This window comes from Dyella sp. AD56 (assembly GCF_002878475.1).
In the GTDB taxonomy this organism is placed as follows: domain Bacteria; phylum Pseudomonadota; class Gammaproteobacteria; order Xanthomonadales; family Rhodanobacteraceae; genus Dyella.
This window is the reverse complement of sequence record NZ_NRDP01000033.1, coordinates 56,404-113,360: the sequence shown is the minus strand read 5'-3', so window position 1 is coordinate 113,360 and position 56,957 is coordinate 56,404. Positions and strand designations below refer to the sequence as shown.

At 62.9% G+C, this 56,957-nt stretch carries 50 protein-coding genes and 2 pseudogenes (2 of these 52 only partly in view); 29 read left to right on the top strand and 23 right to left on the bottom strand.

The annotated features are described in order from the left end of the window. From cycA to DyAD56_RS20500, 5 genes and pseudogenes are all read right to left on the bottom strand, one after another. Nucleotides 1-946, bottom strand: partial view of a D-serine/D-alanine/glycine transporter gene (cycA, locus tag DyAD56_RS20520; protein WP_102304686.1) — the 5' portion only. Its footprint begins 467 nt before the window's first position; the window shows 946 of its 1,413 coding nt (coding positions 1-946); its start codon is at nucleotides 944-946; the stop codon falls past the left edge of the window. 79 nt (nucleotides 947-1,025) lie between these two features. Continuing rightward, a pseudogene (locus DyAD56_RS20515) lies at nucleotides 1,026-1,573 on the bottom strand (2OG-Fe(II) oxygenase). 278 nt (nucleotides 1,574-1,851) lie between these two features. Beyond that, entirely contained in the window at nucleotides 1,852-2,850 is a 999-nt protein-coding gene (locus tag DyAD56_RS20510) for an AraC family transcriptional regulator (RefSeq protein WP_102304685.1), read from the bottom strand. A gap of 25 nt (nucleotides 2,851-2,875) precedes the next feature. Further along, complete coding sequence (locus DyAD56_RS20505; protein ID WP_102304684.1) at nucleotides 2,876-3,760, bottom strand: oxidoreductase; 885 nt, start codon at nucleotides 3,758-3,760, stop codon at nucleotides 2,876-2,878. Between the two features lie 96 nt (nucleotides 3,761-3,856). After that, the gene (locus DyAD56_RS20500; protein WP_102304683.1) at nucleotides 3,857-4,396 is read right to left on the bottom strand and encodes a DUF2058 domain-containing protein; all 540 of its coding nucleotides are present in this window, start codon (nucleotides 4,394-4,396) and stop codon (nucleotides 3,857-3,859) included. A 138-nt stretch (nucleotides 4,397-4,534) separates the two neighbouring features. Here DyAD56_RS20500 and DyAD56_RS20495 point away from each other — a divergent pair, with 138 nt between their 5' ends. Both DyAD56_RS20495 and DyAD56_RS20490 read left to right on the top strand, forming a co-directional pair. Next, complete coding sequence (locus DyAD56_RS20495) at nucleotides 4,535-4,918, top strand: DUF202 domain-containing protein (RefSeq protein ID WP_102304682.1); 384 nt, start codon at nucleotides 4,535-4,537, stop codon at nucleotides 4,916-4,918. A 77-nt stretch (nucleotides 4,919-4,995) separates the two neighbouring features. Further along, nucleotides 4,996-5,760 carry an SDR family oxidoreductase gene (locus tag DyAD56_RS20490; protein ID WP_102304681.1) on the top strand — a complete coding sequence of 255 codons (765 nt, stop codon included), beginning with the start codon at nucleotides 4,996-4,998 and terminating at the stop codon, nucleotides 5,758-5,760. Nucleotides 5,761-5,831: 71 nt separating this feature from the next. Here DyAD56_RS20490 and DyAD56_RS20485 read toward each other — a convergent pair whose 3' ends face one another. From DyAD56_RS20485 to DyAD56_RS20475, 3 genes are all read right to left on the bottom strand, one after another. Beyond that, nucleotides 5,832-7,040, bottom strand: coding sequence for an acetyl-CoA C-acyltransferase (locus DyAD56_RS20485; protein ID WP_102304680.1), 1,209 nt, complete (start codon nucleotides 7,038-7,040; stop codon nucleotides 5,832-5,834). A gap of 75 nt (nucleotides 7,041-7,115) precedes the next feature. Then, nucleotides 7,116-9,500, bottom strand: a complete 2,385-nt coding sequence (locus DyAD56_RS20480) for a 3-hydroxyacyl-CoA dehydrogenase/enoyl-CoA hydratase family protein (RefSeq protein WP_102304679.1) — start codon at nucleotides 9,498-9,500, stop codon at nucleotides 7,116-7,118. Nucleotides 9,501-9,594: 94 nt separating this feature from the next. After that, nucleotides 9,595-10,218 (bottom strand): TetR/AcrR family transcriptional regulator, encoded by a 624-nt coding sequence (locus tag DyAD56_RS20475; RefSeq protein ID WP_102304678.1) that lies wholly within the window; start codon nucleotides 10,216-10,218, stop codon nucleotides 9,595-9,597. A gap of 236 nt (nucleotides 10,219-10,454) precedes the next feature. Here DyAD56_RS20475 and ndk point away from each other — a divergent pair, with 236 nt between their 5' ends. The 8 genes from ndk to moeB all read left to right on the top strand — a co-directional run bounded on the left by ndk (nucleotide 10,455) and on the right by moeB (nucleotide 18,560). Beyond that, nucleotides 10,455-10,880, top strand: a complete 426-nt coding sequence (gene ndk / locus DyAD56_RS20470) for a nucleoside-diphosphate kinase (RefSeq protein WP_102304677.1) — start codon at nucleotides 10,455-10,457, stop codon at nucleotides 10,878-10,880. Nucleotides 10,881-10,891: 11 nt separating this feature from the next. Continuing rightward, entirely contained in the window at nucleotides 10,892-12,028 is a 1,137-nt protein-coding gene (gene rlmN, locus DyAD56_RS20465) for a 23S rRNA (adenine(2503)-C(2))-methyltransferase RlmN (protein WP_199179065.1), read from the top strand. Next, entirely contained in the window at nucleotides 12,018-12,818 is an 801-nt protein-coding gene (gene pilW / locus DyAD56_RS20460; RefSeq protein ID WP_102304676.1) for a type IV pilus biogenesis/stability protein PilW, read from the top strand. The genes rlmN and pilW overlap by 11 nt, the downstream gene beginning before the upstream one ends. Before the next feature lie 166 nt (nucleotides 12,819-12,984). After that, the gene (locus DyAD56_RS20455; protein ID WP_233202776.1) at nucleotides 12,985-13,869 is read left to right on the top strand and encodes a helix-turn-helix domain-containing protein; all 885 of its coding nucleotides are present in this window, start codon (nucleotides 12,985-12,987) and stop codon (nucleotides 13,867-13,869) included. A gap of 149 nt (nucleotides 13,870-14,018) precedes the next feature. Then, complete coding sequence (locus DyAD56_RS20450) at nucleotides 14,019-14,663, top strand: tetratricopeptide repeat protein (RefSeq protein WP_102304675.1); 645 nt, start codon at nucleotides 14,019-14,021, stop codon at nucleotides 14,661-14,663. Beyond that, on the top strand, nucleotides 14,660-15,886 hold the full coding sequence (gene bamB / locus DyAD56_RS20445; RefSeq protein ID WP_199179064.1) for an outer membrane protein assembly factor BamB: 1,227 nt from the start codon (nucleotides 14,660-14,662) through the stop codon (nucleotides 15,884-15,886). The genes DyAD56_RS20450 and bamB overlap by 4 nt, the downstream gene beginning before the upstream one ends. Before the next feature lie 23 nt (nucleotides 15,887-15,909). Then, complete coding sequence (gene der, locus DyAD56_RS20440) at nucleotides 15,910-17,310, top strand: ribosome biogenesis GTPase Der (RefSeq protein ID WP_102304674.1); 1,401 nt, start codon at nucleotides 15,910-15,912, stop codon at nucleotides 17,308-17,310. Between the two features lie 83 nt (nucleotides 17,311-17,393). Further along, entirely contained in the window at nucleotides 17,394-18,560 is a 1,167-nt protein-coding gene (gene moeB / locus DyAD56_RS20435) for a molybdopterin-synthase adenylyltransferase MoeB (RefSeq protein ID WP_102304673.1), read from the top strand. Here the strand turns inward: moeB and DyAD56_RS20430 are convergent, their stop codons facing one another. Then, nucleotides 18,561-19,682, bottom strand: a complete 1,122-nt coding sequence (locus tag DyAD56_RS20430; protein ID WP_102304672.1) for a GNAT family N-acetyltransferase — start codon at nucleotides 19,680-19,682, stop codon at nucleotides 18,561-18,563. It abuts the gene before it with no gap. A 66-nt stretch (nucleotides 19,683-19,748) separates the two neighbouring features. On the opposite strand from DyAD56_RS20430, the gene folD reads away from it, so the two are divergent. From folD to guaA, 3 genes and pseudogenes are all read left to right on the top strand, one after another. After that, entirely contained in the window at nucleotides 19,749-20,615 is an 867-nt protein-coding gene (folD, locus tag DyAD56_RS20425) for a bifunctional methylenetetrahydrofolate dehydrogenase/methenyltetrahydrofolate cyclohydrolase FolD (protein WP_102304671.1), read from the top strand. 177 nt (nucleotides 20,616-20,792) lie between these two features. After that, complete coding sequence (gene guaB / locus DyAD56_RS20420) at nucleotides 20,793-22,250, top strand: IMP dehydrogenase (protein WP_102304670.1); 1,458 nt, start codon at nucleotides 20,793-20,795, stop codon at nucleotides 22,248-22,250. A gap of 129 nt (nucleotides 22,251-22,379) precedes the next feature. Then, nucleotides 22,380-23,958, top strand: a pseudogene (gene guaA, locus DyAD56_RS20415) (glutamine-hydrolyzing GMP synthase). Between the two features lie 88 nt (nucleotides 23,959-24,046). Here the strand turns inward: guaA and DyAD56_RS20410 are convergent. Beyond that, entirely contained in the window at nucleotides 24,047-24,757 is a 711-nt protein-coding gene (locus DyAD56_RS20410) for an SDR family NAD(P)-dependent oxidoreductase (RefSeq protein WP_102304669.1), read from the bottom strand. A gap of 21 nt (nucleotides 24,758-24,778) precedes the next feature. Next, nucleotides 24,779-25,753: an NmrA family NAD(P)-binding protein gene (locus DyAD56_RS20405; protein WP_199179063.1), complete on the bottom strand. Its 975-nt coding sequence runs from the start codon at nucleotides 25,751-25,753 to the stop codon at nucleotides 24,779-24,781. Between the two features lie 5 nt (nucleotides 25,754-25,758). Here DyAD56_RS20405 and DyAD56_RS20400 point away from each other — a divergent pair, with 5 nt between their 5' ends. Together DyAD56_RS20400 and tadA are read left to right on the top strand one after the other, a co-directional pair. Beyond that, complete coding sequence (locus tag DyAD56_RS20400) at nucleotides 25,759-26,694, top strand: LysR family transcriptional regulator (protein WP_102304667.1); 936 nt, start codon at nucleotides 25,759-25,761, stop codon at nucleotides 26,692-26,694. 26 nt (nucleotides 26,695-26,720) lie between these two features. Beyond that, entirely contained in the window at nucleotides 26,721-27,209 is a 489-nt protein-coding gene (tadA, locus tag DyAD56_RS20395) for a tRNA adenosine(34) deaminase TadA (RefSeq protein ID WP_102304780.1), read from the top strand. 33 nt (nucleotides 27,210-27,242) lie between these two features. Here the strand turns inward: tadA and DyAD56_RS20390 are convergent, their stop codons facing one another. From DyAD56_RS20390 to DyAD56_RS20375, 4 genes are all read right to left on the bottom strand, one after another. Further along, entirely contained in the window at nucleotides 27,243-28,169 is a 927-nt protein-coding gene (locus DyAD56_RS20390) for a CHAD domain-containing protein (RefSeq protein ID WP_102304666.1), read from the bottom strand. 76 nt (nucleotides 28,170-28,245) lie between these two features. Next, nucleotides 28,246-29,067, bottom strand: coding sequence for an NAD-dependent protein deacetylase (locus DyAD56_RS20385; RefSeq protein ID WP_102304779.1), 822 nt, complete (start codon nucleotides 29,065-29,067; stop codon nucleotides 28,246-28,248). Nucleotides 29,068-29,098: 31 nt separating this feature from the next. After that, nucleotides 29,099-29,824 (bottom strand): HAD family hydrolase, encoded by a 726-nt coding sequence (locus DyAD56_RS20380; protein WP_233202775.1) that lies wholly within the window; start codon nucleotides 29,822-29,824, stop codon nucleotides 29,099-29,101. Between the two features lie 99 nt (nucleotides 29,825-29,923). Then, nucleotides 29,924-31,684, bottom strand: coding sequence for an amidohydrolase (locus tag DyAD56_RS20375; protein ID WP_102304664.1), 1,761 nt, complete (start codon nucleotides 31,682-31,684; stop codon nucleotides 29,924-29,926). Nucleotides 31,685-31,901: 217 nt separating this feature from the next. Between DyAD56_RS20375 and DyAD56_RS20370 the strand changes: the two genes are divergently transcribed. Next, nucleotides 31,902-33,140: a porin gene (locus DyAD56_RS20370; protein WP_102304663.1), complete on the top strand. Its 1,239-nt coding sequence runs from the start codon at nucleotides 31,902-31,904 to the stop codon at nucleotides 33,138-33,140. 45 nt (nucleotides 33,141-33,185) lie between these two features. Here the strand turns inward: DyAD56_RS20370 and DyAD56_RS20365 are convergent, their stop codons facing one another. The 5 genes from DyAD56_RS20365 to DyAD56_RS20345 all read right to left on the bottom strand — a co-directional run bounded on the left by DyAD56_RS20365 (nucleotide 33,186) and on the right by DyAD56_RS20345 (nucleotide 39,497). Next, nucleotides 33,186-34,619, bottom strand: coding sequence for an amidohydrolase family protein (locus tag DyAD56_RS20365; RefSeq protein WP_102304662.1), 1,434 nt, complete (start codon nucleotides 34,617-34,619; stop codon nucleotides 33,186-33,188). A gap of 56 nt (nucleotides 34,620-34,675) precedes the next feature. Beyond that, the gene (locus DyAD56_RS20360; RefSeq protein WP_102304661.1) at nucleotides 34,676-35,968 is read right to left on the bottom strand and encodes an acetyl-CoA C-acyltransferase; all 1,293 of its coding nucleotides are present in this window, start codon (nucleotides 35,966-35,968) and stop codon (nucleotides 34,676-34,678) included. Between the two features lie 30 nt (nucleotides 35,969-35,998). Beyond that, a complete protein-coding gene (gene msrB, locus DyAD56_RS20355; protein WP_233202774.1) occupies nucleotides 35,999-36,487 on the bottom strand; it encodes a peptide-methionine (R)-S-oxide reductase MsrB in 489 nt (162 codons plus the stop codon). 81 nt (nucleotides 36,488-36,568) lie between these two features. Then, nucleotides 36,569-36,946: a conjugal transfer protein TraR gene (locus DyAD56_RS20350; RefSeq protein ID WP_102304659.1), complete on the bottom strand. Its 378-nt coding sequence runs from the start codon at nucleotides 36,944-36,946 to the stop codon at nucleotides 36,569-36,571. Between the two features lie 109 nt (nucleotides 36,947-37,055). Next, nucleotides 37,056-39,497 (bottom strand): TonB-dependent receptor, encoded by a 2,442-nt coding sequence (locus DyAD56_RS20345; protein ID WP_102304658.1) that lies wholly within the window; start codon nucleotides 39,495-39,497, stop codon nucleotides 37,056-37,058. Nucleotides 39,498-39,875: 378 nt separating this feature from the next. Here DyAD56_RS20345 and fusA point away from each other — a divergent pair, with 378 nt between their 5' ends. Continuing rightward, the gene (gene fusA / locus DyAD56_RS20340) at nucleotides 39,876-42,005 is read left to right on the top strand and encodes an elongation factor G (RefSeq protein WP_102304657.1); all 2,130 of its coding nucleotides are present in this window, start codon (nucleotides 39,876-39,878) and stop codon (nucleotides 42,003-42,005) included. A 49-nt stretch (nucleotides 42,006-42,054) separates the two neighbouring features. On the opposite strand, the gene DyAD56_RS20335 is transcribed toward fusA, so the two are convergent. Beyond that, nucleotides 42,055-45,087 carry a sensor histidine kinase gene (locus DyAD56_RS20335; RefSeq protein WP_158241409.1) on the bottom strand — a complete coding sequence of 1,011 codons (3,033 nt, stop codon included), beginning with the start codon at nucleotides 45,085-45,087 and terminating at the stop codon, nucleotides 42,055-42,057. Between the two features lie 222 nt (nucleotides 45,088-45,309). On the opposite strand from DyAD56_RS20335, the gene DyAD56_RS20330 reads away from it, so the two are divergent. From DyAD56_RS20330 to DyAD56_RS20285, 11 genes are all read left to right on the top strand, one after another. Beyond that, entirely contained in the window at nucleotides 45,310-45,942 is a 633-nt protein-coding gene (locus DyAD56_RS20330) for a response regulator transcription factor (RefSeq protein WP_102304655.1), read from the top strand. A gap of 285 nt (nucleotides 45,943-46,227) precedes the next feature. Next, nucleotides 46,228-46,371 (top strand): hypothetical protein, encoded by a 144-nt coding sequence (locus DyAD56_RS23995; protein WP_158241408.1) that lies wholly within the window; start codon nucleotides 46,228-46,230, stop codon nucleotides 46,369-46,371. Beyond that, the gene (locus DyAD56_RS20325) at nucleotides 46,368-47,189 is read left to right on the top strand and encodes an alpha/beta hydrolase (protein ID WP_102304654.1); all 822 of its coding nucleotides are present in this window, start codon (nucleotides 46,368-46,370) and stop codon (nucleotides 47,187-47,189) included. Before DyAD56_RS23995 ends, DyAD56_RS20325 begins: the two co-directional genes overlap by 4 nt. A 65-nt stretch (nucleotides 47,190-47,254) precedes the next feature. Further along, the gene (locus DyAD56_RS20320; RefSeq protein ID WP_102304653.1) at nucleotides 47,255-47,908 is read left to right on the top strand and encodes a hydrolase; all 654 of its coding nucleotides are present in this window, start codon (nucleotides 47,255-47,257) and stop codon (nucleotides 47,906-47,908) included. 26 nt (nucleotides 47,909-47,934) lie between these two features. Further along, on the top strand, nucleotides 47,935-48,213 hold the full coding sequence (locus DyAD56_RS20315) for a XapX domain-containing protein (RefSeq protein WP_102304652.1): 279 nt from the start codon (nucleotides 47,935-47,937) through the stop codon (nucleotides 48,211-48,213). Continuing rightward, on the top strand, nucleotides 48,210-50,090 hold the full coding sequence (locus DyAD56_RS20310; RefSeq protein WP_102304651.1) for an amidohydrolase: 1,881 nt from the start codon (nucleotides 48,210-48,212) through the stop codon (nucleotides 50,088-50,090). The genes DyAD56_RS20315 and DyAD56_RS20310 overlap by 4 nt, the downstream gene beginning before the upstream one ends. 2 nt (nucleotides 50,091-50,092) lie before the next feature. Next, nucleotides 50,093-50,539, top strand: a complete 447-nt coding sequence (locus tag DyAD56_RS20305) for a DoxX family protein (protein WP_102304778.1) — start codon at nucleotides 50,093-50,095, stop codon at nucleotides 50,537-50,539. Between the two features lie 20 nt (nucleotides 50,540-50,559). After that, a complete protein-coding gene (locus DyAD56_RS20300; protein WP_233202769.1) occupies nucleotides 50,560-51,468 on the top strand; it encodes a glyoxalase in 909 nt (302 codons plus the stop codon). A 95-nt stretch (nucleotides 51,469-51,563) separates the two neighbouring features. After that, nucleotides 51,564-52,961 carry an alginate export family protein gene (locus DyAD56_RS20295; RefSeq protein WP_233202767.1) on the top strand — a complete coding sequence of 466 codons (1,398 nt, stop codon included), beginning with the start codon at nucleotides 51,564-51,566 and terminating at the stop codon, nucleotides 52,959-52,961. 42 nt (nucleotides 52,962-53,003) lie between these two features. Continuing rightward, on the top strand, nucleotides 53,004-53,699 hold the full coding sequence (locus tag DyAD56_RS20290; RefSeq protein WP_102304649.1) for a YoaK family protein: 696 nt from the start codon (nucleotides 53,004-53,006) through the stop codon (nucleotides 53,697-53,699). A 47-nt stretch (nucleotides 53,700-53,746) separates the two neighbouring features. Continuing rightward, nucleotides 53,747-54,286 (top strand): DNA starvation/stationary phase protection protein, encoded by a 540-nt coding sequence (locus DyAD56_RS20285; RefSeq protein WP_102304648.1) that lies wholly within the window; start codon nucleotides 53,747-53,749, stop codon nucleotides 54,284-54,286. A gap of 70 nt (nucleotides 54,287-54,356) precedes the next feature. Here the strand turns inward: DyAD56_RS20285 and DyAD56_RS20280 are convergent, their stop codons facing one another. After that, nucleotides 54,357-55,040 (bottom strand): aspartyl/asparaginyl beta-hydroxylase domain-containing protein, encoded by a 684-nt coding sequence (locus tag DyAD56_RS20280; protein ID WP_102304647.1) that lies wholly within the window; start codon nucleotides 55,038-55,040, stop codon nucleotides 54,357-54,359. 254 nt (nucleotides 55,041-55,294) lie between these two features. Here DyAD56_RS20280 and DyAD56_RS20275 point away from each other — a divergent pair, with 254 nt between their 5' ends. Further along, entirely contained in the window at nucleotides 55,295-55,552 is a 258-nt protein-coding gene (locus DyAD56_RS20275; RefSeq protein WP_102304646.1) for a hypothetical protein, read from the top strand. A gap of 150 nt (nucleotides 55,553-55,702) precedes the next feature. On the opposite strand, the gene DyAD56_RS20270 is transcribed toward DyAD56_RS20275, so the two are convergent. Then, nucleotides 55,703-56,957 carry the 3' portion of a thioredoxin family protein gene (locus tag DyAD56_RS20270; protein WP_158241407.1) on the bottom strand. The gene runs 77 nt beyond the window's last position, so 1,255 of the gene's 1,332 nt are visible here — the last part of the coding sequence; its start codon lies beyond the right edge, outside the window — the gene reads right to left on this strand; its stop codon occupies nucleotides 55,703-55,705.

The window sequence follows — 56,957 nt, the reverse complement described above, 5'->3', positions numbered from 1 at the left end:
TCGAATAAATGCCGCTGTTGGCCGACGATGTGGCCGAGGTGAGCACCACGAAGTTGATCAGGCTGGCGGCGATCGGAATGCCGATCAGCATGAACAGATTGACGAAGGGGCTGCGGTCCGGCACCACTTCGTTCCACGGCGTCACCGTCATGATCACCAGCAAGGCGAGCACGTAGAACACGATCACGCGGATGGGAATGGAGTTGATCGCCTTCGGCAGTGTCTTCTCCGGATCGCGCGCCTCGGCCGACGCCGTGCCGACCAGCTCGATGCCGACGAAGGCGAACACCGCGATCTGGAATGCCGCCATAAATCCGCTGCCGCCATGCGGGAACCACCCGCCGTTGGCCCACAAGTTCGATACCGCGGCCTTGGCACCCGAAGGCGAGGTGAAACCGATGGCGATCAGCACGATGCCAACGGCGATCAACGCCACAATGGCGATGATCTTCACCAGCGCAAACCAGAATTCCATCTCGCCGAATAGCTTCACTGTCAGCAAGTTCAGGCTGAGCAATAGCCCGATGCACACCGCGCCGGGTAGCCACAGGGGCACGCCCGGTGCCCAGAATTGGATGTAGCCCGTAATGGCGGCCACATCTGCTATGCCGGTGACCACCCAGCAGAACCAGTAGGTCCACCCAGTGAAGAAGCCCGCGCAAGGGCCGAGCAGGTCGTAATTGAAATCGACGAACGACTTGTAATGCAGATTGGACAGCAGCAGCTCGCCCATCGCGCGCATCATGAAGAACAACACGCTGCCGATGATGGCGTAGGCGAAGATCACCGAAGGGCCAGCCAGGCTGATGGTCTTGCCCGACCCCATGAACAGGCCGGTGCCGATGGCGCCACCAATGGCGATCAGCTGTAGGTGGCGGTTGCGCAAATTGCGCTGCAGGTGGTGCTCGGTGCCTTCGGTGGCAACCGCAGTATCGTGGTTCTGCATCGGCGGCCCGGTCCCCTCGGAAGCTTGGCGGAAAGGAGCATCCTAAATGATTTCTTGGTCGGGCTAACTGGCCAGGGCGTTACTGCGCGTCGTGGAAAATGATACCGAGCGTATGGCGTTGCCCGTCGCCGACCCGGCTGACGCCGTGGCGCATGGCCACCCGGTACGTGCCTCGCGTACCGCTGACTGGGCGATGGTTGACCGCAAAGATCACGGCGTCGCCTTGGCGAAGCGGGACCACCTCAACGCGCGACTGTATGCGCGGCCGTTGCTCGGTGAGTACGAATTCGCCGCCGCTGAAATCACGTCCGGGCTCGGACAGCAGAATGGCCACCTGCAACGGAAATACGTGTTCGCCGTACAGGTCCTGATGCAGGCAGTTGTAGTCGCCGGGGCCATACTGCAACAGCAGGGGCGTGGGGCGCAGCTGTTCCGCGGCATGGCAGCGGGCGAGAAAGCTGTCGAGCGTATCGGGAAACGTCGTGTCGATGCCCACAATTGCGCATGCCATGCATTGGCAACATGGGCGAGATGCGGATAGCACAGCGTGCGCAGTTGTTGCACAAGCGCAGGCAGAGGGTAGGAGAAGTATTTGTACTCACCGCGCCCGAAGCCATGTCTGGTCATCACCACGCGGCTGCGGAAACCGTTCTGCTGCGCGTACAGCTCTGATATCGCTTCGCACGCGCCGGTTTCCAGCAGGCCTGGCAGTCGCGCGCTGCCCGTTGCGTTCAATTGTTCGGCGATCGCACCCCAATCACTATCGTGCAGCCGCTGCTCAAGTGAAGGGCTGATGGATGCCATGATCATAGGATGGCTCTGGCGTGCATCGACACAGCATGTACGCGTGCGGCACTCATGAACATCCGGTTCTTGCGCTGCGCAAGAATCGCCCGCGGTGATATTCAGCCTGGGGCTGCAGAGCGCCAGCGTGTGGGCGTGTCACCCTCCCATTGGCGGAAGGCACGATTGAAGGAATTGAGTTCCTCGAAGCCCAGCAGGAAGGCGATTTCTCCCGTGTCCAGGTCGGTGGCATCCAGCAATCGGCGCGCAAGGTGGCGGCGAACTTGATCCAGTACCTGCTGATAGCTCGTGTCTGCTTCCCCGAGCCGGCGCTGCAGCGTGCGCGTACTCAGGTGCAGGGTATCCGCGACTTGGGCCATACGCAGGTGACCGCCACGCATGCCACGCGCGAGTACGTTCCACACCCTGTCACGCAGCGGCGTAGCGGCGGTCTGCTCGCGCAACGAGCCTTCCAGCATCGGGAGCAGGTCGTTGAGGTAGCCGTCGTCGTGCGTGACGAAGGGCAGCTCCAGGTCTGAGCGCTGGTAGACGATGCGATCTTGCGGCGCGTTGAAACGTAGCTCACAGCGGAAGTGCGCCTGCAGCAGGTCGCCGTCGGCCGGCCGACGGGTCAGTTCGATACGGCGTAAGTGCACGGGGCGGCCCGTGCCGCGTTCGGCCAGGGCAAGGTTGGATGCGAATATGGCATCGACGAGCAAGGGCGGCGTATGGCCCTCGCCCAGCATCCAGCGCGTAGATACGGCGGCCTCATCGCGCGTGAGCTCCACTACGACGTCCTCAGGGCAGGTCAGGCGCTTGTAGCGCGCGAGCTTGTCGAGTGCCTCGCCGAGGGTGCAGGCGTGCAAGGCTGCGGCGGTCACGATGTCGTAGACCTCATGCCGTGTACCGTCGCCGAGCTTCAAGCCCAGCGACGGGTCACGGCAGACGGCGCCTACGGCATGCCAGAACGCAAAGAACTGCGCGGTGGTCACCACCGGACGCGGCATTCCCATGAGATCCAGCGACAGGCCCGCGTGCGTCAGCACCGCGGGCACATCGAGGCCGATCTCGGTCATGCGCACGAAGGCGCCACGGCTGAGCGGGATCTGATCGGCTCTCATTGTTGGGTTACCTGAGCGGATGTGATCAGATTACCGACTGCACCATCCGGTCACGCTCTTCGGCGGCTTCCGGTGTCAGGTCGAAATCGGTCGAGAGGCTGAGCGTACGCCATTTGGCGTCCTCAGCAGCCATCTTCGCGGACTGTTGTTCGGCCAGGAATACTGCATCCGACCCCAGCAACAGACGCAACGGAGGCTGCGGTTCGCGCGCAATGGCCAGAATGGCCAGGGCGGCCTTGGCCGGATCGCCGGTTTCGTTGCCCACGTAGCTGCGGCGCGCGTTGAGCATGGGGGCAAGTACGGGGGTGTATTCCGAATTGGCCGCGGGCTCGAACACCGTCATGGACGGGCCACCCCAATCAGTGCGGAAACCACCTGGCTCGATCAGCGTCACGTGGATGCCGAAACCGGCGACTTCCTTGGCCAGCACTTCGGAGAAACCTTCCACCGCCCATTTGGCAGCCTGATAGGCACCAAGCCCCGGCACGCCGATGCGTCCACCGATCGACGAGAACTGGATGATGTGGCCGGAACGCTGTTTGCGCAGCACGGGCAGGGCGGCGCGGGTCACGTTTACCGTGCCGAACAGGTTGGTTTCCACCTGGGCGCGGAAGTCGGCATCGCTGCCCTCCTCAATGGTGGCCAGGTTGCCGTAGCCGGCGTTGTTGACCACGACGTCGAGACGTCCAAAGGCGTCGATGGCTGCCTGGATGGCAGCCTGTGCCGCCTTGGTGTCCGTCACGTCAAGCGCAACCGTTTTCACCTGGCTGCCGTAGCGCTCCACCAACGAGGCGAGCTGGGCCGGTTGCCGGGCCGTGGCGACAAGCTGGTGGCCGGCGTCAAGCACGGCTTCCGCCAATGCTTTGCCGAAACCGCGCGAACTACCGGTGATAAGCCAAACCTGGGACATGAGTAACCTCCTGCTGGGGGCATGTGGGTAGACAGACCTTAGGAGGCGGGCAGGGGTGGCGGGTAATCCGATTGCGCCAAAAGTGGTGCGGCCGGATTACCAGGTGAGGTCGTCGGGCACCTTGAACTGGCTGTAGAACTCGTCGTCTTCGCTGGCTGTGGCGTTTTCAGCCGATTTGCCGTGATCCAGCACAATAAGCGAAGCGTCGCGCTCGCGAATCTTGTCGGCGGCACCGCGCGGCAGCAGCTCATAACTATCGCCGGCGCGTACAACCACCAGCACGCCCTTGGCGAGTTGGGTACGCAGGGTTTCGCTCACCAGCATGCTGTGGATCTTGTCCCCATCGGTGAAGCGGTAGCTGATCTCACCTTCGCGCTTGACCTTGTTGGTCTCGATAATCTGGCGTACCTGCGCGCCGATTTCGCGTGCCTGCGCCTGGGCATTGCGTTCGGCGGCGAGGGCGCGGTCACGCTCGGCCTTTTCGGCCTGCAGCCGCTGCGCGTCGATCTTCTCTTCCGGAGGCGAGGCCATGCCTTTGCCCTGGCGTTGCTTGACCTGCTCGCGCGCTATCTGGTCGACCTTGCCCTTCTTGGCGAGACCGGCCTTGAGTAGTTGTTCCTGTAGAGGGTTGCGCATGGGAAATTCCGGGAAGCCTGACCATAGATTGTAGCGCCGTTCTGCGACAGCTCTGGCTGACCTGCTCGGCGGAGGCGAGATCGTACGTGGCATCATGACCTGGGCAGGGGCGTCGGCGCCCGATGAAAAGGACATGCCGTGATACCGCGTTTCTCCGATCATTCGGCCAACGAGCGCACCTATCTGGCCTGGGTGCGTACTGCGATCTCTGTGATGGCGTTCGGCTTTCTGCTGGAGCGCTTCGATATCTTCCTGCTCTTCACCACGCGGGCCGCCGAACGCGCGGCCGAGGGGCTCCACACACGTGCCTCGCAATGGCTGGGGCTGGGCTTGCTGCTGGTGGGTGCGCTGATGATCGTCGGCGCCACGCTGCGCTTCTACCGCAACCGGCGCGCGATCGAGTCGGCGGAGTCGTCGATGTACGGGGATTCCTGGGTGGCGCGGGCGATGGCCATACTGCTCGTGCTGATGGCGATCTTCCTCACGGGATACGTGGCCAGGCAGATTGCGGCACTGAGTTGAAGCGCAAGATCCGGATATAACGCAGCTGTTTACGTAGTTACCTTGCCCTGCCCGATGAAACGAGAAGGGCAGTGAGCATGAATCAACTCAAGGACAAGGTCGCCATCATCACCGGTGCCAGTTCGGGCATTGGATACGAAGCGGCAAAGCTGTTTGCCAAGGAAGGGGCAAAGGTTGTTGTAGGCGCGCGACGAAAAGCGGAGCTTGACGCGTTGGTCGCCGAGATCGAGCGTGCCGGCGGGCAGGCCATGGCGGTGGCCGGCGACATTCAGGACGAGGCTGTGGCTCGCCATCTGGTTGAAGTGGCCGTGGGCACCTTCGGTGGCCTGGATATCGCATTCAACAATGCGGGCATGACGGGTGACGCAAACCCCGTCCACGAGCTTTCGATCGCGTCGTGGAGCGAAACGCTGAACACCAATCTCACCGCGGCGTTTCTGGGTGCCAAGCATCAGATTCCCGCCATGTTGGCCAGGGGCGGCGGCTCACTGATTTTTACATCCACCTTTGTGGGCCATACGGTGGGTTTTCCGGGAATGGGGGCATATGCGGCGAGCAAGGCTGGGCTTATCGGCCTGAGTAAGGTCATCGCGGCCGAGTACGGCGCGCAGGGCATTCGGTCGAATGCGCTCCTGCCGGGAGGCACGGATACGCCGATGGGGCGCGCAGTTGCCAATACCCCCGAGTCGCTTGCCTTTGTACAGGGTCTACATGCGTTGAAACGTCTGGCTAAACCGGCAGAGATCGCGCAGTCCGCGCTCTATCTAGCGTCAGATGCGTCGAGCTTTGTGACGGGAACGGCGATGCTCGTGGATGGCGGCGTTTCCATCACTCGAACCTGAGCTAAATCGCATCAAAAAAACGGCGCCGTATCACTACGGCGCCGTTTTCATGTCCCACTTAGTGGCCGCGATCAGAGCGCTTCGAACACGCCTGCTGCGCCCATGCCGGTGCCGATGCACATGGTCACCATGCCGTACTTCTGCTTGCGACGGCGCATGCCGTGCAGCAGCGTGGCGGCGCGGACAGCGCCCGTGGCGCCCAGAGGGTGACCGAGCGCAATGGCGCCGCCCAGCGGATTCACCTTGGCCGGGTCGAGGCCCAGATCGCCGATGACGGCCAGCGCCTGTGCAGCAAACGCCTCGTTGAGCTCGATCCAGTCCAGCTGATCCTTGGTGAGGCCGACCTGCTTGAGCACCTTCGGAATCGCTTCCTTCGGGCCGATGCCCATGATCTCCGGCTTCACGCCAGCCACCGAATAGCCGACGAAGCGGCCGATCGGGGTGAGGTTGAACTCCTTGATCGCCTTCTCGCTGGCCAGAAGCAGCGCGCCCGCACCATCAGACATCTGCGAGGAGTTGCCGGCCGTCACCGAGCCGCCGAACTTGTCGTTGCGGAACACCGTGCGCAGCTTGGACAGCACGTCCAGCGTGGTGCCTGCGCGCGGACCTTCGTCCGTGTCGATCAGGCGGCTGTCGGTGGTGATGCCGCGCGTGGCGAGGTCGGGGTAATGATCGTCGAGCTGGAACGGGGTGATCTCGTCCTTGAATTCACCGGCGGCAATGGCAGCCAGCGCGCGGCGATGGCTTTCCACCGCGAAGGCGTCCTGTTGCTCGCGGGTGACCTTCCACTGCTCGGCGACCTTCTCGGCGGTGATGCCCATGCCGTAGGCGATGGCGACATCTTCCTTGTTGGCGAAGATGGCGGGATTCATCGCCACCTTGTGGCCCATCATCGGCACCATGCTCATGCTTTCGGTGCCGGCCGCAATCATCAGATCGGCCACGCCGAGCTGGATGCGATCAGCAGCCATGGCAATCGCCTGGACGCCCGACGAGCAGAAGCGGTTGATGGTGACGCCCGGCACCGTGTACGGCAGGCCGGCGAGTAGCGCGCCGATGCGTGCCACGTTCATGCCTTGCTCGGCTTCCGGCATGGCGCAGCCGACGATCACGTCTTCGATGCGATGTGGATCGATACCCGGCGCCTGCGCCATCACGGCGCGGATCACGTGGGCGAGCATGTCGTCCGGACGGGTGTTGCGGAACACGCCGCGCGGCGCTTTGCCGACCGGCGTGCGGGTGGCGGCGACGATGTAGGCGTCTTGCACTTGCTTGGTCATGAGTTTTGCTCCGTGGCGTCGCGCGTGATTCGCGGCGACGCACTCAACGTTTTTGTTCGCGGGAAAGACGCGCTATCAGTTACGCAGCGGCTTGCCAGTGGTCATGGTGTGCGCGATGCGGGCCTGGGTCTTTTCCGTCTTGGCCAGCTCCACGAAGTGCTTGCGCTCCAGCTGGAGCAGCCACTCTTCATCCACCAGCGAACCGCGCTCGATCTTGCCGCCGCACAGCGTGTCCGCGATGCGCGTGGCGATGGCCACATCATGCGGCGAGGCGAAATAGCCTTCCGCGAGATTGGCGAGCGAGGCCTGGAACGTAGCGGTGCCCACATCACCAGCGACCGGGATGTTGCGAGCCATCATCGGCGGACGCCAGCCGCTTTCGGCCAGCGACAGCGCAACCTTCTTGGCCACAAACAGCAGTTCGTAGGCGTTGAATACGACCACATCGCTGTCGCGCAGTAGGCCCAACTGCTTGGCTTCCATTGCGCTGCCCGACACCTTCGCCATGGCGATCGTCTCGAACACTTTCTTCAGAGCTTCGAACGGATCTTCCGGGTTGGCCTTCGCGGCGCGGATGGCCAGCTCATGTAGACCACCACCAGCCGGCAGCAGGCCGACGCCCGCCTCGACCAGACCGATGTAGCTCTCCAGTGCGGCAACGGTGCGTGCCGAGTGCATCTGGAACTCGCAACCGCCACCCAGGGCGAGGCCACGCACGGCCGACACCACCGGCACCAGTGAATGCTTGATGCGCATGCTGGTGGCCTGGAAGTTGGCGACCATCTTCTCGAAGTCGTCGAACTTGCCAGCCTGTAGCAGGCCCAGCGCGCCCTTGAGATCAGCGCCAGCCGAGAACGGCTCGCCGGTCTGCCAGATCACCACGGCCTTGAGCTGCTGCTCGGCGACGTCGATCGCCTGCTGCACGCCATTGAGCACGTGGTCGTTGACCGTGTTCATCTTGGTCTTGAAGGAGATGATGCCCACGCCGTCGTCGCCCAGCGTCCACAGGCGCACGCCGTCGTTCTCCCACACCGTGGTGCCCTGGTCGAACTTCTCGCCCAGGATCGGATCGGGGAACAGCTGGCGCTGGTAGACCGGGTGCTGCGAACGCGGTTTGTCGGTGTTGGCGCTGGCCGAGTACGAGCCGTTCTTGCCATGCACGCCGCTGCGGCCATCGGTGACCCACGCCGGTAGCGGGGCTTTGCTCATGGCCTTGCCGGCGGCGATGTCTTCGGCGATCCAGCCGGCGACCTGCTGCCAGCCGGCGGCCTGCCAGGTCTCGAACGGGCCGAGCTTCCAGCCGTAACCCCAGCGGATGGCGAAGTCGACGTCACGCGCGGTGTCCGCGATGTCGGCCAAGTGATAGGCGCTGTAGTGGAACAGGTCACGGAACGTGGCCCACAGGAACTGTGCCTGCGGGTCATTCGACGCGCGCAGCTTGCCGAACTTCTCGGCAGGATCCTTGATGGCGAGGATGGCGGCGACTTCGTCAGACGCCTTCTGTTCGGACGGGCGGTAGTCCTGCTTGGCCACGTCGAGTACGACGATATCTTTGCCGGCCTTGCGATAGAAACCTGCGCCGGTCTTCTGGCCCAGTGCGCCCTTTTCGATGAGGGCGGAGAGCCACACCGGCGCCTTGAAGTACTCGTGCCACGGATCATCGGCCAGCGTGTCGGCCATGGTCTTGATCACGTGCGCCATGGTGTCCAGGCCGACGACGTCGGCGGTGCGGTAGGTCGCACTCTTGGGACGACCCACGGCCGGACCGGTGAGCGCATCGACGGTGTCGAAGCCCAGGCCGAACTGCTGCGTGTGGTGCATGGTGGCCAGCATCGAGAACACGCCGATGCGGTTGCCGATGAAGTTCGGCGTGTCCTTGGCGTACACCACACCCTTGCCGAGCGCCGTGGTCAGGAACGCCTCAAGGCCTTCCAGCACATTCTTGTCGGTGAGCTTGGTCGGGATCAGCTCGACCAGGTGCATGTAGCGCGGCGGGTTGAAGAAATGCACGCCGCTGAAGCGATGGCGCATTTCTTCCGGCAGTGCTTCGGCTAGGTTGTTGATCGACAGGCCCGACGTGTTGGATGCGATCACGGCGGTCGGCGACAGATGCGAAGCGATCTTCTTGTAGAGATCCAGCTTCCAGTCCATCCGTTCGGCAATCGCCTCGATCACCAGGTCCACGTCTTTGAGATGATCAAGATGTTCGTCGTAGTTGGCCGGGATGATCGTCGCGGCGACGTTCTTGTCAGCCAGCGGGGCAGGGGAAAGCTTCTGCAGATTGGCGATGGCCTTCAGCGCGATGCCGCTCTTGGGACCGTCCTTGGCGGGCAGGTCGAACAGCACGGTTTCGACGCCGGCATTGCTCAGGTGCGCGGCGATCTGCGCGCCCATGACGCCGGCGCCGAGTACCGCGGCCTTGCGGATACGTAGCGCTTTGGGGATGGATGGAGCGGTCATTGGCTTCTCCGTAGTGCGAAACGCTGGGGGTGATGGAACGTTGGGTAGTGAGACGGGCGGCCGTAGTCGCCCGAAAGGATTCGGTGGTGTGTGATCAGGGGGACTTGAGGCCCGCGGCGGCGAAGCGGATGAGGTGCTCGGCGGTCTGTTCGCGGTGACGGTGCTCGGGCACGTCGCTCTTGCGCTGGATCATGCCGAAGCCCGACATGGCATGCGTCAACGCACCGGTCACCAGGTCCACGCGCCAGTACAGCTCCTCCTTGCTCAGGTTCGGCAGCAGGCGCGCGAATTCGGCGGTGAATTGGCGCATCACGTGGCCGTAGTTGTCCGACAAGAACTTGCGCAGCGTGTCGTCATGCTCGGCGAACGCCCGGGCCAGCACACGCATGAAGAGCGAACCATTGCCATCGTGGGAGAGCTCCAGTGCAGGCACGATGAAGGCAGCCAGCACGTCCTCGATGGTGGTATCGGGCTCCCCGGTGACCTTCTGCAGGGCCGCCATGCGGCGCCCGTTGAGCTGATCCAGGCGGCGGCGGAACACCTCTTCGATCAGGCGGTCCTTGGAGCCGAAGTGGTAGTTGACGGCGGCCAGGTTGACCCCGGCGGCAGAGGTCAGCTGGCGCAGCGAGGCGCCTTCGAAGCCGTGGCGGGCGAACAATTCCTCCGCCGCGCCGAGAATGCGTTCCTTGGTGGGCATGGAAGCACTGGAGACTGGCATGGTTCGCAACCCTGGTCAGGAATCAAACGATCGTTTGAGGATACGCGGGTCGATTTACGCTCGTCAAACGGTCGTTTCAGACAGTGCCCCAAAACCAGCGCTCGGCTTGCGTATCAGGTAGAATCTGTCAAACTTTCGTGAGCTAAATCCGTATATCTAGACAGGATTTGGCGTAAGTTCGCCGGTAATACGGCCGGCCGCCCACTCAGATACCAGTTTTTCCGGAGCAGACCCACATGGCGCTGGAGCGCACCCTTTCCATCATTAAGCCCGACGCCGTTGTCAAGAACGTGATCGGTGAAATCTATGCACGCTTCGAGAAGGCAGGCCTCAAGGTCATCGCTTCGAAGATGAAGCAGCTGTCGCGCGCCGAAGCCGAAGGCTTCTACGCCGTGCACAAGGAGCGTCCGTTCTTCAACGCGCTCGTCGAGTTCATGATCTCTGGCCCGGTGATGATCCAGGTGCTGCAGGGTGATAACGCCATCCTGAAGAACCGCGACCTCATGGGCGCCACCAATCCGAAGGACGCCGCGCCGGGCACGATCCGCGCCGACTTCGCCGACTCCATCGACGCGAATGCTGTGCATGGTTCCGACGCCGCCGAAACGGCTGCCGTCGAAATCGCGTACTTCTTCGCGACGACGGAAGTTCATCCGCGCTGAGGCATGCAGTTGTGAACCAGGCAGTCATCATCAATCCGCCCGACAAGGTCAACCTGCTCGATTTCGATCGACAGGGCCTGCGGGATTTCTTCGCGCAACTCGGCGAGAAGCCGTATCGCGCCGAGCAGGTGATGAAGTGGATCTACCACCGCCTGGAAGACAACTTCGAAAACATGACCGATGTCGGCAAGACGCTTCGAGCCAAGCTCGAAGCGTCTTGCTACGTCGGTGTGCCCAAGACGATGTTCGACAAGGGCGCCGCCGACGGCACGCACAAGTGGCTGCTCGGCATGGACGGCGGCAACGCCGTTGAGGCGGTCTACATCCCCGAGCCCACCCGCGGCACGCTGTGCGTGTCTTCGCAGGTGGGTTGCGGCCTGAACTGCCAGTTCTGCTCCACTGCGACGCAGGGCTTCAACCGCAACCTTGCCACGTCCGAGATCATTGGACAGATGTGGGTGGCGGCCAAATACCTCGGCAATGTCACGCACCAGAACCGCCGCATCACCAATGTGGTGATGATGGGTATGGGCGAGCCGCTGCTAAATTTCGACAACGTCACCAAGGCTATGAGCTTGATGCGTGACGACCTGGGCTTTGGCCTGGCGTCCAAGCGCGTCACGCTGTCCACCGCCGGCTTGGTGCCGATGATCGACAAGTTGTCCGAAACCATCGATGTGTCGCTGGCCGTGTCTCTGCATGCCGCCAACGATGAGCTGCGCACAGAACTCGTGCCGCTCAACAAGCGTTATCCCATCGCCGAATTGATGGCGTCTTGCCAGCGCTGGCTGGATCGCAAGCCGCGCACGTCCATCACGTTCGAGTACACCCTGATGAAGGGTGTCAATGACCAGCCCGAGCACGCACGCCAGCTGATCAAGCTGATGCGTCGCATGCCGACGTGCAAGGTCAACCTGATTCCGTTCAATCCTTTTCCTGGCACGCGTTTCGAGCGCTCCGACGTCGAAACCATTCGCGCCTTCCAGACCCAGTTGCTCAATGCCAACGTGCTCACCATGTTGCGCCGTACCCGAGGCGACGACATCGATGCGGCATGTGGTCAGCTCAAAGGGCAGGTTTTGGACCGCACCCGTCGCCAGGCCGAGTTTCTAAAGCGTCTGGACGAAGGGGCGAGCCATGCGGCTTGATCGAATTCTGCTGAGTGCGGGTGCGGCCATGCTCATGGCTGCCTGCGTGCCCGTGTCCAATACCAATACGTCCACACCGCCTCCGGACAAGATTCCGCGCACGACCAAGGCGGAGCAGAAGCAAGAGGGTGCACGCGTCCACACTGAGCTGGCCCAGCAATACCTGGTCAACGGTGACCTGGAAGATGCACTGGTCAAGATCAACAAGGCCTTGCAGTTCGACCCCAATTACGTGCCCGCCCACACCGTTGCCGCGGTGATCTACGAGCGCATCAACGACATGCCCAATGCTGAGTTGCACTATCGCAAGGCGCAGTCGCTGGCTCCAGACAAGGGTGACACCAATAACAACCTCGGCTGGTTCCTGTGCAGCCGTGAGGGTAAGACGGCCGAGGCATTGCCGTATTTTCAGAAGGCCGTGGCCGACCCGTTCTACCAGACCCCATCGCTGGCCTGGAATAACGCTGGCATCTGTGAGCAGAAGGCACAGAACCTGCCGGGTGCCGAGGCGGATTTCCGCAAGGCGCTCGAAATCGATCCAAACAACGGCGGGGCGTTGTATCAGCTTGCCAATGTGCTTTATCTTCAGAGCGATGCGTTCCGTGCGCGCGCCTTCATCCAGCGATTCGATGCGCTGGGTCAGCCGACCGCGGCATCGCTCAAGCTTGGGCACGACATAGAATCACGGTTGGGCAACAGGGATGCTGCTCTTAACTACAGTAGGCGACTGCAAAGCCAGTTCCCGGATTCGGAACAGGCGCGCGCCCTCGACGCAACCGCACGCCAATGACCTCTCAGCAGTCAAATCCGGCCGACAGCGGCAACCGAGAAGTTCCTTTCACCCAAGCACCTGACGTCACCATGGATACCGAACCCTCTCCGCTGGAAGCGATCAAGGGCAATCTTGGCGGGCGTTTGCGCGCTGCGCGCGAGGCCCGTGGGCTTGGTGTCGAGGCGTGCGCGCATGCGCTGCGACTGCGACCCGCGTGCTCAAGCAGATCGAGAGCAACGAATACGGTGGCATCGACTACGAAGTCTACCTGGCGGGTTATCTTGTCAAGTACGCGCGCTATCTGGGTGTCGACGAGACCGAGGTGAAGGCGGAGCTTGAGCAGATCAGGCTGGCTCAGCCGTCGCTGGTTGCCACCGGCGGCATTTCGCATTCGCGCTACCTGCTCGAGAACTACGCGCGCGCCGCGACCTATGTGGTGCTGACGGCGGCCATCGTGGTGCCAACCATCTGGCTGGGCGTACGCGGCACCCTTGATCGCGACGTCAGCCACTTGGCGCCGCTGGACGCCGCCCCTGTAGCGCAGGTGGATACGCCGGCGAGCAGCGCCAGTGCGGCTGTGGCGGCTGTGGCTGCCGTGGCTGTTGCACCTGTGAAATCGCAGGATGGTACGGCTGATGTCGCCGCCGCTGCCCCTCAGCAGCAAGTGGCTCAGGAAACGCCACCCCCGCAAGATCAGCCGCTGATGGCCTCGATGACGCCATTCCCCAATCTGAGTGGCGATACGCACGCAGCATCGCAGCCCGCAGCGCCTGTGGCCTCGGATGCTGTGGGCAATGGTTCGCACAGCCTGGTGCTCAACCTGCAGAGTGCCAGCTGGGTCGAGATCACCACCAAGGATGGCGCGCGTCTTGAATACGGCTTGCTCTCCGCCGGCATCTCCAAGACCTATCACAGCGATCAGGCCATGGAAGTGCGCATTGGTAATGCCAATGGCGCGCAGGTCACACTGGATGGCCAGCCCATGCCGCTGGACAGCTACCGCCGTTCGAACGTCGCTCATTTCCGCGTAGAAATGCACGACGGCAAGGCAGCGCCTGCCGGCGCCTGAGTCGCGCGCCGGGCCTGTGCGGTCTGGCGCAATCGGTTATGCTTGCCCATTGCCCGCTCGGTGACGAGCGGGCAAGTCGGGCTGATTTCTTTTCCGCATGACGGGTGCCGCCAGAGGCCCTTGATGTGTGGCTCCCCTAGGGTGATTGCATGGCATTTGAAGCGTACGACGACTACGAACAGAGCGAACGCGTACAGCAGTGGTTGCGCCAGAACGGCCTGTCCATCGTCGTCGGCATTGCGATCGGCCTGGTCGGCATCTTCGGCTGGGGCAAGTGGAACGACCATAAGGCTGCGCATCAGGCTGATGCCGCAAACCTCTATGCGCAGATTCAGGTGGCCGCAGCCTCCGGCAAAGCAGACAACGCCGACCAGCTGACCGATCAGCTGCTCAAGGACTACACCGACTCCGCTTATGCCGTTTTCGCCGTGAGCGATCGCGCGGAACGTCAGGTCCAGGCCAAGCAACTGGATAAGGCTATCGAGTCCCTGAGCTGGGCCGAGACCCATGCCTCTGATGCGAACCTCAAGGCGCTGGCCCAGATGCGCATCGCGCGCGTCCAGCTGGCACAGGGCAAGGGCGCGGACGCGCTGGCCGCATTGGATCGCATGCCGCCGAAGGCTTACACGGGCGTCGCTCAGGAACTACGCGGCGATGTGCTGGTCAAGCTTGGGCGCCCGGACGATGCTCGCAAGGCGTACGAAGCCGCCAAGGCGGCAATGGGTGAGAACGCGCCTCAAAGCGTGCAGATGAAAATCGATGATCTGGCCGTGGCCGGGAAGCAGGGTGCATGAAAGCTGAAGTGAAGAAGCGCGGTGCGATGAAGCGCGTTTGGCTGGTGGCGCTGACCTCCCTGGTGGTCCTTGCCGGTTGCCACTCGTTCAAGAAGGAAAATGTCCAGCCGCCGACTCCGTTGGCCAAGGACTTCAAGCCGACCGTCCAGGTCAGCAAGCTGTGGACGACTAGCGTGGGTGATGGCGCTGGCGACAGCGGCGTCCGTTTGCGCCCGGCTTTCGCCGATGGTGTGCTGTATGCCTGTAGCACTGACGGCAAGCTAGCTGCCATCGACGCGACCAGCGGCAAGACGCTGTGGTCCAAGAGCTCGCGTACCAAGGGCTGGTTCGGCTGGGGCGACAAGAAGCGCGCCGATGCCTTGTACGCCGGTGGTCCGATGGTGTCCGGCGACCTGCTCGTGGTCGGCACGCTCGATGGTCACGTGTACGGCATCAACGCGAAGGACGGCAGCCCGCGCTGGGAGTCGGTCGTCAATTCCGAAGTGATTTCCTCGCCGGTCATCTCCGGCAACCTCGTGATTGCCCGCACCCAGGACGGCCGTCTGTACGGTTTCGACAGTGCCACCGGCGAACGCCACTGGGTGTATGACCAGGATAACGTGCCGCTGCTCAGCCTGCGCGGCAACGGCCCGCTGCTGGCCGCCAACGGCGTGGTGTTCTTCGGTAACGACGGCGGCAAGCTGGTGGCGTTGCGCGAGGACAACGGCGAGAAGCTCTGGGAGCAGACGCTCGCCAGCGGCGAAGGCCGCACCGAGATCGACCGCTTGGCTGACGCCGACGGCGCGATCCTGCTTTCCGGTACCACCCTGTATGGTGCCGCCTACCATGGCAATCTGGCTGCCATTGATGGCCCCAGTGGCCGTCCGCTGTGGGGTCGTCCGTTCTCCACTTTCACCGCGCTGGATGTCACCGACAACGCCATTTATGGCGTGAATGACGAATCGCAGGTCTGGGCGTTCGACAAGAGCGGCGGTGCTGACATGTGGAAGAACGACGCGCTCAAGTACCGCTGGCTTACGGGCCCGGCCGTGCTGGGTAATTACGTCGTAGTCGGCGATCTCGAGGGCTACGTGCACTTCCTGCAGACCGGTGATGGTGCACTGGCTGCACGCGAGCGCTTGTCCAAGAAGGCCATCCGCGCCCAGCCACTGGTCGTGGGTGACATTGTGTACGTCGAAGATGAGAAGGGCCGCATCGGCGCTTACCGTCTCGGCGGCCGCTGATCGAATTAAAGGTTGTCTAAATAATGCTGCCCGTCGTTGCCCTGGTCGGTCGCCCTAATGTCGGTAAATCGACCCTTTTCAATGCAATGACGCGCAGTCGTGACGCCCTGGTGGCTGATATGCCGGGCGTCACGCGAGATCGACACTATGGCGTGTGCCGCACCGGCACGCGCCCGTTTGTGGTCGTGGATACCGGTGGCCTGTCGGGCGAAGAGGAAGGCATCGATGGCCTGACCGCGGCGCAGGTTCGCCTGGCGATCGAAGAGGCCAGCGTATTGGTCTTCGTGGTCGACGCTCGCGACGGCCTGTTGCCGCAGGACCGGACCATCCTTGATGAGCTTCGTCGTAGCGGCAAGCCGATCATCGCCGGCGTCAACAAGACCGATGGCCTCGACCTGCAGAACGCCATGGCGGAGTTCGCGGTGTTCGGCATCGCCAACACGTTGCCGCTTGCCGCATCCCACAATCGCGGCACGGAAGATCTCGTCGCCTCGGCCATCAAGCTGCTGCCCGAGGAAGAGCACGAAGAAATCGATCCGGGCGAAGCGGACAGCATTCGTGTCGCCATCGTCGGCCGTCCGAATGCTGGCAAGTCGACGCTGATCAATCGCCTGCTCGGCGAGGATCGCCTGATCGTTTCCAATGTGGCCGGTACGACGCGCGATCCCATTCGTGTATCGCTTGAACGTGACGGTCGCAAGTACACCCTGATCGACACCGCCGGTGTGCGCCGCAAGGCTCGCGTGGAAGAGGCGGTGGAGAAGTTCAGTGTCATCAAGACACTCCAGTCAATGGCCGCCGCCCAGGTCGTGGTGGTGATGGTCGATGCGCGCGAGAACCTGGCTGACCAGGACCTCACGCTGATCGGCCACGCTGTCGACGAGGGCAGGGCATTGGTGATCGCCGTCAATAAGTGGGACGGCATGGACAGCTATCAGCGCGAGCAGTGCCAGCGAGCGCTGGAGCGCCGCCTGCAATTCGTCGACTGGGCCAAGACCGTATTCATCTCGGCATTGCATGGCTCTGGCCTGCGAGAGCTGATGAAGGGCGTCGTGCGTGCGCATCACGCCGCCACGAAAGAACTGGGTTCGTCCGAACTCACCAAAACACTCGAGATGGCCTACGAAGGCTATCAGCCGCCGTTGGTGCGGGGTCATGCGCCCAAGCTGCGCTTTGCGCATCCTGGCGGCAACAATCCGCCGACCATCGTCATCCACGGCAGCCGAACCAAACACATTGCGCCCGCTTATCGTCGCTATCTGGAAAATTTCTTCCGCAAGCGATTCAAGCTGGAAGGCACGCCGGTGCGTATCCTTTTCCGCGACGGTGAAAACCCCTTCGCCGGCAAGAAGAACGTGCTCACGGACAGCCAGAAGCGTAAGCGTCAGCGCATGATCCGCGAGATGAAGAAGCGCGATCGCTGAGATTGAAGTCCGGGCGGTGTACAGCTGCGAGCCAGTGTCTGGCAGCCCGCGCCTCATCCCTCGTTTCGCCGTAAGCTAGTCCAATGACGAGCCTCAATCGCGACCGTTGGCTGGAATCTCTGCGGGCCAGCATTCCCGAAATCCCCCCTGTCGATGCACTCGCCAGACAGGCGCAAGGCAGTCTGTTGATCGACGTGCGCGAGGACGGTGAGCGGGCGAGTGGCACGCCGGCGGGCGCCGTGGGGCTGTCCCGCGGATTCCTCGAGCTTCGCATCGAGCAGATCGAAGCCGATCGCCAGCATCCCATCTTGGTTCTGTGTGGTAGCGGACAGCGTTCGTTGCTGGCTGCGGAAGCTCTGCAGCGCATGGGTTACGAGCGGGTGGTGTCGGTGGCGGGCGGATACCAGCGCTGGAAAGCGGAGGGTTTGCCTATCGCGGCGGGTGCCTTGGATGGCGATGCCGCCGAGCGCTATGCAAGGCAGCTGCAGTTACCCCAGGTGGGCGAGGCAGGGCAGACGAAGCTCGCCGCAGCGCGCGTGGCACTGCTGGGTGCGGGTGGTCTCGGTGCGCCTGCCTCGCTCTATCTTGCGGCGGCCGGCGTGGGGCAGATCACCCTGATCGATGACGATCGCGTCGAGCGTTCGAACCTGCATCGACAGGTCATTCATGCTGATGCCCGTGTCGGCATGTACAAAACGGAGTCGGCGCGCATCGCGCTTTCCGCGCTTAATCCCCGTGTACGCATTGAGATTCGCAACGAGCGCCTGCAGGCGGACAACGTCGAGCGGCTCCTGGCTGATCACGATCTGGTGATTGACGGTGCAGACAATTTTCCTGCGCGCTACTTGGTAGCAGCTGCGTCACGGCGCCTGGGGCTTCCCATGGTCTATGGCGCGGTCGAGCGCTTTACGGGGCAGGTCAGCGTGTTCGATCCGCGCCGAACGGAGTCCCCCTGTTACCGCTGCCTGTTTCCGGAGCCGCCTGCAGCGGCAGATGCACCCAATTGCAGCGAGGCCGGCGTGCTTGGCGTGCTGCCAGGGATTGTGGGTTTGCTGCAGGCAACCGAGGCGCTCAAGCTGATCCTCGGCATCGGCGAGCCGCTGGTGGGGCGGTTACTCAACGTCGACGCCCTTGGCATGCGTTTCAAGGAGACGCGTTTGCCGCGCGATCCTGGCTGCCCGGGATGCGGCGACGGCGCCACATTCAATGGGTATGAGGATCTAGTGCAGCTCTGCGCCACGGCGGGTTGATCAGCGCAAGTCGTCTGCGATGAACGAGTAGATCGCGGCGTCCTGCGGTTCGCTGCGCAGTAGCAGACGGCGACGCGCGATGGCCTCGAATCGCGCGCCAGCTTTCTCCGCAACGCGCCGGCTGGCGACGTTGTCCTCGGCGATCACGATTTCCAGTCGACGCAAATCCGTTACACGCAGCGCATGGCGTGCCAATAGGCACACGGCTGCCGTGGCAATGCCTTGCTCCTGTCTGCTCTGGCGGACCCAGTAGCCCAGGTTGGCCATCCCGTACTCGGGTTGCCAGTGATTGAGCGCGATGCAGCCGATGAGTTCATCGGTCGCCCGGTCCGTAATAGCCAGCGCGCATTCGTCGCCGACGCCTTGCCACGCCAGACGCGTCTGCGCGATCCAGCGAGCGCCATCTTCCATGCTGTAGTTCGGCGTGCACCACGCTTGCCAGCGACCGATGCTGTCCATCGACTCGTGCAGGGATGCGTGCAGCGCTGGCAGATCGGTGTGGCGAAACGGGCGCAGGCGCAACGTACCTTCCTCCAGCACGGGGCCAGGTGAGGCATCGCCTTGCTCAGGCGGTAGCAGCGAGTACACCGCGGCGGGAACGGCCTCATCGCGCAGAAGGATATGGTTGGGCGAGATACCGTCGAGATGCGCCCCAATGCTCTCTGCAGTACGGCGGCTGGCCACGTTTTCTACCGCAGCCACAATCTCGATGCGGGCCAGGCCCAGCACCTCGAAACCAAACGCAGCGATGGCTCGCGCCGCGCGCTTGGCGACACCTTGACCCTGGGCTGATTCGCGGACCCAGTAACCGAGGTTGGCGCTACCCCTTGTGTGGTCGATGCGGTTGAGGCCGATATCGCCCAGTGCGCGGCCGCTCTCGTCGAAGATCCCGAAGGTATAGGCATCGCCACGTTCGCGGTTGGACTGGCACGTCGCAATCCACGTTGCGCTGTCGTCCCGGCTGTAGTTATCGCGCAGCCACGGCATCCACGGTGACACGGTGGCGTGTGATTCTCGGGCGGCTTCATACAGCGAGTCGGCGTCTTCGGGCTGCCATGGGCGTAGCCGAAGCCCTTGGGCGTCGAGTTCGATGCGGGCGGTCAAAGCGGTTGTGTCAGCCATGCGGTTTCGTTTGTGTGCGTGCGGCCGAGCCGGGATAATAGGTCTCTTTGTAGGCGGCCCCGGACCATGAGCGCACGTATCCTTGACGGCAAACGCATCGCGCAGGAGCTGATGGACCGCATCGGGCGGCGTGTCGCCGAGCGCACGGCCAAGGGGCAGGATGCGCCCGGTCTGGCCGTCGTGCTGGTCGGTGACGATGCTGCGTCGTCCGTCTACGTTCGTAATAAACGCAAAGCCTGCCATCAGGTTGGCTTCCGTTCGTTCGATTTCGATCTGCCATCCAGCACCAGGCAGGACGAGCTGTTTGCCTTGATCGATCGCCTCAACGCCGATCCGGCCGTGCATGGCATCCTGGTGCAGTCGCCGTTGCCCGACCATATCGACGAGGACGCCCTGGTCGACCGCATTGATCCGGGCAAGGATGTGGACGGCTTCCAGGCCGTCAACGTGGGCCGCCTCGCGCTGCGCCGCTTCGGCTTGCGCCCATGCACGCCGCGTGGCGTGATGACCCTGCTGGGCCATACCGACCGCCCTGTGCGCGGTCAGCATGCCGTGGTCGTCGGTGTCTCCAATCACGTGGGACGCCCGCTGGCGCTGGAACTGCTGATCGCCGGCTGTACCACCACCTGCTGCCACAAGTTCACCCGTGACCTGGAAGGCTTCGTGCGCCAGGCAGACATTGTGATCGTCGCCGTGGGCAAGCCTGGGCTGGTCAAGGGCGAGTGGGTTAAGCCGGGCGCGGTGGTGATCGACGTGGGCATCAATCGACTGGAAGACGGTCGATTGGTGGGTGATGTGGATTTTGCGCCCGCAGCCGAGCGCGCTAGCTGGATCACGCCGGTGCCGGGTGGCGTGGGCCCCATGACGGTGGCGACCCTGCTGGAAAACACGCTCGAAGCGGCCGATGCCCGCGACGCAGCGCATCGCGGCTGAGCATCAGATCCTTGTAGGAGCGCACCCGTGCGCGACCACGCGGCGGGCGGAGATATCGCGCACTGCAGCTGCGCATAAGTGCGTTTCTGCAGGGGCTCTGCAGGTTTCGTTCATGCAGAGTCTGGCAGCCCTAGGGGCTTCTGCGTATAATCTCCTCTTTGCAGCGGGACAAAACGCATGCGCATCCTCGCCGAGGCTCTCACCTACGACGACGTTTACCTCGTTCCGGCCCATTCGGCCGTTCTGCCACGTGACGTAGACACCTCCACGCGGCTCACCCGAAACCTGCGCCTGAATATCCCCATCGTGTCCGCCGCCATGGATACGGTCACCGAAGCCCGCCTCGCCATCACCATGGCCCAGCAGGGCGGCATCGGCATCATTCACAAGAACATGACCGCCGAGCAGCAGGCCGCCGAAGTGCGTCTGGTGAAGAAGTTCGAAGCGGGCGTGATTCGCAGTCCTATTTCGGTCGGCCCGAATACTTCCATCCGCGAAGTGTTGCAGCTCACCCGCGCGCACAACATCTCCGGCGTGCCGGTGGTGGATGGCGAACAGCTGATCGGCATCGTCACCAGCCGTGATCTGCGCTTCGAGCGCAAGCATGAAGACCCCGTGCGCAACGTCATGACCCGCCAGGAGAAGCTGGTGACGGTGCGTGAAGGCGCCAGTCAGGACGAAGTGCTGCAGCTGCTGCACAAGCACCGCATCGAGAAAGTGCTGGTAGTCAACGACGACTTCCAACTGCGTGGCCTGATCACGGTGAAGGACATCCAGAAAGCCCGCGACAACCCGAACGCCGCCAAGGATCGCCTCGAGCGTCTGCTGGTCGGCGCCGCGGTGGGCGTGGGCGGCGACACCGAAGCGCGTGTTGAAGCGCTGGTTGATGCCGGCGTGGACGTTCTGGTGGTCGACACGGCGCATGGTCATTCGCAGGGCGTGATCGAACGCGCCGGCTGGGTGAAGAAGCGCTACCCGCAGGTGCAAGTAATCGCTGGCAATATCGTCACCGGTGAAGCGGCGCGCGCGCTGCTCGATGCCGGCGTCGATGCGGTGAAGGTGGGCGTGGGCCCTGGCTCGATTTGCACCACGCGCGTTGTCGCTGGTGTCGGTGTGCCGCAGATCACCGCCATCGACCTCGTCGCCACTGCGCTGAAAGATGAGATCCCGTTGATCGCCGATGGCGGTATCCGTTACTCGGGCGACATTCCCAAGGCGCTCGCCGCCGGTGCATCCACCGTGATGCTGGGCTCGATGTTTGCCGGTACCGAAGAATCGCCGGGCGACGTCGAACTGTTCCAGGGCCGCCAGTACAAGAGCTACCGTGGCATGGGTTCGCTGGGCGCGATGGCGCTGGGTTCCAAGGATCGCTACTTCCAGGACGAAGCCGACGCCGACAAGCTGGTGCCCGAAGGCATTGAAGGTCGTGTGCCGTATCGCGGCTCGCTGCGCAACATCATTCACCAGCTGATCGGCGGCCTGCGCGCCTCGATGGGTTACCTCGGTGCTGCCACGGTCGACGATGTGCGCCAGAAGGCGCAGTTCGTGAAAGTGACCAGCGCCGGCGTAACCGAAGCGCACCCGCACGACATCCAGATCACCAAGGAAGCGCCGAACTACCGGCTCAATTCCTGATGGATACGCGCCGGCCTCATGGCCGGCGCATTCGTTTCAACGGAAGGCGACGCTCACACGCGTCGCTTTCGCATTCAACGATTCAAGCGCGAAGTGCAGGGCAAACCTGTCGCGCACCGGAGCCGGACCGTGACCGACATCCATAACGACAAAATCCTCATCCTCGACTTCGGCGCGCAGTACACGCAGCTGATCGCCCGCCGCGTGCGCGAGATCGGCGTCTACTGCGAAATTTGGGCGTGGGACCACGACCCTGCCGAGATCGCCGCGTTCGGCGCCAAGGGCATCATCCTGTCGGGTGGCCCGGAATCGACCACGCTGCCGGGCGCGCCTAGCGCACCGCAGGAAGTATTCGATTCAGGCCTGCCGATCCTCGGCATCTGCTACGGCATGCAGACGCTGGCTGCGCAACTGGGTGGCGCCACCGAGGCTGCCGACGCGCGTGAGTTCGGCCATGCGGAAGTGGATATCGCCTCCAGCAGCCGCCTGTTCGCCAATCTCAGCGACCACGACAGCGCGCACCGTCTGGATGTCTGGATGAGCCACGGCGATCACGTCTCCAAGGCGCCGCCGGGCTTCGTCATCACGGGCAGCACGGATCGCATTCCGGTCGCGGTCATGGAGAACGAGGATAAGCGCTGGTACGGCGTGCAGTTCCATCCGGAAGTGACCCACACCAAGCAGGGCACAGCGCTGCTTCAGCGTTTCGTCACGGAAATCTGCGGCTGCCAGACCCTGTGGACGGCCGCGCACATCATCGAAGACCAGATCGCCCGCGTGCGCGAGCAGGTCGGCAGCGATCACGTGCTGCTGGGCCTCTCCGGTGGCGTGGATTCGTCCGTGGTGGCCGCGCTGTTGCATCGGGCTATCAGTGACCAGCTGACCTGCGTGTTCGTCGACACGGGCCTCCTGCGCTGGAATGAAGGCGACCAGGTGATGGCCACCATGGCTGAGCACATGGGCGTGAAGGTGATTCGCGTCAACGCCGCCGAGCGCTATTTCAAGGCGCTGGAAGGCGAGGCTGACCCGGAAGCCAAGCGCAAGATCATCGGCCGCCTGTTCGTCGAGATCTTCGACGAGGAGTCGGCCAAGGTCACCGCTGGCGGGCACGGCCAGGTGAAGTGGCTGGCGCAGGGCACCATCTACCCGGACGTGATCGAGTCCGCCGGCAGCAAGACCGGCAAGGCGCACGTCATCAAGAGCCACCACAACGTGGGCGGCCTGCCGGAGCACATGAAGCTCAAGCTGGTCGAACCGTTGCGCGAGCTGTTCAAGGACGAGGTGCGCCGTATCGGCGTGGAACTCGGCCTGCCGCGCGCCATGGTCTACCGTCATCCGTTCCCGGGCCGGCCTGGGTGTGCGCATCCTGGGCGAGGTGAAGCCGGAGTATGCCGAGCTGCTCGCCCGTGCCGATGCCATCTTCATCGAAGAGCTGCGCGCCTGGGACCTGTACGACAAGACCAGCCAGGCCTTCGCCGTGTTCTTGCCGGTGAAGTCCGTGGGCGTGGTGGGTGACGCCCGCGCCTATGAATGGGTTATCGCGCTGCGCGCGGTGGAGACCATCGACTTCATGACGGCGCATTGGGCGCACTTGCCATACGACTTCCTTGGCAAAGTTTCTAATCGTATTATCAATGAGTTGCGCGGTGTTTCTCGTGTCGTTTATGACATCAGCGGCAAGCCGCCTGCCACTATCGAGTGGGAGTGAGTTCTCCCGCTCCATGATACGGCCCGAACATGAGGTGTGTTTTCTAACCACCTGATGTTCGGGCTTTTTTATGGGCGAACGAACCGAATCACCACGGCACGCTCATGCCCAGGTAGTTCAGGAATTTCAGACCGTGATGACCAGCGTGCGTGGCAATGACGTCGACCACGCATGGGATGCTCTCCTCAACGGACAACACGGCTTCCGGGCCACCCATATCGGTGCGTACCCAGCCCGGGGCGATCAGCAGCAACGAGCGGGGATCGCCGGCGTGGCGTGCGGCGAAGCTGCGCATCAGCGTGTTCAGGGCTGCCTTGCTGGCGCGATAGGCCTCCCATCCCCCATCGATGTTGTTGCCGACGCTGCCCAGGTCAGAGGACATCGCCACGATGCTGCCGCTGACGGCGACCAACGGGGCCAACGTCTCAATCACGCGCATCGGGCTCAGCGCGTTGGTCACCATGGTGTCCACGAAGGCGTCTGTGCTGATCTCGGCGATGGGTTTTTCTGCGTCGATCGCGACGCCTGCGTTGACGAACAGCACGTCGAGATCTCGCCCGGCAAGGCGTTGGCTCAGCGCCTGCAGTTGCGCCGGTGAATTGATGTCGAGCAGCTCGATCTCCAGCCGGCCGCCGGCGCTGGCAGCCAGCTCATGGAGCGGCCCGGGTTTTTCGTGACGAACCGTGGCGATGACTTGCCAGCCGCGTTTGAGGTATTCGTCGGCCAGGGCGAAGCCAAGTCCGCGGGAAGCGCCCACGATGAGCGCGGTTTGCTGCGTCTGATGCTTGCTCGATGTCATGGAACCGTCCGTCAGTTGGCCTCAGGAAGACCGTTCGACCAGGTCGCGCAATACGCTTTCCAGTGTTGTCGTCGCCTTGAGCGAGCCCGCCTCGCCCTGCTCGAAGTCGATCCAGCCCTCGTTGAAGCCATCGAGCATACGCATGCGGGGATCAGGGTTTTGCATGCCTTGCGTTTGGAACAGGTTTTCCCACGTATCGCGGGGTACTGGCTCGGTGCTTACGGAATGCCCGAGAGCGGCAGCGAAGCCGCTGGCGATGTCGAGCGCCGAATAACGGCGTGGCCCTTCCAGTTCGATGATCCGCGTGCCTTGCCAACGATCCTTCAGGGCTCCCGCTACGGTGCGCGCGATATCGGCAGTTGCCACCATGGGAATAGGCTGGTCGAGCGGTTGCAGAAAGCTGGGGATGAGCCCCTTACGGGCGGCGGCGACGTCCCACGCGGCGTTCTCCATGAACCAGCCGGCGCGTACGAAAGCCGTGGGTATCGCCAGTTCTCGTAGCGCAGACTCAACCATGCGCGAATTGCTCAGCAACGAAAATGCCCCCACATGGGCGCCCACCGTGGACAGAAACACCACTCTGTTCGGACGCGCAACATCCACCGCCTGGCACACGGCCGTGATGATCTTCTGGACGCAGGGGAAGCCAGGGGCTGGGTCGTAGTCGGGCGGAATCATCAGGAAGACGCCGTCAGCGCCTGCGAAGGCTGTGGCGAGTGCGTCCGGATCGTCGGCTGTGGCCAGCGCGATCTCGCAGCCGCGGTCCATCCAGCGGCCCGCCTTCGTCTCGTCGCGCAGGATCGCGCGAACGGCATAGCCCTCCGCCAGCAATTCGTTGGCTACCTGGCCGCCAACCTGGCCGGTGACACCCATCACGGCATACATGTTCGGGATCCTCAGTCTGGCGGCAATGCGCCGCGTTCGAAGACGATTCTGGATGCGCGCAACTCGTTTCGCGATAACATCAATGACAATAGATAAGTGATGAAGAGGCATCAATTATGTCTTTCGACGAGCGCATGCTTAACGGGATGAGCGTGTTCGCCGCCGTGGTGGATGGCGGTAGTTTTGCTGCCGCTGCCGAGGCGCTGGACATGTCTCCGCCTGGCGTCAGCCGCGCCATCGCCCGGTTAGAGGCTCGACTGGGCATCCGCCTTTTCGACCGCACCACGCGCTCGGTCCGCCTGACGGATGAAGGGCGGCGCTTTTACGCGCAGGTACTGCCGTTGCTGTCAGGGCTGGAAGAAGCTGCTGCCAATGCAGCACAAGGGGCTACCAGCGTGCGCGGTCGGTTGCGCGTGCACATGGACCCGCTGTTCTCACGCCTGGTGCTGGCGCCGCGGCTGGGTGAGTTCATGGCGGCCTATCCACAACTAGAGGTGGAGCTTGCGACGCGTGACCAGTTGGGTGACATCGTGGCCGATGGTTTCGATGTGGCTGTCCGTTTTGGCGAGCCACCGGATTCCAGCCTGGTGGCGCGCAAGCTGCTGGATACACGCATCCTCACCGTGGCGGCGCCGGCGTATCTGCATCGCTACGGATACCCGGCCCGGCCGCAGGAACTGGAAGCCGGCAAGCACATCTGCATCGAGTTTCGCGATCCTGCGACCGGCCGCACGTTTCCCTGGGAGTTCCATCGCAAGCGCGAACAGCTTGCCGTGAAAACCACCGGCCGGTTGACCGTCAACGACGGCGGCACCATGCATGCCGCCTGCGTGGCCGGTTATGGCATCGCGCAGGTCATGGATGTGGCCGCCGGGCCTCTGGTCGCAAACGGGCAGTTGGTCGAGCTTTTTCCCGATTGGCCGGACGAGCGCTTCCCGCTCTATGCGCTTTACCCCTCTCGCCATCATCCGTCGGCGAAGGTTCGCGCCTTTCTCGAATTCGTCATTGATATCACGGCCTCGGCACAGCCAGCATCGCGGGCGATAGAATGACCGGCCCGCTGTCTGTAGCCGTCCCGATGACCGACACCCTCTTGCCCACGCCGCCGCAGTTTTCCGCCGAAGACGAGGGCTACATGCGCCGCGCCTTGCAACTGGCTGCGCACGCGCGTGATGCCGAGAACGAGGTGCCGGTGGGTGCGGTGCTGGTGCAGGGCGACGAGATCATCGGGCTGGGTTGGAACCGCAACATCACGCTCAACGATCCCAGCGCACACGCGGAAATCATGGCGCTGCGCGCCGCAGGCGAGAAGCTGTCCAACTACCGCATGCCAGGCGCGACGCTGTACGTGACCCTGGAGCCGTGCGCGATGTGCTCGATGGCGTTGGTGCACGCGCGCATCGGGCGCGTGGTGTATGGGGCCACCGATCCCAAGACGGGCGCGGCTGGCAGCGTGTTCGATACGCTGATTTCGGACCGCCACAACCATCGCGTGGTGGTCGAGGGTGGTTTGCTGGCCGATGACGCATCGACCATGCTGCGCGAGTTTTTCCGCGCCCGGCGCTAATTGCTGCCAGGCCATTTCCCGTGCGGTGCGAACTTAGTGAGCCGCAGCGCGCCAGTAGGCTTTCAGTTGCTCCAGTTTGACGAGTGACTGCAACGCTTTTTCCGAAGCCTCATAGGCCGTGCGTTTGGTCCAGCGCCGGAAGGCCTTGAGCTTGGCTTTGGTGTTGTCACCGGTCGCCACCTCGCCGATCAACGTGCGCGCCATCATGCGGTCATGCGCCAGACCCAGGTGCCCCTGCAGGTCGGCAAGGCGCTTCAACCACTGCGTGGTGGCAGCCTTGGGGAAGGCGTGCTGGTACAACTCGATGCTGTAGCGGAGTTTCTTGGTGGCGCTGCGCAGCCTATGCAGGCGTTTCTGGCCGCCGTCCAACTTGTCGGCACGCTTCCTGAGATCGGAAAAACGCTTTTCGATAACCGTGGCGGCAACTTCGCGCACGCGTTTGTCGCTGGGTGGTTCCAGCACATGCACCCAATGACGCCAGGCGCGTATCGGCGTGGTCAGACCGTACTTTTTAAGCTGGACGAGTGCGCCCTTGTGATTTTGCTGCTGCCGCTCGCTGAGCGTCTTGCGTACGGCCTGAGTCTCGTCGAGTTCGCCGTGCTCCTTGTCCAGGAAGGTCGGCAGCGTTTCCATGGCGAGGATGTCCATGTCGCGGCATTGCCCGGTGGCTTCGCGGCAGCAGCGCAAATAGCTCAATACGTCGTGCAGGTCATCGTCGGACAGGGTAGCCACGTCTTTCAGCGTGGCGGTAACGCGGCGCAGGTTGACGCGCCAAGCGTGCAGCAACTTCGGATCGTAGGGCTCTTCCAGCAGGCGCTTGCGCGATTCGGCGGCTTTGGTCAGATAGCCATCCAGGGTTTGCCGGATGCGATCGAATTCCGAAACTGTGCCCGGGCGGTTCCTGGCGGGAGCCGGCGATGCGCGCGATGGGGTGACGCGATGCTGGAGCCTGGCATTCATGCAGTGATTCCGGACGACCGGGACGTCTACTTTGCATCAAATTGTCATAATGCGCGAGCGGCCTCCCGCCGCACGCTCATGACAGAAAGGCCAGCACCTCAGCGCAGGATTGTTCGATTTTCAGGCTGAGCAGCGGATCCGCCCGGGTCTTGCCCATGTTCACCGCGGCAATCGGCTTGCCGTCGCGTGCGGCGGCGGCCGCAAACCGGTAGCCGGAGAAGACCATCAGCGACGAACCGACCACCAGCATGGCGTCCGCGTCGTTCAGCGATGTGATGGCGGCGTCAACGCGATCACGGGGCACGTTTTCGCCGAAGAACACCACGTCGGGCTTGAGGATGCCGCCGCAGTGCGGGCAGGGCGGCACCTTGAAGGACGAGAAATCACGGCCATCCAGGTCGGCATCGCCGTCCGGTGCATCACCCGCGTCGAGCATCGCCCAGTCGGGATTGAGTTCGACCAGCGCCTGCTGAAAGGTGTCTCGTGGCAAGCGCAGAGCGCAGTTCATGCAACGCACTTCATTCAGGCGTCCGTGCAGGTCGATCACCTGGCGGTGTCCGGCTGCTTGATGGAGTCCGTCGACATTCTGGGTGAGTAGTGCGGTAACACGACCCTGCTGCTCCAGTCGTGCCAATGCATGGTGCGTCGCGTTGGGTAGGGCGCGCCCGAAGCGGCGCCAACCCACCAAGCTGCGTGCCCAGTAACGTTGGCGCGTGGCCCGCTCACCCATGAAGGCTTGATAGGTCACCGGTTGCGGTCGTTTCCAACCGCCGTTGGCATCGCGGTAGTCCGGAATGCCCGAATCTGTGCTGCAGCCCGCGCCCGTCAGTACGAACAGGCGTGGATGCGCTTCGATAAATTCGCGCAGCCGCGCCTGATCCTGTGCGATATCGCGCATGGGTTCGATCGTAGATTCAGCGATGGTCGCGTCAGGCTGCAGCACGGCCTTGTAACTCCTCGATGGCCCCAGCGATGCCGCCAGGGCCTTCCACTTGTATGACGCGCGAGGCACGGTCGACAAAGTCGGTATCGGTTTCGTGCGCCCAGGTCACGTGGTAGGGCATATAAACGCCCCAGCCGCCCATCTCAACCACCGGCGCGATATCCGAGCGCAACGAATTGCCGACCATGGCGAAGTGCGCAGGCGTGAGCTGGAACTCTTCCAGCACGTTGCGGTAAGCGCGCTCGTCCTTCTCCGAAACAATCTCGATGCGATGGAACAGGTCTGCCAGCCCACTGCTCGCGACCTTCTGCTCCTGGTGGAACAAGTCGCCCTTGGTAATAAGCACCACGCGGTGATGTTGCGCAATGGCTTCCACCGCTGCACGAATCCCCGGCAGCAGGTCCACCGGATGCGCCAGTACCTGCTTACCCAGCTCGATGATGCGATGCAGGTCGGTCGCGCTGATGCGCTGCTCGGTGATGTCGATGGCCGATTCCAGCATGGATAGGGTCATGCCCTTTGCGCCGTAACCGAACAGCTTGATGTTGCGGCGCTCGGTGGCCAGCAGCCGGTCATGCACGTGCACATCGGCCAGATCCACGTACGCGCCGATAATGCGTTCGAATTCGCCGTGCGCCGACTGGTAATAGCCCTCGCTGTGCCACAGCGTGTCGTCGCCGTCGAAACCTACCAATTCAATCACGTTGCTCATCCATCCACCGCGCCAGACCAACCAGTCAGATGGGGGCATTTTCCCAGAAAACACCGGATTTGGACGGTGCTGCCGACCTGGGGCTGGCGACCTCGGCGTTCAGGACAGGGCGCCACGGGAAGAGGGGGCTGTACGTTGTTCGGCGTGTCCACACGCTGGTGGCCTCCAGACACCATGGCCGTGATGCAGGGCCGACCAGACCGGCAGTGGCGCCGGCGGCGGCAGATCGAGCGAGTGGTAGTCAGCGTCGGCGAAGACAATGCGGCCGTCCATCACGGTGAGCGTTGCCCTGATGTGCCGGATGTCTTCATCAGCGACGTCGAAATAGTCCTGTGTGAGCACGGCGAAATCCGCCAGTTGGCCGATGTCAATCTGCCCCTTGCGGCCATCCTCACCCGAGAACCAGGTATTGGCCCGAGTGTGCAGCGCGAGCGCCGTAGCTCGATCCAGCCGTTGTTCGGGGGGATACAGCGCGACGCCACCCAGCGTGCACCCCGTGACCAGCCAGGACAGCGTCACCCAGGGATCCATGCTTGATCGCTCTGTTCCGCCGGAGCCGACACCGATACGCAGGCCAGCGTCCAGCATGTGGCGTAGTGGCGGCGTCCGTGCGGCGGCGTGGTCGCCGTGTCGCTCGATGAAGTACTCCCCCTGATAAGCCATGTTGGGTTGCACACAGATGCCTCCGCCGAGACGGACCATCCGTGCGATCTGGTGGTCGTCGATCGTTTCTGCGCCGTCGATGAACCAGGGGACTGACTGCAGCGGCAGCTTTGCATCGATGCGTTCGAGTACGTCCAGCGCCATGCCTATGGTTTCGTCATAGCTGGCGTGCATGCGCCAGGGCCAATTGCGTGCGACCAGCCGGCTTATGACGTCCTCAAGATCAGCGGCCGCCTGGGCGGGAATGGGTGATGGCGGCTGGCGGAAATGGGTGTAATCCTGGGCGGCGTGCACAAGCACGCTGCCTGCACCGTTGAAACGGAATGCATCGTCGCCGTCGCGAGGCCGATGGATGGTGGACCAGTGCAGGTAGTCGGCGATCTCCGCTCCTGGCGTTTGGGCGGCCAGGTGATAGGCGACGCGCACGCTGAGTAGATGGTGCTGCGCCAGTTCTTCCACCGTGGCGTAGTCGCCCGGATAGCGCAGCTGTGGCGAGCCGGGATCGATCACGCTGGTGATGCCGAGGCGATTCAGTTCACGCATGAACTGGCGCGTGCTGTTGATCTGGTATTCGTGAGGAAGCTCGGGCGCGTGCGCGAGCGTCTGTTGAAATACCTCCGTGGACGGTGCTGCGATGAGCAACCCGGTGGGCGCGCCGGCAGCGTCCCACTCGATATGTCCGCCGGGTGGGTCAAGGGTGCTTGCATCGTAGCCGCACGCAGCCATAGCGGCACCGTTGAGCAAGGCGCGATCCTGCAGGTGCTGGATATAGACCGGCGTGGATGGCGCGATGCGATCGAGTTCGTCCAGTGTCGGTAGCCGGCGTTCGGCGAACTGGTGTTCGCAGAAACCGCCGATCACGGACACCCATTGCGGAGCCGGCGTGCGCCGCACTTGTTCAGCCAGTACGCGCAACGCTTCGTCCAGTGTCGGGATGCCATCCCAACGCAGTTGCTGGTTGTAGCCCAGGCCTGTGGCTATCAGCGGCAGGCAGGCATCGATCAAGCCGGGGATGACGCGGCGTCTTCCCGCGTCGATGACGATGGTCGCCGGACCGGCGAGCGCGCGTATCTGGCAATTGGTACCCACCGCAGCAATCCGGTTACCGCTGACGGCCAACGCCTGCACTTCGGGCCGATGCGCGACGCCGGTATGGATCTTCGCGTTGTGGACGATAAGCGTCGGATAGACAGCCATGGGTGTCGCCTTGATGCCAAACCACCCCCGCCCTCAGGTGTAAGCGCTGGCGTGTTTAGGCAGCGTCAAGCCGTTTGATCAGGGCGCCGCGTACGCGGATCGTTAGATTTCACGCAGTGCATCGCGGCGGAAACCGGGCATGTGCATATGCGCAAAAGTCATTTCCCGCCATGACAGGGGTTGGACAGCATCCATCTACTCGTTGGGAGGCGAGACCATGAACCGATCCGTGCCTGCAAACACCGTCAGTGTCTTTCGCCGTGCGCTAGTCGCGGGCGCACTGCTGTGCGCATGGCCGATGTGTTGTCTTGCGGACGGCTATGACTTCTACAGTAACTGGCCTACCCATGTGACGGCATCCGACGGTACGGATTTCGGGCTAGCCGTGCTTTATCAGTACGACGTCAACCAGTTCTCGCACGACAACGGAAAATTCGACGACGCCGGCACCAATCGTCGCCGTTACTTCGGCCTGTATCTGCGCAAGCCCGGTGTTTACGACGCGATCGCGCAGTACGACTTCCAGGCCAAGCAGTGGGCGGATGCCTTCGTGCGTTTCCGTAGCAGCGGTGTGATCGGTGAGGACGTGGGCAATTTTCGCTTTGGTTATTCCAAGACGCCCGTGGGTTTCGAAGGCGTAACCAGCAGCTCCGCCACCACCTTCATCGAAACCGCGCTACCCACGCAGGCAGTCTGGGAGGGGCGTCGTGCAGGGTTTGACTGGGCGCTGGTGCGGCCGCATTTCATCATCAACATAGGCGACTACTTCTGGCGCAAGGATTTCGACGGCAACAACCCGGGCCGCACCTGGGCCGGACGTGCGGCATGGATGCCACTCAATGCTCCCGGCAAGGTGCTGCATCTGGGCGTTTCCGCGTCGCGGGAGAAACTGGACTGGGCGGATGATGGAACGGTGCCACCGTCCGCACGGCTGCGCGCTCGTCCGGAGGATGGTCTATCGCCGGTTCGTCTGGTCGACTCGGGCAACCTGCCTTACAGCAAGAGCGTGAACCGCCAAGGTTTCGAATCATTATGGATCGAGGGGCCATGGTCGCTGCAGGGCGAGTACCTGAAGGCACAGGTCGACCGTTACCACGGCAAGCCCGACTATGACGCCAGCGGCTTCTATGTGTTTACGACCTGGACGCTGACCGGCGAGTCGCGTGCCTACAGCGATGGCAATGTCGCTGATCGCCGTTACAACGGCCGCGACCTGCAGGCCGTGCGGCCGACCCATGCGTGGGGTGCCGTGGAGTTAGCGGTGCGCTACAGCGAGTTGGACCTCAACGACGGGTCCATCACCGGCGGCAAGGAGCACGACTGGACGGCCGGCGCCAACTGGTACCTGGGCGAGCACCTGAAGCTGCAGACCAACTATGTGTGGGCTTTCAGTGACCGGGGAAATCTGAAGGTCGATCCGCACATTTTCGAAGTGCGCGCCCAGGTGTACTTCTGATGGATGTTGCTGGCGCTCCCGTGAGGGAGCGCCAGCAATGCGTGATCAATGCAGGCCGACTGTGTCGTGGGTGGCGTCGAAAATCTTTTGCGTGTCGTAGCCCACACCGTTCTTGAACACGTACGGCATGTGCTCGATGTCGGTGGTGGTCTTCGACGGATCGCCATCGATCACCACGAGATCGGCGCGCTTGCCCACCGCGAGCGTGCCCACCTCGGCATTGCGCCCGAGGTACTTCGCGCCGTTGTACGTAGCGATCTTTACCGCTTGCTCGAACGCGAAGCCGGCTTCGACCAGCAACTCGATTTGACGCTTGGATGAATAGCCTGGCACCACGCCGCCATAGCCGGTCGGGTCGGTGCCGGCAAGCAGCAGGCCGCCGGCGTCGGCGTATTGCTTCTCCATGCGGGCGAGCTTGAGGTAAGTCTCCGGCGTCATACGCCCCTTGCTGCTCTGCACCTTGTTCCAGGAAGCCTCGTACTGCGCGCGCACTTCAGGAAGCATCAGGTCCAGTGCGCCCTGAGGTGCCTTGGGGCGCCCGGGTACGAAGGTCTCGAAGACGGTCAGGGTGGAGGTGAGCGCCACATGGTGGTCGATCATGTCGCGCATCAGTGACTTCACTTCTGTGGAGTTCGCCTCGACTGCAGCAAGTGAATCGGACACGCCCGGGCTCTTGGGGCACTGATCCGGCTGCTTGTCCTTCACGAAATCGCTGGACACAAAGAATCCGTGCTCCAGATTGTCTATGCCCATGTCCACGGCTTCGCGATAAGTCACCGAACACAGGTGCGCTGTGACTTTGGCCTTGCGGGTATGCGCCGTATCGATCACGCGCTTCAATTCATCACGCGTGATCTGCATGTACGCCTTGTAGGAGGTGACACCTTCATCCGCCCAATAATTGACGGTGCGTTCGGCATCGTCGGGGCCGCTGAGTACGTGCACGGCGGGAATCGGCAGGCCGGGGCCGTTGAGGTAAGGGCCGGTCACGTCCATGTCCGGGCCGATCACCTTGCCTGCGTTGATGGCATCGCGCACGTTGATATCGGCATACGGCATCATCGAGCCCGCCGTGCGCATCGTGGTGGTGCCGCCCGCGAGATAGAGGCGCGGAAAGCTGTAGCTCATCTCGTTGTACTCGACGCCACCGGCTGGATAGAACATGTGCTCGTGCACCATCACAAAGCCTGGCATCAGGGTCTTGCCTTGAGCGTCGATGACCTTGGCGTTCTGCGGCACCTTTACTTTGCTGCTCCTGCCGAGCGCGGTGATGCGGCCCTTGTCGATCACCAGCGTCTGGTCGCGCATGGCCTTTGCGCCGGTACCGTCCACGACGGTGGCGTGGATGAAGGCGACCAGTGGCTGGTCGTAGGCAACGAAATCTTTGTCCGACGGCGGCTTGCTATCAGCCGCCGAAGCGGATGCCGTGACCTGCAGGCCAGCGAAGGCAAGGGTGAATAGCGTGCGTTTCAGCGTCATGGATGCTCCCCCATCTCAAACGTAGGGAGCATCCTGCCAGTCACGTTGCCGGACGATCAACCCGCTTCGAGCAGCGCCACCGTGCCCTGGCCGCCATCGGCGCAGATGCTGACGATGCCAAGCGTGCCAGCAGGCATCGCCGCGAGCTCTTTCACCGCCTGACTCAGGATGCGCGCGCCGGTGGCGCCGAATGGATGGCCGATGGCGAGGCTGCCGCCGTTGGGGTTCACGCGATCGCGTGGGAAGGGGCCGAAGTCGCGGTCCACGCCCGCTTTACGGGTAAGAAACTCGCGGCTTTCCAGTGCCGCCATATGGAACAGCACCTGCGCGGCGAACGCCTCGTGGATTTCCCACAGCGCCACATCGTCGTAGCGTAGTCCGTGCCGCGCCAGCAGCTTGGGAATGGCGAATGCGGGAGCCATCAGCAGACCTTCGATGCGGAAATCGACCGCGGCAATTTCCCAATCCACCAGCTTCACGCGCGGCACGTGCGAGGGAATGCGGCCAAGTCCTTTTTCACTGGCGACCCACAGACCAGCTGCGCCGTCAGTCAGCGGCGAAGAATTGCCCGCAGTCAGCGTGCCTTGGCCGCTGGTGCGGTCAAAGGTGGGTGGGAGCTTGGCGAGCTTCTCAAGCGAGGAGTCGGCTCGAGCAATGCTGTCGCGCCGGAACTCGCCGACGGGAATAACCAAGTCATCGAAGAAGCCGTTGTTCCACGCCGCTACCGTGTGCTGGTGGCTGGCCAGTGCCAAGGCGTCCTCGTCTTCGCGGCGCAGGTGCCAGTCCTTGGCGGTGATCTCGGTGTGCTCGCCCATGCTCAACCCCGTCGTGCGGTTCACGATGCCGGGGATATACAGACTGACATCGCCCAGTTTCAGCGACAGTGCGTGCGAAACCTTCTCGCCGAGCGAGCGGGCCTTCTGGAACTGGCGAATCCAATCGGACAGGCGCTGCGGCAAGCCCAACTGCACGCGGCTGAGGCTATCCACACCGCCCACCAAGGCGAGCTGCAGGCTGTCATCGTCCAGCATGCCGGCGGCTTCGATCATGCCGATCATGCTGGTGGAGCAGGCCATGATGGTGGAGAAGGCGGGAATGGTGGCCGGAGCACCGGCGTCCATCAGCACTTCACGCGCGATGTTGCTCCAGGTGAGGTTGGGCACCACCGTGCCCCAGGCGGCGAAATCGGGGCGCTGACCATCGGGCAGACTGGCCAGCATGCGTTGCACCACGGGCACCGATAACGCGATGGCGTCGTAGGAGGCGAGTGCGCCATCCACCTTGGCGAAGGGCGTGCGCAGGCCAGAGGCCAGCCAGACGGGACGACCGTAACGTGATTTCAGCGACATGGATGTGTCCTGACGATGCGGTTGAGGAAATCAGGCGGGGAAGTTTTGCCAGACCGCGCCCTCGGGCGCGCCACGGCCGAGCTTGTCCGGCGGCGGATCAGTAGCGGCTACGAATTCGAGCGACACAGAATTAATGCAGTAGCGCTGGTAACTCGGCGGCGGGCCGTCGTCGAACACGTGGCCCTGATGACTGCCGCAGCGTGCGCAGCGGATCTCCGTGCGCACCATGCCGTAGCTGGCATCGCGCACGTAATTGAGGTGTGTGTCGTCGAAGGGAGTAGTGAAGCTGGGCCAGCCGGTGCGGCTGTCGAACTTCGCGCCGGCCAGGAACAGCGGTAGGCCGCACAGGCGGCAGCCGTAAACGCCCGCGCGCTTCTCCGTCAGCAGTACGCCGCAGAACGGCGACTCGGTGCCATGGTCCAGCAGCACCTTACGCTCATCGGCGGTCAGCGTCGCGGCAAGGGCGTCGAATTGCTGCGGAGTAGGCGGGGACAGGTCGAAGGTAGAGCGATGGCTCACGGCGTGATCTCCTCGGCAACGACTCCGGGGCGGACGCCCGGGAGTCCTCATAGTCGGGGCGATTGCGCCCGGCTCAAGGGGCTATCGCTGGCGCTCGCGAGCTTCTTCCTCTTGCACTGTGAGCACCGACTCGGGGCGAGCCTCCAGTCGCGCCTTCGGTATCGGGTCGCCGCTTTCGTCCGATACCCCATAGGTGCCTTCGTCGATCTTCTCGAGGGCGCGCTGGATGTCGGCTACCCGCTGGTCGTCCACGTCGTGTTGCGCCTGGCGTACTTCTTCCTGCGCCAGGCTCTGCGCCTCGTCTTCGAACTCCTCCGCCTCGTCGCCGTGTTCTTCGGTGAAGGCACGCTTGCGCGCATTGACGTCGAGTTCGCCGCCCAGCACCTGCCGGCGTAGAGCCTCCAGGCGCTTGCGCTGTTGGGCGATGAATTCGGGGGTAAGGGCAGGGGCTGCGGACATGGGAAACGACTCCGTAAGAAAGGAATGCCCGGAGCTATCGCACATGGCTCGTTCGCGCGTGGTGAAGGGGCTGCGTGCTGACCCGCCAGGGCGGGTCAGCACGGTACGCTTACCAGCGATAGGCCACCTTGCCGTACACATAGGCGCCATTGAAGCCGAACGGCGAAAACACCGAGTACGGCAGTGTGCCATTGTTGTCGTTGGCTGGGATTACCCGATCGGGGTATGTGTTGAACACATTGTCGCCGCCGAGGGTGAAGGTCCAGCGGTCGAGGTTGTAGTTCACCGCAAAATCAAAGATCCATTTCGCGCCGAAGGTCTGATCCAGCGCAGCCGTGGTGGAGTTATAGGACACAAAGCTGCCATAACGCGTCGCTGTGCCGTTGAAACTCCAGTGGCCAAGGCTGTAGAGCTCGTTGAGGATGAGCTTACTGCGCGGCGTCGTATCGGCCAGCAGGCCGTACTGGTCGCGCCGGTCGATACGCTTGAGGTTCACGCCGAGCTGATTGAGGATGGCCGGATTGGCCTTGATGTCGGTGACCTTGTTCTTGTTGTAGTTGTAACTCAGTGTGCTCTGCAGCGTGCCGGCGTCACCGAAGTCGCTCAGGTAACTCGTCACCAGATCGATGCCGCGCGTACGCGTGTTTACCGCATTGGTGAAATAGGCGATGCCGCTGTAGTTGGTGGCAGTGACGCCGTTGGCCGCAAGGTAGGACTGCACCGTCGGCGAGGTCGTCGCCAGGTTGCTGGACAGGGTGATGCGGTTGTCGATGGTGATCTGGTAGATGTCTACGCTCAGGTTGAGCGCATCGACCGGGTTCCACACCGCGCCCAGCGTGTAGTTGTGTGACTTCTCCGGCTCCAGCGGTTGGGCGCCGAGCAAGGTGCCGATCTCGCTGTTCACGGGCACCAGGCCGGTATTGTAGATGCCGGCCGGCAGGTGCAGCGAATTGCCCGCACCGTAATAAAGTGAAGATGTGTACGAGTAATGCTGCTGCGCCAATGACGGCGCGCGGAAGCCGGTGGACGCACTGCCGCGCAGGGCGAAGCGATCGGTAAAGTCAAAGCGGCCCGCGAGCGCGCCGGACGTGGTGTTGCCGAAGTCGCTGTAATCCTCGTGGCGCAGGGACAGCGAGGTGCTAAAGCGATCGGTGAGGTTGGATTCGAGGCTGACATACTCAGCCACATCATGGCGGCTGTAGGAGCCCGCGTCAGTAGGTTGATACCCGCCGAAGCCCTGGGCGCCGCCGGAGACGCCCGACCTGCCGGTGTACCACGAGGTCAGGTCGCCCGCATCGATCGCATAGGTCTGGCGCAGGTACTCCGCGCCGAACGCCAGCGTCACCGGGTTGGGCAGCCAACTGGTCGAGAACTCCTTGGCGATGTCCACATCGAACGACTGCTGCGCCGCCTTGAGGATGCCGTCGTGAAACTCGGTGGGGCTGTAGCCGAAATCATGCAGGAAGGCGCGATTGACGCTGTTTTCCGTGGCGTACGACACACGGTTGCCGCCGTAGTTGCCGCTGATGTCCCAGCGCCAGCCGCTTTCTGTCTTGCCACGGATGCCCACCACCAGCGATCGATCGGTGGAATCGGCGTGCTCCAGCGGCAGGTAGCCGTTCGGGTAGAGCGACGGCACCGAGTTGCTGTTCGCCAGGTTGCGGAAGAACGCCGGTGAGGTGGTGTTGCGGTCACTGTAGTGGCCGAACGCGTAGAGCTGAACGTTGGGCGTGAGGTCGAACTGCGCGTTCACGAACAGGTTGTGGTCTTTCACCGCCGGGTCACCAAAGCGCTGCGTGGTCCCCTCCCAGGGGCGCGTGCGGTTGGGTTGCGAGCGATTGGTGTAATCCTGGTTGCCGTCCTGCAGCGTGAAACGGATCCAGCCCTTGTCATCGCTCAGTGGCAGCGCAAAGTTGGCCGAGCCCTGCCACTGGCGGCCGTCGCCTGCAGAGTATTGGCCACCGCTCAGGTCGACCTCGCCGCCTTGCGCGCCCTTCTTGAGCACGACGTTGATCACGCCGGCGATGGCGTCCGAACCGTATTGCGCGGACGCGCCATCACGCAGCACCTCGATGTGATCGATGGCACCGATGGGAATGGTGTTGAGGTCCACCGCTTGCGAACCGCGGCCGAGCACACCGTTGGTGAGCAGGATGGCGCCGGGATGCCAGCGCTTGCCATCCACCAGCACCAATACCTGGTCCGGCGACAGGCCGCGCAATTGGGCGGGGCGTTGCGAATCCGCGGTGTCGGACGCCGAAGGCCGCGGGAAGGTCAGTGACGGGATGATGCGGGCGAGTGCCGTGGTCAATTCCGTGGTGCCGGTCTGTTGCAGTGTCTGCGCCGAGACAACGTCAATCGGTGTGAGCGAGCTGCTCTCCGTCCGGTTGTCCGCACGCGTACCGGTGACAATCACGGTGCTGAGTTTCTTGGCGTTGTCAGTGGTCGGTGCAGGCGTCGCGTCCTGCGCGGAGGCCTGCGAAAGGATGGAAAGAAGCGCAACGGCGAGGATGCTTGGCGCGGCCTTAAGGCCGACGGCGTTCTTATGCATGTAGTGGGTTCCCCAGTCGAAAGAAGAGCAGTGACGCAATGCAGCAATTGCAGGCTAATAGCGTTTGTAAGTTCTAGTCAACAGCGGTATAGACGTCTAAACATGTCCAATGACTATTGGTTTTCAGCTCATAACCTCAGGGCATGAGCACCTCGGCCGCAGCAGGCCCGTTGGGCGAGTAGGGCGACAGCCAGGGGACAGTCAGAGGGGTGCCTGGCGTTGGGGTGATGGATGTCGCCTGGCGCTAGTTGCTGATTTCAAACGACTTCACGCGACATTGATGCTTGGCTGAACGACCCTATATTGTGCGGATCCCTGGACAGGGTGGATTGGTGGACCCCGTCCGGTTGGCAGGTACCTTCATTCAAGGCGGAACCCATGGCACGTAAGAAGTCGCTTCAGCTGTATCGGAACATTGGCATCATTGCGCACATCGATGCCGGTAAGACCACGACGACCGAGCGCATCCTGTACTACACGGGAAAGAAGCATCAGATCGTTGACGTGCATGACACCAAGGACGGCAAGGGTTCCACCACCACCGATTACCTGGAGCAGGAGCGCAAGCGCGGCATCACCATCCAGTCGGCGGCGGTGTCCACAGAGTGGAAGGGTCACCAGATCAACTTGATCGATACGCCAGGCCACGTGGACTTCACCATCGAGGTGAACCGTAGCCTGCGCGTGCTCGACGGCGCAGTCGTCGTGTTTGACGGCGTGGCGGGCGTGGAGCCGCAAACGGAAACCAACTGGCGTCTGGCTGACCAGTACAACGTGCCGCGCGTGTGCTACGTCAACAAGATGGACCGCACGGGCGCCAATTTCGAGCACTGCGTGAAAGGCATTCGCGAGCGCCTCGGCGCCAACGTACTGCTGTGCCAGGTGCCGCTGGGCAGCCATGACGAGTTCATTGGCATGGCCGACCTGGTGGCCGGCGTGGGCTATATCTGGAAGGGCGACGACAAGGACAGCCCCTGGGATACCGTGCCGCTCGATGAGATCGCCGGGCGTGTGACGTTCTCCGAGGCCGGTGACCAGGCCTGGGTCGCCAATCTGGCGAAGCTGCGCCAGGAAACGTTGGAATACGCCTTGGCGATGGATGACGAAGCCTTCGATCGCCTGATCGAAACGGGCGAGTTCGACCCTGAAAAGCTGAAGGAATGCATCCGCAAGGGCTGTGTGTCCGGCAAGCTGGTGCCGGTATTCTGCGGCTCCTCGTACCGCAACAAGGGCGTGCAGCAGTTGCTGGATGGCGTGATCGACTATATGCCGTATCCGGGCGAGAACGGCGGCATTGCGCTGGTTGACGAAGACGGTCACGTAACCGGCGAGCAAGGCGTAGTGGATGAAGCGCCGGCTCGCGTGTTGGCCTTCAAGGTGATCAACGACCAGTTCGGCACGCTTACCTTCTGCCGCGTTTACTCGGGCGTGGTCAGCAAGGGTGACACCTTGCTCAACGTGACGCGCGGCAAGAAGGAGCGCATTGGCCGCATCGTAGAGGTGCAGGCGAATGCCACCAAGGAAATCGACGAAGCACGCGCAGGCGATATCGTCGCTTTCGTTTCGCTCAAAGAAACGGAAACCGGAGACTCGCTGTCGGACCCGGCGCATCCTGCGCTGCTCGAACGCATGCGCTTCCCTGATCCGGTCATCAGCGTGTCGGTCGAGCCCAAGACCCGCAACGACGTCGATAAGCTGTCGTCGGCGCTCTACAAGATGGTCAAGGCCGACCCTTCATTGCGGCTGGAGATGGACAAGGAAACCGGGCAGACCGTGCTCAAGGGCATGGGCGAGCTGCATCTGGAAGTGACCATCGACCGCATGCGCACCGAGCTTGGCGTGGACGCGACGATGGGTAAGCCCAAGGTCAGCTTCCGCGAGGCCTTTGGTCGCACGGTCGAACATACCTATACGCACAAGAAGCAATCGGGCGGCTCCGGCCAGTTTGCCGAAGTCACCATGGTGTTCGAGCCGCTGGCGACCGGTGGCGGTGTCGTGTTCTCCGATGAGATTGTCGGTGGCCGCGTGCCACGCGAATACATTCCGGCAGTGGAGCACGCGGTAGATGTCGAGTCGCGCGAAGGCCAGGTGGCCGGCTACGAAGTGGTGGACTTCAAGGCGCGCCTGATCGACGGCAAGTACCACGACGTCGATTCGTCCGCGCTCGCGTTCGAGATAGCGACGCGCCAGTGTTTCCGCGAGGCCCAGCGGCTGAGCAAACCCAAGCTGCTTGAGCCGGTGATGCGGTTGGAAGTGTCGATGGAGCCCGATTACCTGGGCGACGTTATCGGCGACATCAATCGGCGACGTGGCACGGTGAATGAGCAAGGCCAACGTGGCACGCAGGCATTCGTGCAAGGCTTTGTGCCGTTGGCGGAAATGTTCGGCTACATCAACTTCCTGCGTTCGGCCACGCGAGGCCGTGGCACGTTCACCATGGAGTTTGACCACTACGAGGAAGTGCCCGCCAATCTGGTGGACACGTTAATGGAGAAAGAGGCGAAGTAATGCCTCAACGCTTACGCCGTGAGCCGTTTCGCGCTCACGGCGTGGTGTTCTACTCCGATCGGTAGGCCGCGCGGCAAGGGATGCTCAACAGCCATTCTGTGCCGCGTGGGTGCGCACGCCTCAGGGTCAGTTTGGCGCCCAGTCGCTGCGCACGTTCGCGCATGCCGACAATGCCCCAATGCCCGGCTTGTGCGGCGGAACGCACGATGGCTTCGTCCATGCCGGTGCCATCGTCGGTAATGCGTATACGCAACTGGTGCACTTGATGATCCACGTGGACCTCGACGTGTTTCGCCTGCGCGTGGAGAAAGGCATTGCGGATTGCTTCGCGGACGATGTCGATGATTTCGTCGCGTGCGCTGGGTAGCAATCTGCGTGGCTTGCCTTCTGCCGTGAGGCGGAAGGCTACGTGGGGATAGAGCGAGGCCAGATCCTCACCCACGGCGAGAATCGACTGCACCGGCTCATTGTCCTGCGGACCATCGCCACGCAAGGCGATAATCTTGCCGCGCCCCTCGATCACCATTTGCCGGGCCTGCTCGATGGCGGTATTCAACGCGTCTCCATGGGCCTGGTCGCGCACCGGGCGGGCCATCAGGGCTTGCAGTCGCAGTAGCAGGCCTTGCACACCCTGGAGCAGGGTGTCGTGGATTTCGCGCGCGATACGTTCGCGCTCGTTCATGCGTTCCATCAACTGCAGATGCACCCGGTCGGCGGCCAGGCGTGTGCGCCACAGGAAGAATGCGGCGATCAGCGTGACGATAACGACGATGCACAGCGCGTAAAACCAGCGTGCCTGATAGAACCATGGCGCAATGGTCAGGCGGGTTTCGGCGCCCTGCATGTTCCACACGCCATCGTCGTTGGCCGCGATCACGTGGAAGCGATAAGTGCCGGGAGCGAGGTTGGAATAGAACGCATCGCGGCGGTTGCCTGCGTCCTGCCAGCCCGCATCCACGCCATCCAGCCGATAACGGAAGCGCACGCGATCCGGTATGGCGAGGCTCGCCGCGCTGTACTGCACCTGCAGGTTGGTCGTGCCCTTGGGTAGGTCGATTTGACCGGCTGCAGCGTAGTGTCTGCCGTTGGCGATGACCGATGCGATATCGACGGGCGGCGGCAACAGGTTGCTGCCGAGTTCGTCGGGATCAATCCAGGCCGGGCCCTGATTGGTCAGGAACCACAGATGCTGAAGGTCATCCACGACAGCCGTCGGAACGACCGCGGCCTGCTTCGCGATGCCCGGCAACCCGTCGCGGTAGTCGAACAAGCGATAGGCCGGCGCGTGATCGGGCTGATCGAAGCTGGTGGCGGCCTCGGCTGCATCAAGGCGCAGTACGCCCTTGCCGGTGTTCAGCCAAATGTCTCCGCTGGACGTGCGCACGATGCCGGTAATGCCGCTGAACGCGTCGTTGTCGGCCACGGACATGGTCGCGATCGGGCCATCGCGCCATCGCGCCAGCCCGTGTTCGCCACCGATGAGTACGTCGCCGCTGCCGGCTTTGATCGAGGTGACCGTGCCCACGTGCAGACCGTTGGCGGCCGTGTAGAGCTGGGCGGAATGATCGTCAAGGCGCACCAGACGATCATCGGCGTAACCGATCCACAACGCGCCGCGGTTGTCGCTGGCAAGCGCCGTGGGCGTATCGTCGATCAATGCTCGCGTCGGAATGACCTGTTGCCACTGTCCCTGCCGGAGTCGATAAAGACCGTGTTCGGCGAGCGCGAGCCAGAGCTGATCCTGGTTGTCGAGCGCGAAGGCATTGACGCGTGTGAGGTCCGACGAAACCGGCCACTCGGTGCTGTCGATGGATTGTCCGTGCAGGCGATAGAGCTTGTTTCGGCCGACCATCCACAGGTCGCCGGCGTGGTTGAACTGCATGCCGCTGGTGTCGTGCAAATCGCTGCGCACGACCTTGTCGCCGTTGCCGTCGGAACGGTACAGCGTGCCGCCATTGGCAACCCACATCACGCCTGATGCATCGACGGCCATCGCGTAGTCGGCGGCCATGCCGAGCGGGACCTGTCCGGGCACCTGGAAACTGTTGCGATGGAAGCTGGCCAAGCCCATGTTCGTGCCGGCCCAGATCGTGCCTTCGGCGTCCTGCAGCAAGGGCACGGCGCGCTCGGAAACGAGTCCGCTGGCCTTGCCGATGACTTCGGCTAGATCCTGTGCGCGCAAGGAGCGGCCCGTGGCCAAGTGCTCCACATCGGCGACGCGATAGATGCCACCGCGATCGACCAGGGTGCCCCACAGGTTGCCGTAGCGATCGAACAGCAGGCGATTGGCCCAGGCAAAGTCTGTGTCACCCGGGCGTTCCGTGGCGGTGACGCTGGGGTGATCGGGCGTAAGGCCGGGCAGGGCGCGGGTGCCATGGTCGTGATCGGACAACCACAGCGTTCCATCCGGCGCCTGCGCCACGATGCCGTACTTGGCCATGCTCACATGGGTCGGCTGGAAACGATGTTCGCCGGGGCGAAGAAACATCAACGATTCGCCCGTGGTCACCCACAGCGTGCCGTCGCGCGCGGTGATGAGCCAATCGGCGCGATGTGAAGGGTAACCCCAGTCGGCACCTACGGTCCGCCACTGGCTGCCGTCAAAATGGGCAAGGCCACCTTCCGTTGCGGCCCAGACAGTCCCATCGCTCGTCTGCGCAAACGCCAACACCAAGCCGGGCGGGAAGTCCTTGCCGGGCGCGTATTGCCGGAGGTGTCCCGCCCGCAGCTCGCTCGCGCCGCCGTAATAAAAGCCGAGCCACAGCGAGCCATCGTGCAAGGAGCTCATCGCGGTGATGTCGTTGGAGCGGAAACGCTCGCCGTCAGCTGGCTGAAAGCGTTCGAAACGAAATCCATCGAAGCGGTATAGGCCGCTGCCAGTACCCAGCCAGAGGTAACCACCCTTGCTCTGCGACATGGCCCAGATATCGGCAGGCGTGCCGGTTTCCGTGGTCCACAGCCGGCGACGAAAGCCCGGTGAATCACTGGCATGGGCGGTGAGCAGCACGCTCGCCGTCAACAGCGCTGCGCCAAGATAGCGCGCAACGTGACGGACGAAGGCCGGCCATCCGAGCATCGTCATAGGTAGTCCATGTGAGCCTGGCCGGTGATATCCGGCGGCGATGCGTGCAGCATATCGCCACGGGACATGCAGCCATAGGTGTTGCGCGGCGAACACAGAATCACCCGATTGGGCATTGCTCAGCATGGTGTCGCGCCAGCTATAGTTCGAGCCGTTACCCCCGGCCGGTCTCCCCGCGCCTGCCGATGAGGTCCGCCCAGTCATACGTCGAGGGACCATATCGTGACAGTTGGTGCGACACGCATCCGGGTCCTGATCGCCGACGATCACCCGATCATGCGCGACGGCATCGTCGCGGCGATCGAGAGCGCACCCGACATGGACGTGGTGGGGCAGGCGGCTGACGGCGCGGAAGCCATCGTGCGCTACCGCGAACTGCGCCCGGACGTAGCGCTGGTCGATCTGCAGATGCCGGGCGTGGATGGCCTGCAAGCCATTTCAACGCTGGGCGCCGAGTTTCCGGACGCGCGGATCATCGTGCTCACGTCCTATCCCGGCGATGCCCGCGTGAAGCGCGCGTTGACGTTTGGCGCCAACGCCTATCTGCTGAAGACGGCCACGCGCGATGAAATCCTTGCCGGCATCCGTTCGGTCATGGGTGGGCGGCGCGTGATGGCGGTGGAAGTGGCGGGAGACATCGCCTCCCATGCATGGTCGGAAATGCTGAGTGATCGCGAGCTCAGCGTATTGCGGCTGGTAGCGACGGGCCATACCAACAAGCGTATCGCCGACATTCTTTGCGTCTCCGAAGACACGGTGAAGGCGCGACTGAAGAACATCATGACCAAGCTGGGCGCACTCGACCGCACACATGCGGTGACGTTGGCGCGCAATCGCGGCTTCTTCGACGGCTGATTCCGTCGCTCCCCTGTAACACGCAAGACACACTTTCCGCGTCACACGCGGCGTGGCTGCGTCTGCGTTTTCTTCCAAGGCATCAACTACCTGATCGGGTAGGCAAGATTTGCCGCGATTGGGATACCTAGTTGGCGCGTAATGGGAAGAATGTCAGTGGGCGGCGAGGGCACTCGCAGGCCCGACAGACCCCACCACTTCCGTCACGCGCGCATGGCTCTACGCAGGATACGGTTCGCCGCAGCCTGATGTGCCGCGCTCGACGGATTCATCGGGAGAGCCCGTGTGTCGATGATCGATCAACGTCCGGAGATCGACTCCGCCAAGCGCGTCTTTTCTGGCGGCATGGCGACGGCATCGGCTGCACTGGCGCTGCCCGTGATCGGGCGAGCGCGTCTTCCTATCCCTCACATGGAAAAATCAACATGAGCTCGATCACCACCAAAGACGGCACCGAGATCTACTACAAGGATTGGGGGCAGGGGCAGCCCGTCGTGTTCTCGCACGGTTGGCCGCTGTCCGCCGATGCGTGGGATGCGCAGATGTTCTTCCTCAGCTCGCAGGGCTTCCGCACCATCGCGCACGACCGTCGTGGCCATGGCCGCTCCAGTCAGCCCTGGAATGGCAACGACATGGACACCTATGCCGATGACCTCGCCGCGCTGATCGAGAAGCTGGACCTGAAGAACATCGTGCTGGTCGGCCATTCGACGGGTGGCGGCGAAGTGGCGCATTACATCGGCCGTCATGGCAACGCACGCGTCGCGAAGGCGGTGCTGATCGGTGCGGTGCCGCCGATCATGGTCAAGACAGCCAGCAATCCCGGTGGCCTGCCCATCGAGGTGTTCGACGACATTCGTGCAAAGACGCTGGCCGATCGCTCGCAATTCTTCAAGGACTTGTCCGGCCCATTCTTCGGCGCCAATCATCCGAACTCCAACGCTACCCAGGGCATGCGCGACTCGTTCTGGATGCAGGGCATGATGGGCGGCTTGAAGGGCCTGTATGACTGCATCAAGCAGTTCTCGGAAGTGGATTACACCGACGACCTGAAGAAGATCGAGGTGCCCACGCTGGTGATTCATGGCGACGACGACCAGATCGTGCCGATCGATCACGCAGGCCGTCTGTCCGCCAAGATCGTCAAGCACGCCACGCTCAAGGTTTATCCCGGCGCACCGCATGGCCTGACGGCCACGCACCAGGAGCAGGTCAACAAGGATCTGCTCGAGTTCATCCGTTCCTGACCCTCCCGAGGCGCGCCGGCAGCTTCAAGCCGGCGTGCCCTTTATTCGCATCCTGGAGTACTCCCATGTCCATCACCGCCACGCCGACCCCGGGCAAGCAACTGATCACCCCGACGGATCACACGCTGATCCTGATCGACTTCCAGTCGCAGATGTCGTTTGCCACGCACTCGATCGATCCCACCGTGTTGCGCAACAACGCGGCGCTGGTTGCGAACGCGGCGGCCAGCTTCAAGGTATCTACCATTTTGACCACGGTGGCCGAGAAGACCTTCTCCGGCCCGATGTATAGCGAGATCACCGATCCGTTCCCGGGCCAGGCGCTGCTGGATCGCACATCCATGAACACCTGGGAAGACGCTGCGGTGATCAAGCGCGTCAATGCGATCGGCAAGAGCCGTTTGGTGCTGGCTGGCCTGTGGACCTCGGTGTGCATCGTCGGCCCGGCGCTGTCGGCGCTGGATCAAGGCTTTGAGGTCTATGTGATTGCCGACGCGTGCGGCGACGTATCGGCCGAGGCACACAACCGCGCCATCGAACGCATGATTCAGGCGGGTGCTCGCCCGATGACGTCGCTGCAGTACCTGCTGGAACTCCAGCGCGACTGGGCACGCACCGAAAGCTACGACAGCACCACGGATATCGCCAGGCGCTTCGGCGGTTCCTATGGGCTTGGCATTACCTACGCCAAGAGCATGTTCGGGGCCCACGAAGGCTGATTGCCGGGCGCCTCTGGAGCATGGCCATGAAAATCTACGTGATCTCGCTAGCTGCCGGCGTATTGGTCGGCGTCATCTACGCCCTGTTGCAGGTCCGCTCGCCAGCGCCGCCCCTGGTGGCGCTGGTGGGTCTGTTGGGTATTTTGTGCGGAGAGCAGTTGCCTCCGTTGGTGAAGAGTGTCCTGCATCGCCAGGCTCAGCCGACCGCCTGGCTGCGCGAGCAGGTCAAGCCGCATATGTGCGGTGAACTGCCCACGGCTCACCATGCCGCGCGCAAGAGCGACTCCACGGAGCAGAAGTCATGACCGCCGGCGACAACACACCCGATCTGATTCTTCATGGTGGACGCATCACCACGCTTGATCGCGGACTGCCCGAGGCACAGGCGGTGGCTATCGCCGATGGCCGCTTCGTGTCCGTGGGGCGCGATGCCGAGGTCATGCCGCTGGCGGGGCCGCGCACGCGCGTGATCGACCTCAAAGGTCAACGCGTTTTGCCGGGCTTGATCGACAATCACCTGCACATCATCCGCGGTGGCCTCAATTACAACCTGGAGTTGCGCTGGGATGGCGTGCGCTCGCTCGCCGACGCCATGGCCATGCTCAAGCAGCAAGTGGCGATTACGCCGGCACCGCAATGGGTGCGCGTGGTGGGTGGCTTCACCGAGCATCAGTTTGCCGAGAAGCGGCTGCCGACCATCGACGAACTCAACACTATTGCACCGGATACGCCGGTGTTCCTGCTGCACCTGTACGACCGCGCCATCCTCAACGGTGCGGCCCTGCGTGCGGTGGGCTATACCAAGGACACGCCGGAGCCGCCGGGCGGGCAGATCATGCGCGATGGCGCCGGCAATCCCACCGGCCTGCTGCTGGCCAAGCCGAACGCTGCGATCCTGTATGCGACGTTGGCGAAAGGGCCGAAACTGCCGTTCGACTACCAGCTCAACTCCACGCGCCACTTCATGCGCGAGCTGAATCGCCTGGGCGTCACTGGCGCCATCGATGCGGGTGGCGGCTTCCAGAATTACCCCGACGACTACGCCGTCATCGAGAAGCTCGCGGCAGAAAACCAGCTGACCATTCGCCTCGCCTACAACCTGTTCACGCAGAAGCCGAAGCAGGAGAAGGAAGACTTTCTCAACTGGACGAGTAGTTCGAAGTACAAGCAGGGCGACGATTACTTTCGCCACAATGGCGCGGGTGAAATGCTGGTGTTTTCGGCAGCGGACTTCGAGGACTTCCGTCAGCCACGCCCGGACATGCCGCCGCAGATGGAAGGTGAGCTGGAAGAGGTCGTGCGTGTGCTGGCGGAAAATCGTTGGCCTTGGCGCATGCATGCCACCTATGATGAAACGATCAGCCGCTCGTTGGATGTGTTCGAGAAGGTCAATCGCGACATCCCGCTGCAGGGACTCAACTGGTTCTTCGACCACGCGGAAACCATTTCCGAGCGCTCTATCGACCGCATTGCCGCGCTGGGCGGCGGCGTGGCAGTGCAGCATCGCATGGCGTATCAGGGCGAGTACTTCGTCGAGCGTTATGGCCCGGCCGCCGCGCAGGCAACGCCACCGGTGAAGCGCATGTTGGAAAGGGGCTTGCGCACCTCGGCGGGCACCGATGCCACGCGTGTGGCGTCGTACAACCCGTGGGTGTCGCTGTCCTGGCTGGTGACTGGCAAAACGGTTGGCGGACTGAGCTTGTATCCACGCAGCAACTGCCTTGATCGCGAGACGGCGCTGCGCATGTGGACCGAGAACGTCACGTGGTTCTCCAATGAGGAGGGCAAGAAGGGCCAGATCAAAGCGGGGCAGCTCGCCGACCTGATCGTGCCCGATCGCGACTTCTTTGCTTGCCCCGAAGCGGATATCGCCGACACCACCTCGGTGCTCACCATCGTCGGTGGCCGCGTGGTTTACGGCAGCGGCGGTTTCTCTTCGTTCGAGGATGTGACCGTACCGCCGGCGATGCCCGAGTGGTCGCCGGTGCGGACCTATGGCGGATACGGTGCCTGGGCGCAGCGGCGAAACGTGGCGCCGGCCGTGCCGGTCGCAGCTTGCGCCTGCAATCACGGGTGCTCGGTGCATGGTCACGATCACGTCGGTGCGTGGTCGAGTCGTTTGCCGGTATCGGACCTCAAGTCGTTCTGGGGCGCACTGGGTTGCGCGTGCTGGGCGGTGTGACCATGGCCGCCGCGATATCCTCATTGAAAGGTTGGCGGGAGCGTTTTGTTTCGCCATTCGTGCACTGGCTGGCCTTGCTCGGCCTGTGCGCGGCTTACCTGCAGGGTGGGTTACAGAAAGCCTGGGATATCCCGGCGGCCATCGCCGAAACGGCCCACTTCGGAATGTCGCCAGCGGGACCAGTGACGTTCGCAGTGATCGTGCTGGAACTCGGCGCGTCGCTGGCCATTCTCAGCGGACGCGGACGCTGGGTGGGAGCATTGCTGCTCGCGGCCTTCACGCTGGCTGCAACCTTCATGGCCAATCGTTTCTGGGCGGCGCCGGCCGCAGGGCGATTTGGCGTGACGAACGCTTTTTTTGAACACCTCGGCTTGGTCGGTGGCTTCCTGCTGGTGGCATGGCATGACTTGCGCGACCGGGCGACACCTTCTTCATCCGCTGGTTACTGATCATCCAAGGGAGTTTCTCCATGCGCACGTATTCAAAGCTTCTCGCTCTCGCCCTTGGCTTGAGTGCGGCCGGGGTCGCATCGCTGTCCGTTTTTGCCAAGGAGGCGCCGGCCACGCCAATGGTGGCGGTGGGCGCGCAGTACGACACCACGCACGTTTACGTCGCTCCGGCAGATGTGGACCGCTTTGTGGAGAGCTTTCTCGCCACGTTTGGCGGCCAGAGCACCAAACAGGGCATTGCCACGGTGACGCCCACGCCCAGCAGCACCAGCACCCAGTTGTTGCAAACGCCGGTGGGCACGGTGTCGCTGTTCGGCTTCCGCACGCCGATCCCGCATCCGTTCGGTGATGAGCGCACGGGTTATCTGGTGACCGACATCGACGTGGCGGTCAAGGCGGCCCGAGCGGCCGGCGCGGATGTCATCGTGCAGACCTTTCCCGACCCGATCGGTCGCGACGTGGTCATCCAGTGGCCGGGCGGCGTGAATATGCAGCTCTACTGGCATACCACGCCGCCGAACTACGCGCCGTTCCAGACCGTTCCGGAAAACCGCGTCTACGTATCGCCGGATCGCGCGGGTGCATTCGTGAAGAGTTTCCTGACGTTCTCGCACGGCAAGGTGGTTGCTGACGACGCCAAGGCACCCGGCGTAGAAATCGGCCGGAGTGGCGATACGTTCCGCCGTATCCGCATCGAGTCCACCTTCGGCAAGATGACGGTGCTCGTCACCGACGGGCACCTGCCGTATCCGTATGGCCATGAGATGACCGGCTATGAGGTGGCGAGCGTTTCCGACACGCTGACCAAGGCCAAGGCGCATGGCGTGAAGGTGTTGGTGGAGCCGTATACCAGCGGAGGCCGTGAATCGACGGTGGTGGAATTCCCGGGTGGTTACGTGGCCGAGATCCACGCCAACGCCAGCCACTGAAGATCATGAGAGAGGCGGGAAGGGTATTCGACCCTTCATATGTCGCCGCGGGAGCGATCGCCGCTCCCGCGCGCTCCATCTTGGCGGGACTACTGTTGGGTCTGAGTCTTGCCTCTGCCGTGGCTCACGCACAGGACGAGAGTGCAGACTCCACACTGGTCACGCCGGTCCAGAACCAGGCTGAGCGGCCGACGCCGCGCAGCAATCGTTGGCAGGAGGATTGGTCGGTGCTGGCCGATCCTTCGTTGCGCACGCAATGGGGCGATGCGCTCAAGTATCTGTCGCTGAGCGATAGTGATCCGAAGACCTATCTATCGTTCGGCGTGAATTTGCGTGAGCGAACGGAAATGCAGGATGCCTCCAGTTTCGGCATCGGCCATAACCCGAACAACACCTATCTGTTGCAACGCCTCCAACTGCATGCCGATCTGCGTTTCGCCAGCTATTGGCAGGCGTTCGTGCAGTTTGAAGACGCGCGCACTATGAATAAACAGGTGATCAGCGGTGCCGACCGCAATCCTTGGGATTTGCGGTTGGCCTTCGTCGCCTATGTGCGGACCTTCGCCGGCGGCACCTTCAAGGCGCGCGTGGGTCGCCAGGATTTTGCCTTCGATTTGCAGCGCTTCGTGTCGTTGCGCGATGGTCCGAACGTGCGGCAGTCGTTCGATGCGATCTGGGCCGATTGGGAGGGCAGCAAGTGGCGCTTTATCGGCTTTCTCAGTCAGCCTGTGCAATACAACGACGAGCACCCGTTCGACGATACATCCAACCACCATTTCCGCTTCCACACGCTGCGCGTCGAGCGTCTGCTATGGGGCAAGGACGAGCTGTCGGCGTACTACTCGCTCTACAGTCGCGATAACGCCCACTATCTCGATGCCGTGGGCGATGAGCATCGCGATGTGTATGACGTGCGCTTCGCGGGCAACCAATCCGGCGTGGACTGGGATCTGGAAGCCATGGCGCAGCGCGGCCATGTTGGTGTGAAGGACATCAACGCCTGGGGTACTGGCGCGCGGGTGGGTTACACATGGCCTGTCACCTGGTCACCGCGAATCGGGTTGCAGATGGATGCAGCCTCGGGGGATCGTCACCCGGGTGATGGCACGGTGGGTACGTTCAATCCCCTGTTTCCCAATGGCTATTACTTCACGCTGGCGGCCTATACCGGTTACACCAATCTGCGGCACGTCAAACCCAGTGTGACCATCAAGCCGGTGAGCCGGCTCACGCTGATGGCTGCAGTGGGGTTTCAATGGCGCGAATCCACTGCCGATGCCATCTACGTGCAGCCGAATATTCCGCTGCCCGGCACGGCTGGACAGGGAAGCAAATGGACTGGTGCGTACGGCCAGGTGCGCGCGGATTATGCCTTCAACGCCAACTTCACCGGTGCGGTAGAAGCTGTGCATTATGACGTGGGACGAGCGATACGCATGGCGGGTGGACGCGACGCCGACTACGTCGGCGTCGAAGGGAAGTTCATGTGGTGACGTTACGAAAAAGCACGCCCGGCCCCGGGAGAGGATGAGTGTATGAATGAAAAACCCTTGTTGCCGACCATCCTCAGTGTGATAGCCGGCTATGTCGATACGGCGGGCTTTCTGGCGCTGCACGGTCTGTTCACGGCGCATGTCACGGGCAACTTTGTCACCATCGGGGCGGCGCTGGTGTCGGGAACGTCGGGCATCGTGGCCAAGCTGCTGGCGTTACCGGTGTTCTGCGTTTTCGTTATCGGTGCGCGACTGCTTCGTTATCGCCTGATCGATGCCGGGCAGCCCGTGGTGCGCTCGCTGCTGTCGATCAAGCTGGCGTTGTTGGTGGCGGCGATGGTGCTGGCCATCTACTACGGGCCCTTCCCGCAGGGTGACAGTTGGGCTGCGACGTTGACCGGCATGACCCTGGTGGGCGCCATGGCCATCCAAAACGCCGTGCACCGCGTGCATCTGGGCAGCTCACCGCCGTCGACATTGATGACGGGTACCACCACGCAAATCATGCTGGACGTGGCCGATCGCATTCGTGGCGTGCCTGCGGCGCAGCAGGCCGCCCTGAATGGTCGGCTCAGGCGCATGAGTTTTGCCGTGCTGGCGTTCGCCATCGGCTGTGCGGCGGGTGCGCTGTTTTATGCCTTTGGCGGCATGTGGTGCTTTGTCGTGCCGCCCTTGCTGAGCGTGGCGGCGGTGTTGCGATATGGCGATGCCGATCCCGAGCCAATGCCGACATCGTAATGACATTTGCCGGGCCATACTCAACCGGTCAACCGCGGAGATTCCTCATGGGCAAGACAAGCAAGGCCAAGACAGATACCAGTAGCGCGAAGGTCCGCCAGAAGGCACCCCTCAATACGCCATCGGCGCTGGGCGAGAAGGCTACGCGCGATATCTCGGCAGAGCTGAATGCGCTGCTGGCTGATGTCCTGGCTGTGTACCTGAAGACCAAGAACTTCCATTGGCACATGTCAGGGCCGTATTTCCGCGACTATCACCTGCTGCTCGACGAGCAGTCGGACCAGATCTATGCCACGGTGGACCCGATTGCCGAGCGCGTGCGCAAGCTGGGTGGCACCACGCTGCGTTCGCTCGGGCACGCCAAGCGACTGGCTCGCCTGTCCGACAACGACGCGGACTTCGTGACGCCGGACGACATGCTGGCCGAGCTGCGCGAAGACAATCAGCGCCTGGCCGGTTACATGCGCGCCACGCATGAGCTCTGCGACGAGTACCGCGACGTCGCCACGGCCAGCCTGCTGGAGAACTGGATCGACGAGGCCGAGCGCCGCGTGTGGTTCCTGTTCGAAACCAGCCGTCACTCCTGATAGCGTTGTCCGCGACCGGCAACGGTCGCGGCTAACTCTGTTGTTGCAGTTTCCTGCTGAGCTGGATCGCTCAGGCGATGCCGCGCCAGCGTGCGACCATGCCGACCCCTTTGGTGACGGCGCTCGATAGCAGACGCAGGTCGAGCGGCATGTCCGGGCGATAGACGTCCAATAGCAAGGCGATGCGCGTTTGCTCACAGCGGTTCCACACCTCGTGCGGATAAGTGTCGTCCCACAACAGCTGCTCACCACTGCCCATTCGATGTTCTTCGCCAGCCAGCCATAACACAGCGGCGGGAAGTCCGTCCTCGGCCAGCGGGGCTTCCAAGTTGAGCTGATAGCGCAGGATCCCCCGGAACGGCCCGCTGTGACGCGGTATGTGCTTGTGCGGGGCAAGGAAGGAGAGCGTGGCCGACAGCACGCCGGGGCAGGCGGCCAGCAACTCGGCGAGAAACGGGCAGCGCGCTAGGTTGGCGTGGATGTCCTGCCCGTAGATCTTGAGCAGAAACATGCGCCAGTCACGTCCGTCGGTGGCGGAGATCTCGGCCTGGGTTGGCATGATCTCGTGGAATCGCGGAATGGGCTGGGTGCCCTCGAGCACGGCCATCGCCTCGCCGCGGATGACCTCCCACGCATCGTGAAAGCGGTGGCCGTCGGGGAAGCAGGTGTCGATATCGAGTACGGGTGGCGTGTTGATGCGTGCGTCGTAAAGGCGGCGGATGGCCCGCGACGACAGCTCATAGAGCGAATCCATCTTCGGTGTTCCCTCTTTTTCTTGGTGGGCGTACTCGCCCCGGCACCGCGTGGCCGCCTTCCCGGTGGCCGACATGTTGCACGGTAGCGACAGAAATCTCCTCGTCACGTGAACGCACGGGGCCCACTTCGGCCGACACAGCCAATAAGCGGATCTACATGAAAAAAATGGCCTTTTTGGCTGTTTTTCCGTGGGATTTTTCTTGTATTTTACGTGACGTCACGTAAAATAGGCGCAAATGAGGAGGACGCACCATGGTTGACCCACAAGATCCGGGCACGCTTGCCTTGCCCCTGACGTTCAAGCGTTCGCGCGGACGTCCGCGCAAGCCCAATGCCTTGACGCCGGCGGAGCGTGCGCGTCGTTACAGGGCGAGGAAGAAGACGCTATCGATACATGCCGTATCGCTGGCGGTTCACAGCGACGTGGTGCGCGAACGTGACCATGCGTTGTCGCAGGTGAGGCAGTTGCGCGGCGAGCTGGAGCGTTTGCTACAACAGCTGCAGTCATAACGGGTGGCTTGCGCGGCGATCGCCGCGCGCCATGAGCGAATTCGTGACCGCCCAGGTGGCGGTCGTGTGCGTTTGTTTTGCTTCGCTAGAGTAACGGGTCCGGCGGTGTCTGGGCCGCCGAACCACGCATGCAGGCCGCCCTAAGGGACATCAGGCCTTGAGTGCGGCCTTCAGTGCTTCAGCTTGCTTGGGGAACCACGGGCCATTGGTTTCCAGCACGCCATCGGCGAGCTTTCTGGCTTCATCGTCGCGATGAAGAGCCTTCAGTGCCTTCACGCGCTGCAATGCCACGGCGAGGCGGTTGGCGCCATAAGCCTTGTCGGCTGCCTGTGCGAGATAGGGCAATGCATCGGCAGGCTTGCCCGTATCCACCAAGCTTCGACCGTAGCGATACGCGTAGACGTAGTCGTCCGGATAGGCGGCGATCAGCTTGCGTTGATAGTCATCCAGCTCTGCGGTGCGCTTGGCGCGTATCAGGTAGATGCGCAGGTTGTCAGCGAGATTGCGATCGCTGGCGAGGTTGCTGCCAAGGCGCTGGCGTGTCTGCGTGATGGCGCGATCAAGCAGGGCCGTGGCAGCAGCCTGGTCGCCAAGCGTTTCGTCCAATTCAGCGCTGGTCAGCACGGCGCTACGCTGGTCAGCGCAGGCAGGTTTGGCAACGAGCACCTGTGTACTGACGTAAGTGTCGAGCGGTTTGCGCTGGGTGGCGAGCAGGGCCTTGCGCTCGGTGGCGGGCAATTTGTCGGTCGCATCGAGCAGATTGTCGAGCACGTACGGGCGCTGGCAGCCGATGTCCTGCGCCAACACTTTTTGTGCACTGGCGACCACTGCCGCGTTGTCCTTGGCTGCGAGAGCCTTGATCAGCGTGAGTTGATCAAGCGCCACGACAGTGCGGCTGTTCTTGCGGGCATTCTGTTGCCGCGCTGTGGGTAAGGCTGCAAACCAGTCCAGGCCCTCATTGCCTTCGGAGCGCGCTTGATACGCATCGAGCACGCTCGCGATATCGTCGTCGCTACCCTTGAGTGCTTTCTGCTTCAGGCCATCCAGCGTGTTGCCCGTGGCGAGGATGGCGTTGACCTTTGGATAGAACTTTTCGCGCGGCTGCTCCGCTGAGATACGGCCGAGCTCATTGCCGTGCTCGTCCAGCACCACGTAACTGGGCAGGAAGGATGCGTTGAGTTTCTTCATCCAGGTTTGGCCATCCGGCGAATCGGCATCGGCCTCGACCACGATGGCCTTGCGTTGCACAGCGCCCCATTCCGGACCGTTCAGTACGTGGCTGGCCATGTAGTAGCACGAGTAGCACCACACCGCCTGGAAATCGACCAGCACCGGGCGATGTTGCTCGGCGGACGCCTTCAGGGCTTCGTCGATGGTGAGTGGTGCCTTGGCATCTGCTGCGTGC

What these genes read in the sequence shown, in the direction of transcription:
- DyAD56_RS20510 (WP_102304685.1), bottom strand. Translation starts at nt 2,850, where the DNA reads ATGAGAGCCGATCAGATCCCGCTCAGCCGTGGCGCCTTCGTGCGCATG.
- DyAD56_RS20505 (WP_102304684.1), bottom strand. Translation starts at nt 3,760, where the DNA reads ATGTCCCAGGTTTGGCTTATCACCGGTAGTTCGCGCGGTTTCGGCAAA.
- DyAD56_RS20500 (WP_102304683.1), bottom strand. Translation starts at nt 4,396, where the DNA reads ATGCGCAACCCTCTACAGGAACAACTACTCAAGGCCGGTCTCGCCAAG.
- DyAD56_RS20490 (WP_102304681.1), top strand. Translation starts at nt 4,996, where the DNA reads ATGAATCAACTCAAGGACAAGGTCGCCATCATCACCGGTGCCAGTTCG.
- DyAD56_RS20485 (WP_102304680.1), bottom strand. Translation starts at nt 7,040, where the DNA reads ATGACCAAGCAAGTGCAAGACGCCTACATCGTCGCCGCCACCCGCACG.
- DyAD56_RS20480 (WP_102304679.1), bottom strand. Translation starts at nt 9,500, where the DNA reads ATGACCGCTCCATCCATCCCCAAAGCGCTACGTATCCGCAAGGCCGCG.
- DyAD56_RS20475 (WP_102304678.1), bottom strand. Translation starts at nt 10,218, where the DNA reads ATGCCAGTCTCCAGTGCTTCCATGCCCACCAAGGAACGCATTCTCGGC.
- ndk (WP_102304677.1), top strand. Translation starts at nt 10,455, where the DNA reads ATGGCGCTGGAGCGCACCCTTTCCATCATTAAGCCCGACGCCGTTGTC.
- pilW (WP_102304676.1), top strand. Translation starts at nt 12,018, where the DNA reads ATGCGGCTTGATCGAATTCTGCTGAGTGCGGGTGCGGCCATGCTCATG.
- DyAD56_RS20450 (WP_102304675.1), top strand. Translation starts at nt 14,019, where the DNA reads ATGGCATTTGAAGCGTACGACGACTACGAACAGAGCGAACGCGTACAG.
- bamB (WP_199179064.1), top strand. Translation starts at nt 14,660, where the DNA reads ATGAAAGCTGAAGTGAAGAAGCGCGGTGCGATGAAGCGCGTTTGGCTG.
- der (WP_102304674.1), top strand. Translation starts at nt 15,910, where the DNA reads ATGCTGCCCGTCGTTGCCCTGGTCGGTCGCCCTAATGTCGGTAAATCG.
- moeB (WP_102304673.1), top strand. Translation starts at nt 17,394, where the DNA reads ATGACGAGCCTCAATCGCGACCGTTGGCTGGAATCTCTGCGGGCCAGC.
- DyAD56_RS20430 (WP_102304672.1), bottom strand. Translation starts at nt 19,682, where the DNA reads ATGGCTGACACAACCGCTTTGACCGCCCGCATCGAACTCGACGCCCAA.
- folD (WP_102304671.1), top strand. Translation starts at nt 19,749, where the DNA reads ATGAGCGCACGTATCCTTGACGGCAAACGCATCGCGCAGGAGCTGATG.
- guaB (WP_102304670.1), top strand. Translation starts at nt 20,793, where the DNA reads ATGCGCATCCTCGCCGAGGCTCTCACCTACGACGACGTTTACCTCGTT.
- DyAD56_RS20410 (WP_102304669.1), bottom strand. Translation starts at nt 24,757, where the DNA reads ATGACATCGAGCAAGCATCAGACGCAGCAAACCGCGCTCATCGTGGGC.
- DyAD56_RS20405 (WP_199179063.1), bottom strand. Translation starts at nt 25,753, where the DNA reads ATGCCTCTTCATCACTTATCTATTGTCATTGATGTTATCGCGAAACGA.
- DyAD56_RS20400 (WP_102304667.1), top strand. Translation starts at nt 25,759, where the DNA reads ATGTCTTTCGACGAGCGCATGCTTAACGGGATGAGCGTGTTCGCCGCC.
- tadA (WP_102304780.1), top strand. Translation starts at nt 26,721, where the DNA reads ATGACCGACACCCTCTTGCCCACGCCGCCGCAGTTTTCCGCCGAAGAC.
- DyAD56_RS20390 (WP_102304666.1), bottom strand. Translation starts at nt 28,169, where the DNA reads ATGAATGCCAGGCTCCAGCATCGCGTCACCCCATCGCGCGCATCGCCG.
- DyAD56_RS20385 (WP_102304779.1), bottom strand. Translation starts at nt 29,067, where the DNA reads ATGCGCGATATCGCACAGGATCAGGCGCGGCTGCGCGAATTTATCGAA.
- DyAD56_RS20380 (WP_233202775.1), bottom strand. Translation starts at nt 29,824, where the DNA reads ATGAGCAACGTGATTGAATTGGTAGGTTTCGACGGCGACGACACGCTG.
- DyAD56_RS20375 (WP_102304664.1), bottom strand. Translation starts at nt 31,684, where the DNA reads ATGGCTGTCTATCCGACGCTTATCGTCCACAACGCGAAGATCCATACC.
- DyAD56_RS20370 (WP_102304663.1), top strand. Translation starts at nt 31,902, where the DNA reads ATGAACCGATCCGTGCCTGCAAACACCGTCAGTGTCTTTCGCCGTGCG.
- DyAD56_RS20365 (WP_102304662.1), bottom strand. Translation starts at nt 34,619, where the DNA reads ATGACGCTGAAACGCACGCTATTCACCCTTGCCTTCGCTGGCCTGCAG.
- DyAD56_RS20360 (WP_102304661.1), bottom strand. Translation starts at nt 35,968, where the DNA reads ATGTCGCTGAAATCACGTTACGGTCGTCCCGTCTGGCTGGCCTCTGGC.
- DyAD56_RS20350 (WP_102304659.1), bottom strand. Translation starts at nt 36,946, where the DNA reads ATGTCCGCAGCCCCTGCCCTTACCCCCGAATTCATCGCCCAACAGCGC.
- DyAD56_RS20345 (WP_102304658.1), bottom strand. Translation starts at nt 39,497, where the DNA reads ATGCATAAGAACGCCGTCGGCCTTAAGGCCGCGCCAAGCATCCTCGCC.
- fusA (WP_102304657.1), top strand. Translation starts at nt 39,876, where the DNA reads ATGGCACGTAAGAAGTCGCTTCAGCTGTATCGGAACATTGGCATCATT.
- DyAD56_RS20335 (WP_158241409.1), bottom strand. Translation starts at nt 45,087, where the DNA reads ATGACGATGCTCGGATGGCCGGCCTTCGTCCGTCACGTTGCGCGCTAT.
- DyAD56_RS20325 (WP_102304654.1), top strand. Translation starts at nt 46,368, where the DNA reads ATGAGCTCGATCACCACCAAAGACGGCACCGAGATCTACTACAAGGAT.
- DyAD56_RS20320 (WP_102304653.1), top strand. Translation starts at nt 47,255, where the DNA reads ATGTCCATCACCGCCACGCCGACCCCGGGCAAGCAACTGATCACCCCG.
- DyAD56_RS20315 (WP_102304652.1), top strand. Translation starts at nt 47,935, where the DNA reads ATGAAAATCTACGTGATCTCGCTAGCTGCCGGCGTATTGGTCGGCGTC.
- DyAD56_RS20310 (WP_102304651.1), top strand. Translation starts at nt 48,210, where the DNA reads ATGACCGCCGGCGACAACACACCCGATCTGATTCTTCATGGTGGACGC.
- DyAD56_RS20305 (WP_102304778.1), top strand. Translation starts at nt 50,093, where the DNA reads ATGGCCGCCGCGATATCCTCATTGAAAGGTTGGCGGGAGCGTTTTGTT.
- DyAD56_RS20300 (WP_233202769.1), top strand. Translation starts at nt 50,560, where the DNA reads ATGCGCACGTATTCAAAGCTTCTCGCTCTCGCCCTTGGCTTGAGTGCG.
- DyAD56_RS20290 (WP_102304649.1), top strand. Translation starts at nt 53,004, where the DNA reads ATGAATGAAAAACCCTTGTTGCCGACCATCCTCAGTGTGATAGCCGGC.
- DyAD56_RS20285 (WP_102304648.1), top strand. Translation starts at nt 53,747, where the DNA reads ATGGGCAAGACAAGCAAGGCCAAGACAGATACCAGTAGCGCGAAGGTC.
- DyAD56_RS20280 (WP_102304647.1), bottom strand. Translation starts at nt 55,040, where the DNA reads ATGGATTCGCTCTATGAGCTGTCGTCGCGGGCCATCCGCCGCCTTTAC.
- DyAD56_RS20275 (WP_102304646.1), top strand. Translation starts at nt 55,295, where the DNA reads ATGGTTGACCCACAAGATCCGGGCACGCTTGCCTTGCCCCTGACGTTC.